Origin of the sequence: Methanoculleus thermophilus (assembly GCF_001571405.1) — an archaeon.
Classification (GTDB): Archaea; Halobacteriota; Methanomicrobia; order Methanomicrobiales; family Methanoculleaceae; genus Methanoculleus; species Methanoculleus thermophilus.
Window position 1 is genome coordinate 223,027 of sequence record NZ_BCNX01000006.1, and the last position, 55,969, is coordinate 278,995.

54 protein-coding genes and 2 tRNA genes (2 of these 56 running past the window's edge) are annotated in these 55,969 nt (G+C 62.0%); 26 read left to right on the plus strand and 30 right to left on the minus strand.

Going from position 1 to position 55,969, the window contains the following annotated elements:
* A protein-coding gene (locus MCUTH_RS04355; RefSeq protein WP_066956057.1) for a peptidase crosses the window boundary here: on the minus strand, positions 1–142 show its 5' portion. It extends 311 nt beyond the left edge of the window; only the first 142 of its 453 coding nucleotides appear in the window; the start codon lies at positions 140–142; its stop codon lies off the left edge, out of view.
* Between the two features lie 675 nt (positions 143–817).
* Here MCUTH_RS04355 and MCUTH_RS04365 point away from each other — a divergent pair.
* Positions 818–1,651 (plus strand): hypothetical protein, encoded by an 834-nt coding sequence (locus MCUTH_RS04365; RefSeq protein WP_066956061.1) that lies wholly within the window; start codon positions 818–820, stop codon positions 1,649–1,651.
* A 26-nt stretch (positions 1,652–1,677) separates the two neighbouring features.
* Here the strand turns inward: MCUTH_RS04365 and MCUTH_RS04370 are convergent, their stop codons facing one another.
* The 4 genes from MCUTH_RS04370 to MCUTH_RS04385 are packed head-to-tail and all read right to left on the minus strand — an operon-like array spanning position 1,678 to position 5,751.
* Positions 1,678–2,403: an MBL fold metallo-hydrolase gene (locus tag MCUTH_RS04370; protein WP_066956064.1), complete on the minus strand. Its 726-nt coding sequence runs from the start codon at positions 2,401–2,403 to the stop codon at positions 1,678–1,680.
* Positions 2,404–2,408: 5 nt separating this feature from the next.
* Positions 2,409–3,698 (minus strand): ATP-binding protein, encoded by a 1,290-nt coding sequence (locus tag MCUTH_RS04375; RefSeq protein ID WP_066956065.1) that lies wholly within the window; start codon positions 3,696–3,698, stop codon positions 2,409–2,411.
* Positions 3,699–3,742: 44 nt separating this feature from the next.
* The gene (gene map / locus MCUTH_RS04380) at positions 3,743–4,624 is read right to left on the minus strand and encodes a type II methionyl aminopeptidase (protein ID WP_083524758.1); all 882 of its coding nucleotides are present in this window, start codon (positions 4,622–4,624) and stop codon (positions 3,743–3,745) included.
* Entirely contained in the window at positions 4,621–5,751 is a 1,131-nt protein-coding gene (locus MCUTH_RS04385; protein ID WP_066956071.1) for a M24 family metallopeptidase, read from the minus strand. Before MCUTH_RS04385 ends, map begins: the two co-directional genes overlap by 4 nt.
* Before the next feature lie 59 nt (positions 5,752–5,810).
* Here MCUTH_RS04385 and MCUTH_RS04390 point away from each other — a divergent pair, with 59 nt between their 5' ends.
* From MCUTH_RS04390 to MCUTH_RS04400, 3 genes are all read left to right on the plus strand, one after another.
* Entirely contained in the window at positions 5,811–6,044 is a 234-nt protein-coding gene (locus MCUTH_RS04390) for a hypothetical protein (protein ID WP_066956072.1), read from the plus strand.
* 27 nt (positions 6,045–6,071) lie between these two features.
* On the plus strand, positions 6,072–6,371 hold the full coding sequence (locus MCUTH_RS04395; protein WP_066956933.1) for a hypothetical protein: 300 nt from the start codon (positions 6,072–6,074) through the stop codon (positions 6,369–6,371).
* Between the two features lie 39 nt (positions 6,372–6,410).
* Positions 6,411–6,483: transfer RNA gene (locus MCUTH_RS04400), tRNA-Asn, on the plus strand.
* Positions 6,484–6,680: 197 nt separating this feature from the next.
* On the opposite strand, the gene MCUTH_RS04405 is transcribed toward MCUTH_RS04400, so the two are convergent.
* The gene (locus MCUTH_RS04405) at positions 6,681–6,866 is read right to left on the minus strand and encodes a hypothetical protein (RefSeq protein WP_066956074.1); all 186 of its coding nucleotides are present in this window, start codon (positions 6,864–6,866) and stop codon (positions 6,681–6,683) included.
* 162 nt (positions 6,867–7,028) lie between these two features.
* Here MCUTH_RS04405 and MCUTH_RS04410 point away from each other — a divergent pair, with 162 nt between their 5' ends.
* The 7 genes from MCUTH_RS04410 (at position 7,029) to MCUTH_RS04435 (ending at position 12,619) form a co-directional block, all read left to right on the plus strand.
* On the plus strand, positions 7,029–8,207 hold the full coding sequence (locus MCUTH_RS04410; RefSeq protein ID WP_066956077.1) for an epoxide hydrolase family protein: 1,179 nt from the start codon (positions 7,029–7,031) through the stop codon (positions 8,205–8,207).
* Between the two features lie 40 nt (positions 8,208–8,247).
* Positions 8,248–8,394, plus strand: coding sequence for a hypothetical protein (locus MCUTH_RS11710; RefSeq protein ID WP_161937570.1), 147 nt, complete (start codon positions 8,248–8,250; stop codon positions 8,392–8,394).
* Between the two features lie 172 nt (positions 8,395–8,566).
* Positions 8,567–8,860, plus strand: coding sequence for a hypothetical protein (locus tag MCUTH_RS04415; protein ID WP_066956080.1), 294 nt, complete (start codon positions 8,567–8,569; stop codon positions 8,858–8,860).
* Positions 8,861–9,034: 174 nt separating this feature from the next.
* Positions 9,035–9,550: a hypothetical protein gene (locus MCUTH_RS04420; protein WP_066956083.1), complete on the plus strand. Its 516-nt coding sequence runs from the start codon at positions 9,035–9,037 to the stop codon at positions 9,548–9,550.
* Complete coding sequence (locus MCUTH_RS04425) at positions 9,547–10,767, plus strand: ABC transporter substrate-binding protein (RefSeq protein WP_224732715.1); 1,221 nt, start codon at positions 9,547–9,549, stop codon at positions 10,765–10,767. The genes MCUTH_RS04420 and MCUTH_RS04425 overlap by 4 nt, the downstream gene beginning before the upstream one ends.
* An 11-nt stretch (positions 10,768–10,778) precedes the next feature.
* Entirely contained in the window at positions 10,779–11,831 is a 1,053-nt protein-coding gene (locus MCUTH_RS04430) for a FecCD family ABC transporter permease (RefSeq protein WP_066956086.1), read from the plus strand.
* A complete protein-coding gene (locus tag MCUTH_RS04435; protein ID WP_066956089.1) occupies positions 11,831–12,619 on the plus strand; it encodes an ABC transporter ATP-binding protein in 789 nt (262 codons plus the stop codon). Before MCUTH_RS04430 ends, MCUTH_RS04435 begins: the two co-directional genes overlap by 1 nt.
* Before the next feature lie 82 nt (positions 12,620–12,701).
* Here MCUTH_RS04435 and MCUTH_RS04440 read toward each other — a convergent pair whose 3' ends face one another.
* Positions 12,702–13,187, minus strand: a complete 486-nt coding sequence (locus MCUTH_RS04440; RefSeq protein ID WP_236707433.1) for a PRC-barrel domain-containing protein — start codon at positions 13,185–13,187, stop codon at positions 12,702–12,704.
* A gap of 253 nt (positions 13,188–13,440) precedes the next feature.
* Here MCUTH_RS04440 and MCUTH_RS04445 point away from each other — a divergent pair, with 253 nt between their 5' ends.
* From MCUTH_RS04445 to MCUTH_RS04460, 4 genes are all read left to right on the plus strand, one after another.
* Positions 13,441–13,734 carry a hypothetical protein gene (locus tag MCUTH_RS04445; RefSeq protein WP_066956942.1) on the plus strand — a complete coding sequence of 98 codons (294 nt, stop codon included), beginning with the start codon at positions 13,441–13,443 and terminating at the stop codon, positions 13,732–13,734.
* A gap of 95 nt (positions 13,735–13,829) precedes the next feature.
* Complete coding sequence (locus MCUTH_RS04450; protein WP_066956092.1) at positions 13,830–14,324, plus strand: hypothetical protein; 495 nt, start codon at positions 13,830–13,832, stop codon at positions 14,322–14,324.
* A 400-nt stretch (positions 14,325–14,724) separates the two neighbouring features.
* Positions 14,725–16,323, plus strand: coding sequence for a sodium:solute symporter family transporter (locus tag MCUTH_RS04455; RefSeq protein WP_066956095.1), 1,599 nt, complete (start codon positions 14,725–14,727; stop codon positions 16,321–16,323).
* A 99-nt stretch (positions 16,324–16,422) separates the two neighbouring features.
* Positions 16,423–17,685: a G protein-coupled receptor family protein gene (locus MCUTH_RS04460; RefSeq protein ID WP_066956104.1), complete on the plus strand. Its 1,263-nt coding sequence runs from the start codon at positions 16,423–16,425 to the stop codon at positions 17,683–17,685.
* Between the two features lie 38 nt (positions 17,686–17,723).
* Here MCUTH_RS04460 and MCUTH_RS04465 read toward each other — a convergent pair whose 3' ends face one another.
* Both MCUTH_RS04465 and MCUTH_RS04470 read right to left on the minus strand, forming a co-directional pair.
* On the minus strand, positions 17,724–18,218 hold the full coding sequence (locus MCUTH_RS04465) for a GNAT family N-acetyltransferase (RefSeq protein WP_066956107.1): 495 nt from the start codon (positions 18,216–18,218) through the stop codon (positions 17,724–17,726).
* Positions 18,219–18,369: 151 nt separating this feature from the next.
* Complete coding sequence (locus tag MCUTH_RS04470; RefSeq protein ID WP_066956110.1) at positions 18,370–20,709, minus strand: sensor histidine kinase; 2,340 nt, start codon at positions 20,707–20,709, stop codon at positions 18,370–18,372.
* Between the two features lie 375 nt (positions 20,710–21,084).
* On the opposite strand from MCUTH_RS04470, the gene MCUTH_RS11805 reads away from it, so the two are divergent.
* On the plus strand, positions 21,085–21,234 hold the full coding sequence (locus tag MCUTH_RS11805; protein ID WP_169795894.1) for a hypothetical protein: 150 nt from the start codon (positions 21,085–21,087) through the stop codon (positions 21,232–21,234).
* A 358-nt stretch (positions 21,235–21,592) separates the two neighbouring features.
* Positions 21,593–22,147 carry a DUF2115 domain-containing protein gene (locus MCUTH_RS04475; protein WP_066956113.1) on the plus strand — a complete coding sequence of 185 codons (555 nt, stop codon included), beginning with the start codon at positions 21,593–21,595 and terminating at the stop codon, positions 22,145–22,147.
* 89 nt (positions 22,148–22,236) lie between these two features.
* Here the strand turns inward: MCUTH_RS04475 and MCUTH_RS04480 are convergent.
* The 7 genes from MCUTH_RS04480 to MCUTH_RS04510 form a co-directional block, all read right to left on the minus strand.
* Positions 22,237–22,319 (minus strand) — tRNA-Leu (locus tag MCUTH_RS04480).
* Between the two features lie 52 nt (positions 22,320–22,371).
* Complete coding sequence (locus MCUTH_RS04485) at positions 22,372–23,199, minus strand: alpha/beta hydrolase (RefSeq protein WP_066956116.1); 828 nt, start codon at positions 23,197–23,199, stop codon at positions 22,372–22,374.
* A gap of 6 nt (positions 23,200–23,205) precedes the next feature.
* A complete protein-coding gene (locus MCUTH_RS04490; RefSeq protein ID WP_066956119.1) occupies positions 23,206–27,069 on the minus strand; it encodes a DNA-directed DNA polymerase II large subunit in 3,864 nt (1,287 codons plus the stop codon).
* A gap of 95 nt (positions 27,070–27,164) precedes the next feature.
* Entirely contained in the window at positions 27,165–29,042 is a 1,878-nt protein-coding gene (locus MCUTH_RS04495; protein ID WP_066956128.1) for a sensor histidine kinase, read from the minus strand.
* A gap of 27 nt (positions 29,043–29,069) precedes the next feature.
* Positions 29,070–29,606: a HEAT repeat domain-containing protein gene (locus tag MCUTH_RS04500; RefSeq protein ID WP_066956129.1), complete on the minus strand. Its 537-nt coding sequence runs from the start codon at positions 29,604–29,606 to the stop codon at positions 29,070–29,072.
* Positions 29,607–29,632: 26 nt separating this feature from the next.
* Positions 29,633–30,832, minus strand: coding sequence for a HEAT repeat domain-containing protein (locus tag MCUTH_RS04505; protein ID WP_066956133.1), 1,200 nt, complete (start codon positions 30,830–30,832; stop codon positions 29,633–29,635).
* 90 nt (positions 30,833–30,922) lie between these two features.
* The gene (locus MCUTH_RS04510; protein WP_066956136.1) at positions 30,923–31,477 is read right to left on the minus strand and encodes a type 1 glutamine amidotransferase domain-containing protein; all 555 of its coding nucleotides are present in this window, start codon (positions 31,475–31,477) and stop codon (positions 30,923–30,925) included.
* Positions 31,478–31,658: 181 nt separating this feature from the next.
* Between MCUTH_RS04510 and MCUTH_RS04515 the strand changes: the two genes are divergently transcribed.
* Both MCUTH_RS04515 and MCUTH_RS04520 read left to right on the plus strand, forming a co-directional pair.
* A complete protein-coding gene (locus tag MCUTH_RS04515) occupies positions 31,659–34,394 on the plus strand; it encodes a cation-translocating P-type ATPase (protein WP_066956139.1) in 2,736 nt (911 codons plus the stop codon).
* Between the two features lie 217 nt (positions 34,395–34,611).
* On the plus strand, positions 34,612–35,895 hold the full coding sequence (locus MCUTH_RS04520) for an ArsB/NhaD family transporter (RefSeq protein ID WP_066956142.1): 1,284 nt from the start codon (positions 34,612–34,614) through the stop codon (positions 35,893–35,895).
* Positions 35,896–35,900: 5 nt separating this feature from the next.
* Here MCUTH_RS04520 and MCUTH_RS04525 read toward each other — a convergent pair whose 3' ends face one another.
* The 3 genes from MCUTH_RS04525 to glnA all read right to left on the minus strand — a co-directional run bounded on the left by MCUTH_RS04525 (position 35,901) and on the right by glnA (position 37,962).
* Positions 35,901–36,230 (minus strand): HEAT repeat domain-containing protein, encoded by a 330-nt coding sequence (locus MCUTH_RS04525; protein WP_224732737.1) that lies wholly within the window; start codon positions 36,228–36,230, stop codon positions 35,901–35,903.
* A 34-nt stretch (positions 36,231–36,264) separates the two neighbouring features.
* Positions 36,265–36,528 (minus strand): HEAT repeat domain-containing protein, encoded by a 264-nt coding sequence (locus MCUTH_RS04530; RefSeq protein ID WP_066956945.1) that lies wholly within the window; start codon positions 36,526–36,528, stop codon positions 36,265–36,267.
* Positions 36,529–36,633: 105 nt separating this feature from the next.
* Positions 36,634–37,962 (minus strand): type I glutamate--ammonia ligase, encoded by a 1,329-nt coding sequence (gene glnA, locus MCUTH_RS04535; RefSeq protein ID WP_066956149.1) that lies wholly within the window; start codon positions 37,960–37,962, stop codon positions 36,634–36,636.
* A gap of 123 nt (positions 37,963–38,085) precedes the next feature.
* Here glnA and MCUTH_RS04540 point away from each other — a divergent pair, with 123 nt between their 5' ends.
* Both MCUTH_RS04540 and MCUTH_RS04545 read left to right on the plus strand, forming a co-directional pair.
* Positions 38,086–39,141 (plus strand): class II glutamine amidotransferase, encoded by a 1,056-nt coding sequence (locus MCUTH_RS04540; RefSeq protein ID WP_066956948.1) that lies wholly within the window; start codon positions 38,086–38,088, stop codon positions 39,139–39,141.
* A complete protein-coding gene (locus tag MCUTH_RS04545) occupies positions 39,138–40,649 on the plus strand; it encodes a glutamate synthase-related protein (protein ID WP_066956152.1) in 1,512 nt (503 codons plus the stop codon). Before MCUTH_RS04540 ends, MCUTH_RS04545 begins: the two co-directional genes overlap by 4 nt.
* Positions 40,650–40,663: 14 nt before the next feature.
* Here the strand turns inward: MCUTH_RS04545 and MCUTH_RS04550 are convergent, their stop codons facing one another.
* From MCUTH_RS04550 to MCUTH_RS04565, 4 genes are read right to left on the minus strand one after another with little or no spacing between them, the layout of a single operon-like run.
* Positions 40,664–41,824: an aconitase X gene (locus tag MCUTH_RS04550; protein WP_066956155.1), complete on the minus strand. Its 1,161-nt coding sequence runs from the start codon at positions 41,822–41,824 to the stop codon at positions 40,664–40,666.
* On the minus strand, positions 41,824–43,065 hold the full coding sequence (locus tag MCUTH_RS04555) for a UbiD family decarboxylase (protein ID WP_066956158.1): 1,242 nt from the start codon (positions 43,063–43,065) through the stop codon (positions 41,824–41,826). The genes MCUTH_RS04550 and MCUTH_RS04555 overlap by 1 nt, the downstream gene beginning before the upstream one ends.
* On the minus strand, positions 43,058–43,612 hold the full coding sequence (locus MCUTH_RS04560) for a UbiX family flavin prenyltransferase (protein ID WP_066956160.1): 555 nt from the start codon (positions 43,610–43,612) through the stop codon (positions 43,058–43,060). Before MCUTH_RS04560 ends, MCUTH_RS04555 begins: the two co-directional genes overlap by 8 nt.
* Positions 43,613–43,627: 15 nt before the next feature.
* Entirely contained in the window at positions 43,628–44,836 is a 1,209-nt protein-coding gene (locus MCUTH_RS04565) for an HD domain-containing protein (protein WP_066956163.1), read from the minus strand.
* A gap of 35 nt (positions 44,837–44,871) precedes the next feature.
* Here MCUTH_RS04565 and MCUTH_RS04570 point away from each other — a divergent pair, with 35 nt between their 5' ends.
* Positions 44,872–45,792, plus strand: coding sequence for a 2-phospho-L-lactate transferase CofD family protein (locus MCUTH_RS04570; protein ID WP_224732717.1), 921 nt, complete (start codon positions 44,872–44,874; stop codon positions 45,790–45,792).
* A 72-nt stretch (positions 45,793–45,864) separates the two neighbouring features.
* Positions 45,865–46,767: a 2-phospho-L-lactate transferase gene (gene cofD / locus MCUTH_RS04575; protein WP_066956171.1), complete on the plus strand. Its 903-nt coding sequence runs from the start codon at positions 45,865–45,867 to the stop codon at positions 46,765–46,767.
* A gap of 5 nt (positions 46,768–46,772) precedes the next feature.
* Here cofD and nifU read toward each other — a convergent pair whose 3' ends face one another.
* The 4 genes from nifU to MCUTH_RS04595 form a co-directional block, all read right to left on the minus strand.
* On the minus strand, positions 46,773–47,162 hold the full coding sequence (nifU, locus tag MCUTH_RS04580) for a Fe-S cluster assembly scaffold protein NifU (RefSeq protein ID WP_150468676.1): 390 nt from the start codon (positions 47,160–47,162) through the stop codon (positions 46,773–46,775).
* A gap of 146 nt (positions 47,163–47,308) precedes the next feature.
* The gene (locus tag MCUTH_RS04585; RefSeq protein WP_066956173.1) at positions 47,309–47,668 is read right to left on the minus strand and encodes a DsrE family protein; all 360 of its coding nucleotides are present in this window, start codon (positions 47,666–47,668) and stop codon (positions 47,309–47,311) included.
* Between the two features lie 111 nt (positions 47,669–47,779).
* Complete coding sequence (locus MCUTH_RS04590) at positions 47,780–48,031, minus strand: sulfurtransferase TusA family protein (RefSeq protein ID WP_066956176.1); 252 nt, start codon at positions 48,029–48,031, stop codon at positions 47,780–47,782.
* Between the two features lie 9 nt (positions 48,032–48,040).
* The gene (locus MCUTH_RS04595; RefSeq protein WP_083524760.1) at positions 48,041–48,283 is read right to left on the minus strand and encodes a sulfurtransferase TusA family protein; all 243 of its coding nucleotides are present in this window, start codon (positions 48,281–48,283) and stop codon (positions 48,041–48,043) included.
* Positions 48,284–48,712: 429 nt separating this feature from the next.
* Between MCUTH_RS04595 and MCUTH_RS04600 the strand changes: the two genes are divergently transcribed.
* The 3 genes from MCUTH_RS04600 to MCUTH_RS04610 all read left to right on the plus strand — a co-directional run bounded on the left by MCUTH_RS04600 (position 48,713) and on the right by MCUTH_RS04610 (position 51,588).
* The gene (locus MCUTH_RS04600) at positions 48,713–49,255 is read left to right on the plus strand and encodes a pyruvoyl-dependent arginine decarboxylase (RefSeq protein WP_066956184.1); all 543 of its coding nucleotides are present in this window, start codon (positions 48,713–48,715) and stop codon (positions 49,253–49,255) included.
* Positions 49,256–49,399: 144 nt separating this feature from the next.
* The gene (aspS, locus tag MCUTH_RS04605) at positions 49,400–50,689 is read left to right on the plus strand and encodes an aspartate--tRNA(Asn) ligase (protein WP_066956187.1); all 1,290 of its coding nucleotides are present in this window, start codon (positions 49,400–49,402) and stop codon (positions 50,687–50,689) included.
* Positions 50,686–51,588 carry a methionine synthase gene (locus MCUTH_RS04610; RefSeq protein ID WP_066956190.1) on the plus strand — a complete coding sequence of 301 codons (903 nt, stop codon included), beginning with the start codon at positions 50,686–50,688 and terminating at the stop codon, positions 51,586–51,588. The genes aspS and MCUTH_RS04610 overlap by 4 nt, the downstream gene beginning before the upstream one ends.
* 48 nt (positions 51,589–51,636) lie before the next feature.
* Here MCUTH_RS04610 and MCUTH_RS04615 read toward each other — a convergent pair whose 3' ends face one another.
* The 3 genes from MCUTH_RS04615 to MCUTH_RS04625 form a co-directional block, all read right to left on the minus strand.
* Positions 51,637–52,221, minus strand: a complete 585-nt coding sequence (locus MCUTH_RS04615; RefSeq protein ID WP_066956193.1) for an RAD55 family ATPase — start codon at positions 52,219–52,221, stop codon at positions 51,637–51,639.
* A gap of 75 nt (positions 52,222–52,296) precedes the next feature.
* Complete coding sequence (locus tag MCUTH_RS04620) at positions 52,297–53,841, minus strand: class I adenylate-forming enzyme family protein (RefSeq protein ID WP_066956196.1); 1,545 nt, start codon at positions 53,839–53,841, stop codon at positions 52,297–52,299.
* 189 nt (positions 53,842–54,030) lie between these two features.
* On the minus strand, positions 54,031–55,969 hold the 3' portion of the coding sequence (locus tag MCUTH_RS04625; RefSeq protein ID WP_066956199.1) for a CDC48 family AAA ATPase. 482 nt of this gene lie beyond the right edge of the window; the window shows 1,939 of its 2,421 coding nt (coding positions 483–2,421); the start codon falls outside the window, past its right edge; it ends in the stop codon at positions 54,031–54,033.

The window sequence follows — 55,969 nt, forward strand, 5'->3', positions numbered from 1 at the left end:
CCAATATCGTCACCGGGTCATCTGACACCGAAGGGCGGACTGTGTATCCGACGCCTTCGTTCGCCGATACAGGAGGCACGGCAAGGAAGGCAACGGCGAGCAGCAGGGCAAAAGCCCCGTATTTTCTCTTTGCCGATGTCATAATGGATTGTTGTGACCTGTGTTTTATGAGTTTTATGGGACAAACACCGATTCTATTCTCGTCTCCGTCCGCTTCGAATCCCGGGAACGAACATGCTTGAGGACCGTCACGCCCGTACCGTGCCCGAAGTTATCATATCCAAAGAAATTGGTGCAGTACGGTCACACCGGGGCGGCCTGCGCGCAGTGAATGAAGAGAGGGGCCCTGCACCGGATCTGCTGGAACATCCCTGATCATACCGGCGATACTTTTGTCATTGGGAGGGAATTCCTTCGGGACGGGTCTGCCGCAGAGGAGACCATTCCGGTGATCATAGGGCGTTAGAACTGCTTTTTTTTTTAAAGAGACGGTTTCGAGTTGGTGTTTGTCCCATAAACAGTTTATCCCGAAACGACCCAGTGAACAATTGTGGGCGCCGCAGGCAGCGCCTGCACCGGTGCGGAGGTTCGCCCGGCCGGTTTGCCAAACGTCCGGGTAAACGTCTCGCATGCCCGGAGGCAATGGGAACGCACACGTTTTGCATACTAAAATGTGTGCCTCTCCTGTCTTCAAGGGGCGCTTGGAAGATAGTAACTGGAAACACGAAGATGCGGGCACCATGTTCATGGCAGTTATCCCGGTGAATGCGGGTGTCATCCCGGCGAGTTATATTCCAATCATGATTGAGGTGAAGAGATGAAAAATAAGCGGCTCACGGCGGCATTTGTTATATTCATGCTGACGCTATCGGTCTGCCCGGGGTTTGCTTCCGCAGTCCAGATTGTCGATGAGTGCGGCATAGATATCGAACACGGGGAACGAACGAACAGCGTTGAACTCCTGAAGGCCGGTTTGAACAAACGAGAGCCCGTCACCATCACACTCGGAGGGCTTCCTTTCTCAAAGGGTGGGCGGAACGCGTCGTATTCCGATTTGGAGAACTTCACCGCCGCCACGTGGGGCCTGATGCAGGAGCACTACCTATATCCCAACGGGCCCGTCATCGGTTTCGGCTACGACGTCGATGGGTATCTCCGAGTGAGTCTCTGGAACGGCCCGCCCCTCCCGGAAAACGCCTCTTCCGTGGGTTCACTGCACACGATGCTTGATGAACGGGCAAAGGGAATGGGAATTGAGAATATCCCTGTGAAGTTCACGGTATTCATCTCCCCTCCGGAGTTGGTCCTTGATGGCGACCGGATGAGCCCCTCGGACCGTACCGGCTCCTACGCACAGTCGCCGGAGAACTGCCCGGCGAAAGTCACCTCCCTCGATGCATTGACCGTGGCGCTTCGCGATCCGGAGGTCGTCGGGTTGCTGGAGAACAAGAGTATCGAGACGATCACGTTCTCAAAAGGCACCTATGCCGACAGAAATATGAATTACACCCAGATGGTCTTCCGCCCGGAGGACCCGGATCCCGGCGACTGCATGACCGCTCCGACGATCGTGGTTCAGGTTAACGAGTCGTGCGGGGTTTATGCCGCCTACGAGACCTACCCTTCGCATATTCCGGGCTGTAAGTTATGATCCTCAAAAGAGGAAGAGCCGAGTAATCACCAACAGAACGTCTCCATATCGTATCCTGCGTGCGGCATACCCGGCGGGACCAGGTGACTCATGTGGACGCACCGGTAATCCCTCGCCCCGACGTCGCGTGCGAACCGGACCGCCTCGGCGTAGTTCATGTGTTTGGTGATGGAGTAGCCTGCAGGAGCGATGGCGTCGAGAAAGAGGAGATCGATATCCGCCTCCTTGAGGAGGTCCCTGCTCTCGTCCGGGATATCCTCCCTTGTGTCGCTTGTGTAGGCGATCGTTACATCGTCGTGCTCGAGGAGGAGGCCGCAGGTGTAGACCGGCGGGTGGTTCACTTCAAAGAACGTGAAGGTGAGGCCGAAGAGGTCGAACGGCTCGTAGACGGGGTGCGGGTGCTTTTCAAAGGAGAGGAAGTGAAGGTAGCCGGAACAGTAGTCAATCACATTCGGCGCCGCATAGACCGGGGGGATCTTCTGCACCCGGTAAAACTCTCCAAACCCTATAAAGTGGTCGTAGTGACCGTGCGACCAGATGACCGCGTCGATCTGGGGCGAGCAGGCCCGGAGGAGTTGCTGCCTAAGATCCGGCGACGACTCAATAAGAATGTGCTTGCCCTCAGTCTCGACGAGGAGGGACGTCCGGAGCCTCGACCTCCCCGCTGCGATCATCGCCTGGCAGTTCTCGCAGTCGCACCCTACCTTCGGCGTCCCGATGGCGTCCCCGGTCCCAAGCAGCGTTATCTGCATATTCTCTAGTACCCGGTCCCACGGATGACGTTGCGCTCCTCGACCCTGAGGAGTCCCTGCTCGATATCCACCGGATCGACCCGGTGCCGGCCTTCCATCAGCGCCGACATCACCGCCTCTTTCATCATTATCCGGAGATCTGAGCCCGAGAACCCCTCCGTCCGGGCGGCGAGGTCAGCGAAGTTGCAGTCGCACTCAACGGTGGCTGCGATCTTTTTAAGGATGGCCTGGCGCATCGCCTGATCCGGGAGCGGGAACTCTACCACCTCGTCGAACCGGCGCCAGGCGGCCTCGTCGAGGATCCGGGGGTGGTTCGTTGCCCCGATGAGGAGGACACCGTTTTTGATGAAACTGATCTGGTCGATGTTCTTTAGGAGCATATTCACCGCACGCTTCATCGCGCCGTGGTCGTCGCTGACCCTGGTCTTTGCGACAAAGTCGAACTCATCGATGAAGAGGATGCAGGGAGCGAGTTTCTTCGCGAGGTCAAAGATCCGGTCGATGTTCTTCGAGGTCTCGCCCAGGTATTGGGAGGTGACCATCGCAAGGCGGACCTCGAGAATCGGCATATGGAGTTCCCGGGACATCGCAAGCGCAAGTGACGTCTTCCCGGTGCCGGGCGGGCCGACGAAGAGGAGCCGGCCGAACTCGTAGATGCCGCGCTCTTTTAAAAACTCCCTGTTCTCGAGGGCGACAGCGATCTTTCTGATGATCTCTTCCTGCCGCGGGGTGCAGACCAGTCGATCGAGCGAGAACTCGACCTCATCCGGCGCGCTGATGATGATCAGATCGCGGGCCTCCCGCATCTCCTCGCTCTCGCCGATGATCCGGGAGACCTTCCCCTCGATGTAGTCTTTTGTATCTTCAAACCGGGGGTTCTTTGCCAGAACGTCCCGGTATCGGACGTCGATGCCGTCTTTTCCTTCGTAGTAATACGCGAGGACGGGGTTCTCCCTGATCCTCTCTGCCCCGCCCTTCTTGAGGAACCATCCTGCCGCCGCGTCGAGCGAGGGCAGACTCAGACGCTGGCCGAACTCATCGTAGCCGACGAACGGGTTCTGGCGGACGGTCTGGCAGACAGTGTCCGGGCTGCCGAAGGCCCTCTTGATCGCACCCTCGCTCACGATCAGGGGTCGCTTCACCTCGGCGCTCCCGCTGCTCCCGGCGCCGAAGAACTCGCGGCAGCGTGGATTGAGATCGTTGATGCCGAGTTCCTCGTTTCGATTGAATATCTCCGCGGTGAGCAGGACCTCTATGATGGTGAGGACGTCACGCGTACCTGTCTCGTCGGTCATATCTGTAAACTATCATATTTGTGTGCGATATCAATAAGCGTAACTCACCGGGTTGTGACCTCGCACCCATCTTCCGTGACGATCACGGTGTGCTCCGCCTGCGAGACGAAGGAGCCCGGCTCGTCGTGCAGCACCGGGAAGGGGTGGAGGATTCCGTTCCGGACGAGCGTGGCCAGCCCAATCTCGACCTTGTCCCCCGGGATCCAGCGGCGGGAGAACGGGAGGCCCCGGCGCGGCCGGGCTACTTCGAGGACCCGCCTTGCCGAAGGCAGGCGGGCCGGGCGGGCGGCGATCTGTCGGTAGATCTCCACGCGCGGTGCCTCGCGGACCCGTCCCGATCCTGTGGTGGCGAACGGTTCAATTGCAAAGACCATTCCCTCCTCGAGGACGACACCTCCGGAGATCGCGACGTTCGGGATCATGGGACTTCCATGGAGGTTGTAGTGGTCGAGGCCGTGGCCCGTGAGGTTTGCAACCGACTGATAACCGCGCTCCTCGATCGCCGCCTGGATGGCGGCCCCGAGTTCGCCGGTTGCGACCCCCGGGCGGACGGCGGCGATCGCCGCTTCAAGGGCCGCCCGGGATGCCTCGACGAGCGCTCCGTGGTCGCCGAGGTCGACGGTCATGGCGGTGTCGGCGATGTATCCATCGATCGCTACACCAAGGTCGACCTTGACGAGGTCTCCCCGGGAAAATACCCTCTCGTCGCCGGGCATGGCGGTGTCGTGGGCTGCAGCCTCGTTGAAGGAGACATTTAAGGGGAAGGCGAGAATTGCTCCCTCCTCGACCACCATCGCTTCAACCGCTTCGACCATCTCAAGGAGGCTAGCCCCCTCCTTCACCATACTCGCGGCCCGGTTGAGTAACTTGTTTGCCAGCGCCCCCGCTTCATGGTAGGCGTCGTAGACTTCATCATCCATGCTCATAGCGTGAGCTCCTCTTCGTATTGGGTGAACCGGTCAAACCCGGTCTCCGTCACCGCGCCCATATCCTCCAGGCGGACGCCGCCGGTCCCGGGGTAGTAAAGCCCCGGCTCGATGGTGACGACGTTCCCGGCGACGAGAGCCTCTCCCTGCGGCCCGAGCGACGGGTCTTCGTGCACCTCTAGCCCTACACCGTGCCCCAGGCTGTGGATGAACCCCCGCGTATCGCTCTCGTAGCCGCGGTCGCGGAAGAACTCGACCGTCGCGCGGTAGAGGTCGGCGCCGACGGCTCCGGCCCGGATCATCGATGCACTGAGGGCTTTTGCATCCCGGACGGCCTCAAACATCTCCCGGATCTCCGGGGACGGCTCGCCTCTCACGACCGTCCGGGTCATGTCGGCGTGGTAGCCGCTCTGTTCGTTCTGGGGGAAGATGTCGATGACGATAGGCTCGTCTGCAAGGAGCGCCCCGAAGCCTTCGTTGTGCGGGAGGGCGGTATCCGGGCCGCAGGAGACGATGGTGTCGACCCCCCGGCATCCGTGGGCGAGGAGAACTGTGTGCATCTCCGTGCGGACGGCTTCCGAGGTGAGCGGCCGGCCGTCCCGGTGGAGGACGCCGTTCTTTTGGACAGCGGTCCGGATGAGCGCGATCCCCCGCTCCATCGCCGCTTCAGCGGCCCGCTGGACCGAGCGGATCTGTTCGATCTCCTCGGGAGTCTTGACCGCTCTCATCCTCTCGACGGCACCCTTCTCGTCGAGGATGACCGGGTGGAACGACTCGAGTTCCCGGGCGAGGGCAAGGGGGAAGTTTGCAGGGACGAGGATGGGGCCCGCGGCGAGATCTGCGATCATATGGGCCGTCGCCCGCCAGCGCGACTCTCCGGCCTTGATGTACTCGAGGTATCCTGCATCGGCGCGGGTGACGACCGCTGCAGGAGATTCCCTGACCGCCCGTTCGTGCTCCATCTGCGGGACGACGATCATCCCGCGCTCGTCCATCCTCTGAATATAGACCACGGGGTCGGTGGTGCGGAATCGGGTTAGATAGCGCACGTTGGCATCTGCAGATGAGCCATAGGCAGCGTATGCCGCTGCTCCGGCATCCCGGAGAGCCAGATCCAGTCCATTCATTCTACCATCTCTTCCGTTGAAACCACAAGTACTTTTACCCCCGCGTTCAAGTATGAATAATGGATGAGGCAACAAAGCAGGTCTTCAAAGCCAAGTTTATAGTACTGACGGTCATGCTGAACATCATCATCCTCTGCTTTGCCATGGCCGTCTTTATCCTCTTCCGGTTCGCGCCCGAAGGAACCCTCTGGCTTGTTGTCGGGCTCCTCCTCCTCGCTACCGGGGTGGCCGTGTCCATACCGTTCCGGAAGCGGTATCTCCAGACGAAGGCCTGGCTGCACGAGCAGCCGTAATGCATGTGAATCTGGAATATGACGGATATGCTGTCAAAACTCAAGTCCGAGATTGAACTTGTATCACGGCACCTCGAGGTGATCCGGGCGGTCGTGGAGCACCAGCCTATCGGGATCATGAAACTCTCCGAGATCCTTGGCCTCCCTTACCACCGGGTCCGTTATTCGCTACGGATCCTCGAGCAGGATGGATATATCCGTGCCTCATCGGCCGGCGCGGTGGCGACACCGCTTGCGGCCGACCTCCTTGCCTCCCTCGAGGGCGAGGTTGATGAACTGATCGCTCTCCTTGAGACCATCAAGCGGGAAAACTCCCGTAATATTTAATACAATTCAGGGAAGACATTATAGAGCACTTGTTACGGTGCCGCCATAACTCAGTTGGTAGAGTGGCTGGCTGTTAACCAGCATGTCACAGGTTCGAGTCCTGTTGGCGGCGTCCTCACTTTTACTCAAAAATTCTGTTATACCTACGGCTCTTGCGTCTCGCCTCATGATCTAAAAAGCAGTAATCGTTCTACGTCATCGGGGCGCATTCGCCGGGCATGGATCATGTGCTCCCCGCCAAAGTCTCCACTCTTCGACGGCGAAGATTATGCACAGACCCTCTGGCGAGGCCTGCTTTGTCCGGCCGGGTTACTTGCCCCAGGGTGATCGGCCTGCGATCAGGACTCTTTCCGGCTGGTCTCTTCGCTCGGCGGCATTCTGTTTCGCTGCCGCTTCCAGGCACTCCGGGCTGCAGTAGAGTGCGCTTGCGCTTGTGGCTTTCTCCCTCAGCAGGAACTCTCGACCGCAGTATGCGCAGTAGACAGATTCAGGCATCCGAACTCACCTTAGGTGGAGAGGAGCATATCAGGGGATAAGCCTTTCCTCCCATCAAGAAGATCGCCATCCCCCGGTTCTGCATCACCGAGGACTTCGGCGGTACAGGGCCGCGATCGGCATCGGGAAAGAGTTATCTCATCTCGCACCAGCAGTCGCTGCATGCCGAAGGACTCGTTTCGTATCGCTATCCCCCAGCCGATCCTGGACGACCTGCATGATCGGCTCTTCCGTACCCGCTTCCCCGACGAGGTCGAGGGTGCGGGCTGGGACTACGGGACGAACCTGGCGTATCTGCGGGAGCTGGTCGATTACTGGCTGCACACCTACGACTGGCGGGCCCGTGAGGCGGAGTTGAACCGGTTCCATCACTACATCGCCGATATCGACGGAAACGAGATCCGGTTCATCCACGAGCGCGCCAAAGGGCCGGATCCAATGCCGCTCATCCTCTTCCACGGCTGGCCTGACTCGATCTGCCGCTATCTCAAACTGATCCCGATGCTCACCGATCCGGCGGCGTACGGCGGCGATCCCGCCGACTCGTTCGACGTCGTCGTCCCCTCGCTGATCGGCGATCCGGGGATGTCGCGATCGGACAAAGAACAACCCCTTGCAAAGATGGCGGAGATATCCTATCGGCTGATGACCGAGGAACTCGGATATGAGCGGTTCGGCGCCGGCGGAGGGGACGGCGGCAGCCCGATATCGCAGATCATCGGCGTCCGCCACCCGGAAGCGATCGTTGGCCTCCACCTCACCGACATCGGTTTCCCCATTCTCACGGCAAACTTCCCGGATCTCTCGGATGCGGAGCGTGAGTATCTCGCGAGATCGCAGGCGTGGGGTCTTTCCGAGGGAGCGTACATGGTGCTCCAGGGGACGAAGCCGCAGACCCTTGCCTACGGGCTCGTCGACTCGCCCGCGGGCTACGCTGCATGGATCATCGAGAAGTTCCGCACCTGGAGCGACTGCGACGGCGACCTGGAGTCGGTCTACACGAAGGATGAACTGCTGACGAACGTCATGCTCTACTGGACGGCCGGGCCTTCGGTCAGGGCCGTCAGCTACCGCGAGGAGTGGGTATCGGGTTCGCTTGCGCCCGACCAGCGGGTCGACGTCCCGGTGGGGCTCGCACTCCCCCCGAAGGATATCGATCCGATCCCTCCGCGGGAGTTTGCGGAGCGCAACTTGAAGGATATCCGCCGGTGGACGGTGCTCGAGCGCGGCGGCCACTTTGCGGCGATGGAGGCCCCGGAGTTGATGGCCCGGGAGATCCGGGAATTTTTCAGGCCGTTGCGTGCGAGACAGAGAGGCAATCCTGAAGGGAAACGTTCGTAACCCCTGGCGTCGAGTTCCATGCATCGATGGGACGATCGAGATGCCGAGGCTGGTACTGATCGATACGGCGACGGGTACAAGGATCCGCCACCGTATCAGGAGCTTAAAGCAGGCCTTACAGCAGCAAGAATGGTACGAAGCAAGGCTCGGCCGGCGCGTGCGGATCGAGAAGGAGTTTGAGCGGTAGCGCTGCTCCGGCGCCGGGAAAGGCTGATGCTTCCGCCGGGCGAACCTGAGAATCATGCACGACGATGCAGTGGAACGGGTCTCTCTTGGGGAGGCTGTGACGGCGGCGGAGGTCTCCCGCCGGGAGGGGAGGAAGAACCCGGCGATTGCAGCAGGGCTCTCGCTCATCTTCAATGGTCTGTCTTGGTCAGGCATACAACGGGCAGTTCGCACGAGGCGTCCTGGTGCTGCTCGGGAGCCTCCTTGGCCTCTTTGTTCTGATCGTTCCGGGCGTGGCGATCTGGATCTGGGGCGTCTACGATGCCTACCGGACGGCGAAAGGGATGAACGAAGGGCTCATCCCCTACCGGGAGACGAGTCCCCTCATGATCGTGGCGTTCGTGGTCGTCTGGGCGGCGACGATCGTTCTGCTCTCGGCGGCTTCGGCGATGCTGCTCGCCGCGCTGGCGCTGCGGGGGATGCTGTAATGAGGCCCTTGCGTTCAATATCCTCAGCGATGGGACGAAAGGATAAGGAGATCTCGACCCTGCGTTGCATCACTCCGTCCAGGCTCTCGTCCCGATATACTCCCCACCCCTATTCTTCAGACTTGTTAGCACAATAAGAAACGTTCATATTACCAGATCGACAATAAAAGACCCATGATTGGTCTCCCGGCGAATCGCCTCTTCTGCATTGCTCTCCTGTTTCTTTTCATCCCGGCTGCGGTCTGCGGCGTCCCCGTCACGCGCACGCTCTCGACTGCGGAGCCCGGGGCTGGCGAGGTATTCACCGTCTCGCTCTCGATCGACGGCATCCCCCTCGGCGGGGTTGTCGAGACGCTGCCGCCTGGTTATGCCTTCGCAGGAACCGATCACCCGGAGGACCGGGTCATTCTCCGGGGGCAGCAGATAGGATTTGCCGTGATGAACGATACCCGCATAACCTACTCTGTTGCGGCCCCCGCCTCCGGGAGCGGGGATATCACCGGGACATGGGAGGACTTCCTTGGCGAATCGTACGGAGAGGTGGCCCCGTCGCACGTTGCAGTGGACGGCATCGAGACGGTGGCAATGAGCGCCGGGGAGAGACCTGCCTCGCAGGAGGCCGCCCCACCGTTTGCGGTTCTTGCAGCGATTGCCGCCCTCCTCATCGCCGGGTGGGGTGGTCGGCGGTGAAGCCCATTCCCATCCTTGCTCTTGCCCTCCTCCTGGTCCTCGCCGTCCCGGCGTCGGCCTCGACTGGTGGGGGCATCGTGGGGGACGCCGATGGCGACGGGGTTCTTACCAGCGCCGAGTACGCCTCGGCGACCCTCGCCTACCTCGACGCCGCCTATATGGGCGGCACCGGAGTTCTTGACCGGACCGATATCCAGGACGCCGCCTGGGTCTACACCTACTGGGATGGGAGACCCCTCACGATCACCGACTCGTCCGGGAAGACGATGACTCTCTATCGGCCCCTGCGCCGGGTCGTGACGTTCAGCGGCGAGTCTCTCGAGACCCTGCGGTCGCTCGGGTTCGATATGGAGAAGGTCGTCGCCGTCGACAAATACAGCCACGAGAAGAAGACCTTCTTCCCCGAGTGCCAGGGTAAAGCGAACGTCGGTTCGGTCTGGTCGCCCGACATGGAGAGGGTCCTCTCCGTCCGGCCGGATGCAGTCTTCCTCTACGCGACGATCAGCGTCTCCGCCTGCGACGATATCCAGAAGCGGCTCGAGGCGAGCAGCCCCAATATCCGAGTCTTCCGGTTCGACTGCTTCAAGCCTGCGACCTATGCAGGCGAGATCCGAACAATCGCATCGATGATCGGTCGCAAGGATCGAGGCGAGGAGTTCGCATCGTTTTACGAGTCGACGATGGACCGGATCCGGGACGGCACGGCGGGCGTCCCGGACGGCGAGAAGACCAGGGTCTACTTCGAGTACTGGTACGACTACACGACGGTCTCGGCCGGGTCGGGCTACAACGAGAAGATCGGACTTGCCGGAGGAGTAAACCCCTTCTCCGTCGGGACCACGGAGTACCCAACCGTCGACCCCGAGGCAATCCTCCTTGCGGACCCGGAGGTCGTCGTCAAACTGGCCGGGCAGGGTCTGGCCGTCGGCGGATACGCGGGGCACGATCCTGAGGCACTCGGTGCAATCCGGTCGACGCTCATCGAGCGGCCGGGGTGGTCGAGCATCTCCGCGGTGAAGGACGGCCGCGTTTACGTCATCCACTCCGACATCCTCGGCGGCGCCCAGCACTTCATCGGGACGGCCTACCTCGCGAAGTGGTTCTACCCCGACCGGTTCGCCGACCTCGACCCGCACGCCATTCACCAGCGCTACCTCACCGAGTTCCAGGGGATCGATTTCGACCTCGCATCCAAAGGGACATTCGTCTACCCGTGACCGGTGCAGCCATGGAGCAGAACGTCACCATTCAAGAAGGATATGCCCGGCTGAAGAAGACCCGGGCCCTCTTCATCGGCGGACTCCTCATCGCCCTCGTCATCCTCATCGGCGTCGCGGTCACGCTCGGATCGGCCGACTACACCATGGCCGAGTCGTACATTGCGATCCTTGCCGGGCTCTTCCCCGGGAGATTCACCGCCCCGGAGATGGCCGAGATCATCGTCTGGGACTACCGGCTCCACCGGGTGCTCTTTGCGGTCTGTGCCGGGTTCGGGCTTGCGGTGGCGGGCTCGATCATGCAGGGGATTCTTCGAAACCCGCTCGCGAGCCCCTTCACCCTCGGGATTGCTTCAGCAGCCACGACCGGCGCCTCGATCGCGATCGTCCTCGGCGCCGGGGTTGTCGGAGGGGAGTACCTCGTCATCGGCAACGCCTTCCTCTTTGCCCTGCTTGCCGCGCTTGCCATCTACGGGATGGCCCGTTACCGCGGGATAGGATCCGAGACGATGGTCCTTGCCGGTATCGCCATTATGTATCTCTTCTCGGCGGTGACGTCGCTCTTGCAGTACGTCGGCAGCGCTGAACAGCTCCGGGCGGTGGTCTTCTGGACCTTCGGTTCGGTCGACAAATCCACCTGGCCCAAACTTGCCATCGTCAGCCTCGTCCTCGCCTGCACCATACCCTACCTCCTCTACCGCGCCTGGGACCTCAACGCCCTCGCCGAGGGAGACGAGGTGGCGGCAAGTCTCGGGGTGCCCGTGGAGCGCTCGATGATCCTCTTCATGATGATCGCCTCCCTGATCACCGCGGTGATCATCTGCTTCACCGGGACGATCGGGTTTATCGGGCTTGTGGCTCCGCACATCACCCGGATGGTCATCGGCGGGGACTTCCGCACGCTCATCCCCGCCTCCGGTCTCGTGGGAGCTCTCCTCCTCCTCGGTGCCGACAGCATCGCGCGCAGCATCCTTGCGCCGCAGGTCCTCCCCGTCGGGATCGTGACGGCGTTTCTCGGGGTGCCGTTCTTCATCTACCTCTTCATGCACCGGAGGAATGCCTGATGGCCCGGCTCTCGGTCGAAGACCTCTCGTTTGCCTATCGTGACCGCCAGGTGCTCCGGGGGATCACCTTCTCGGTCGACGCGGGCGAGGTCCTTGGGCTCGTGGGGCCGAACGGGTGCGGGAAGACGACGCTCATCCGGTGCATCGACGGCATGCTCACCCCCCGGAGCGGCAGGGTGGTGCTCGACGGTCGGGAGACCCGCGGGATGCACCGGCGGGAGGTCGCGCAGGCGATGGCCTACGTGCCGCAGTCGGCCGGGAACCAGACCGCAGCGACGGTCTTTGAGACGGTCCTCATGGGGAGGCGGCCTTACCTGAACTGGACGGTGAGCAAGACCGACGAGGAGAAGGTGATTGCCGCGCTCGATGCTCTGGATCTCGGGGGGCTTGCGCTCCGCAGAGTCGGCGAACTCTCCGGCGGGGAACGCCAGCGGGTGATGATCGCCCGGGCCCTCGTGCAGGAGACGGGGGTGATCCTCCTTGACGAGCCGACGAGCAACCTGGATCTCTGCCACCAGATGGGGGTCATGGAGGTCCTCCGAGGCCTGGCTGAGAGGACGGGTCTTGCGGTCGTCATCGCAATCCATGACCTGAACCTTGCAGCCGCATACTGCCACCGTCTCATGGCGCTCAAGGCCGGCTCGGTCTACAGTTACGGGACGCCGGAAGAGGTGCTGACCGAGGAGATGCTCCGGTCCGTCTACGGCATCGAGGCGGTGGTGAAACGGGATCTTGCGGCGCCCTATGTGGTTCCTGTCCGGGGAGCGCGCCTGCAAAAAGAGGTGTAGGGTCGCCCCTCCCCGACAGAAAATCGATCCTTCCGTCTGCTTGCAAAAATAGAGTGGTTTTCCAGCCCGTCGGTATTCTGGTTTACCTCGGGGGTGTCCGCCGCTCGACCCGTTCTGTTGTGACGATCTCGGATGGTGGGGGCTCTTCCCTCCTCATGGCCTCCGCTTCCTCCCTGGTCGGGGGAGTCATCGTCCCGGCCGACTGGATCAGGCTGTAGTCCGCTTCCTCTGGCCAGTTGTCCTCCTCGAATCCTGGCTCATTGTCCAGCCGCTGTTTGTCGATGTTCACGACAAAGTTGTCCTCCCCCGGGCGGTAAACCACGGACTCGGGTGGGACCGCAAACCTCTTTGCCGCCATGCCGAGGATGCCGCCGTACCTGAGGACCAGGTACTGGACCCGGCCTTCGGGGAACCCGATCCGCATATCGGATATCTCTCCAAGGTCCTCGCCCAGCTGGTTGACCACGTTCTTTCCCAGGATGTCGTCAGCCGACATGAACCATCGCTCTCCGGCTGCCCGAGTCCTGCGCTCAAGAATAACTTCCGAACGTTCCTGCATCTTCCTCATCTCCACTGCCCCACTCTCGGTAAGGCTGATATGCCTCCAGATCTTGGGCGTGCACTGAGTGCCCGTCCCCCATAAAATGATTACGCTGTAAGTACGAGATCCGCCGGCAAGGGCTAATCCGGCGGTATGGGCAATGATGCGGGCTCTCATTCCAATCAGAGTTATCAGCCCTGTCAATTGCCAAAATAATGTTCAAATTGGCCCTGGAGTCAAATGGATGAAGTTATGTAGTGCTTACATCAATCCCCTCTCCATGGGACCAACCGTCAGATTGAATCTTACCAAGATTCTCGAGGCAACAGGTGAGTTGCAGAACTTTCTCGACCTTGGTAACGCCCGCCTGAAGGCGGAGGGAGCGTTATCGCAAGAAAGTTCTGAGGCTTTGATCTTTGGCATGGCTGACGAGCTTGAGGATCACCTTCGGGCGATGCGTGACAGACAGGGGTCTGCCAGCATCAAGGATCTCCGGATCTGGACCCGGGCCTGGATTGACGAGCGTCGGGAGATGCTCTCGAAGGGTTCTCCGCCGCAGGAGGACCGGGGATAGGCATCCTGGGTGATATCCGCCGGTGTTCAGGGGTTGGTTGACCCGGGCTAGGGATGACATTACCCTTTATTATTTCCCGGATCAATGCGGCCCCGATGCCTCACTTCGAACTCTTCTTCAAAACCGAGGAACTGCGGCGGAGGCTTGAGCCGCACTTGAAGATTATCCCGCCTTTCTTTCAATTCACGGTCCGGACCGGGACGCCGCAAGTCCGCTACTTCGATCAGAAGGATCCGATGTGGAAGGGCTTTCCCTTCCCGGTCCCTGATGGAACCGTCTATGTCTTTGACGATGACATCCCCGCAAGAGCCCTCGGGGGCGGGATGCAGAACCGGGCGAGCATCCGGGTCACTCCGGAGGATAAGGATGACGAGGCGATCGTCCTTCGCATCTGGCACGAGCTCCTGCACGCTATCGGGCAGCCTGCAGACGACATGGTCCGGCGGGCGGACGAATGGCAGAGCATCTCCGATCGACTGATCTGGGCGGCCTGGCAGTCGCTCTCGCGGCCGCTCGACGTGCCGTACTGGCATCGGAAATTTTACTCGTGGTTGACGGATCGGGCGGCCGCAGGTGCTGGGGGCAGGTAGAGCCGCGGGCACTGCCCCCCGTTACTCCTCCCTCAACTCGGAAGCGGCTCCCGCGGTGTGTGCCCTCTTGGGGTTCCGTTGGCCAGCCGGGAAGATGGGCGACGAGATCCCCGGTCGTTCATGACACCCTCTTCATCGCCCGGGTCTTTCCGCGTGGTTCGCATCGGACGGCAGCATCCTTCTCTCCATTGGAGTTCTCCGGGGAGATTGAACTGGATTCCCAACTCCCTGGCGATCATTTTCCCCCCGCCTCCGTTACAGTATCGGGTGTGATACCATAATTGCCTTCTAAAGTCCTATGCTGTCTCATCTAACCGAATTTCTGTATATTTCCCGCAATTTGTAGAAATGTATTCCGAAATCCTCAAAACTCCAGAGGAAAACCTATACTGGTTTCTGGATGACCATTGAACTTCTGATTATCCTGCTGTACCTCGCAGCGATGCTTGCCATCGGTTTCATCGTCCAGCGTCGTGGCGGCGTCGATACGTCGAGGGGTTACCTGGTTGCCAATAAAAGCGTCGGCCCCCTTCTCATCGGCGGGACGCTCTTTGCCACGTTCTGGGGCGGCGGCACCCTTCTCGGGGGCGCCGGAGCGGCCTACAGCGGCCATATGCTCGCCACCATCGCGGATCCGTGGGCCTCGGGCGTCACGCTTATCCTGATGGCGATCTTCTTCGTGACGATTCTCCGGAAGTTAAAGATCGCATCTCTCGGTGAGATGTATTTCCTGCGGTATGGGACGCGGGGCGCACACCTCGCCTCGCTCCTCTCCCTCCCCACGCTCATCTTCTGGACCTCGGTGCAGATCCTTGCCATTGGTAAGATCCTCAACGTCCTGGTTGGTCTACCCGGTGTCGAGAGCGCCATCCTCGCGGGGCTGATCGTGATCATCTACACCTACCTCGGCGGGATGCTCGCTGTCATCATCACCGACAATATCCAGATGGTTCTGATCCTCCTCGGCCTTGCGATCCTCATACCGACGGGTATCACATTCGTCGGCGGCATCGATGTCATCGCCGAGAACACCCCGACGGACTTCTGGTCGATCCTCCCTAGCGACGCTTCCCCGAGTGGTCTAGGGTGGACCTTCACCGGTATCATGGCCTGGTTTGCTGCATGGTGCGGCATGGGGCTTGGCAGCCTCGCATCGCTCGATATCTCCCAGCGGGTCTTCTGTGCACGCGACGACCAGGCCGCAAGGCAGGGTCTTGTCCTTGGCGCGGGGCTCTACTGGGTCGCCGGCCTCGGGCCCATATTCCTTGGCCTGCTCGGGATCGTGATGGTCAACACCGGCATGATCGACGGCGCCATCCTGGCCGAGGACCCCGAGCTGATCGTGCCCTTCCTGGCAAAGACCCTGCTCTCCCCCTGGATGATGGCCCTCTTTGTTGGCTCCCTGATGGCGGCGATCATGTCCACGGCGAGTTCCGCCATCTTCGCGTCGGCCGCCGTGATCTCGACCACCATCGTTCACGGGGCGGTCTCCGATCATGCCCGGGACGACAAGAAGGTTCTGAGGCTCACCCGTGCTCTCGTCGTCGTCATCGGGCTCTTCAGCATCGGGATCAGCTTCGTTGCGCCCGGCCTCTACGACCTGATGATCTTTGGGTTCACCCTGCTCTTTGCCTGCCTCTTCTGGACGCTCGTCTGCGGTCTCTTCTGGAAGCGGGCGAACGCACCCGGCGCCATAGCCTCGATGGCGGGCGGTTTCCTCACGACGGTGGCGGGCGTCGTCGTTCTCTCGGTGCAGCAGGGGACGCTTACCCTCGTTCCGCCGGATAACGAGTGGACGGTCTTCTTCACCTTCGTCCCGATGGTCGTTGGCGGGATCCTGATGTACACGGTCTCGATGCTGACGCAGAAGATTTATCCCCCCGTCCCGCTGAAGGATACGGATGGGGTCGTCCTCAAGTGGCCGGACCTCGAGGAGACGACGATCGTGACGGAGAAGGGGTATCCCGTCGCCCAGGTGGCGGCCGGCGATGAGGATTGAGGGTCTCCCCTCGCCTCATGACGGCGATCGGGGTGGTTCGGGCTCTCGGCCCCCGATTCACCTGCTTTTTTATAGATAATCCTGGAGAAATTATGATCGATGAGACTGCCGCGTGGGAGCCGGTCCGGGAAGGATAGCGAGGCGGGGGTGCCGGCGATCTCGCCGGACGAGTTCTCGCAAAGGCTTGCATCCACCCGGATCGAGGCGGAGAAGGTCATCGCCGCGGCAGAGAGCGACCTGGTCACCCTCAGTCGGGTGAAGTGGAGCCTTGAGTACACCTCGCCCATCCTCGGAGCGGCGCTCCTGATCAACCTGGGGCTTTTAGTCGCATACACCGGGGAGTATCTCTTCTACTGGATCATGGCGTCCTTTCTATTCCTGATGGTAAACCCCTTCCTCCTCCTGCTTCCGACCGATACGGAGGCTCTGAAGTCCTACATCAGGTATCTCATCGATCTTGGGAATCGAAAGAGAACGAGTCTTGAAGAGATCATCTCATGGGAGCGCCTCGGAAAGGGCGCCGCCATCCCTGCCGAGGCGATAGAGACGGCTCGGAGGCTCACGCAACAGAGGAATTCCCTCTACGAACTCGGCTGGAACCTCTTCTTCATCAACTGCCAGCCGCTCGCCCCTGGCTTTCTCGTGCTCTTTTCCCTCTCCTCGATCTTCTCACTTGCAGGCTGGCTTGTGAATGGAGAGTTTACGCCGCACTCCGCCGTGATCGTCACCGTCCAGTCCGCCGCAATCATCGTCTTCTATCTCGCTATCGTGTATGTGCAGCCGTACTCGCGGGGCTTTTTTGCCGGGATCCTCGGCATGCAGTCCCGCATCAAAGAGCGGTATAACGAGGCATGGACCAAGGGACTGAAATACGCGCTCACCGTCGCCGTCGTGACGACCGTTGCCGGCATCATCACCATTGCGGCGATCGTCCTCCCCGGGGTGACCTACGCGAGTTTCATCTCCGCCGAGGCCGATATCGAGTTAGGGGCCGGCATGTTCGCTCTTATCTTCCTTTCGCAGATGATCGTCGTGCGGCACCTGCAGGGAGGTTACAGCCGCACGCTCGTCGACTCCCTCCTCTCATCCAGGATCGAGACGATCCGCAAGGATGTGCTCCAGGCCGTCGAAAACCTCGCCCCAGCTGTGCGGGGCGGCACCGTGACAGTGCAGATGGTGCAGGACCTCGAGAGGATCACCCTTGACCTCGCCCGGTACCGGGCGCTCAAGATCGATTACGCGTCGCTCTTCGGTTACTTCCCCGTCTGTATGGTGACGCCGGACGTCGGTGCCATCATGCGTATCGCCTGGACGATGGACGTCGACCGCAATAGATCCCAGGTCGAGGTGGCGGCAGCGTAGGTTTCCGCGGCGACGGACCAGAATCACCGCCGGGTGGATTACCCTTGAGAACTGAGAGCCCGGCTCATTTGTCGACCTTCTGCAAACCTTCTCGCCTCATTGGGCGTGAACGCATACTCCGGTTCATGCGACCCCGCTCGTTGACGAAAGCGCATCCCGATCCGGCAAAAGAGGCGTTGCCCCTCGGCCGTTGGGAGTGCGACGACCCCCTGACCTTTATCGGCGGCGATCTTTGCCACTTCCCGCATGAGTCGTTGCCCGTACCCGCAGCGCTCCCGGATGACCCCTATGCGGGAGACATAGATGTTCTTCTCATCTCCGTAGCGCGTGCAGAACGATAATGCTCCAAGGAGTTTCCCATCCGGTGCCTCAAGTACTAACAGGTCTTCGTTAGCATCTGCGATGGCGTCCCACGCGTAACTTGCTCCGCTGCTCGAGTGAATTATCTCGGCCCACTCTCGGTTGGCTCTCTCTAAAATTGCCTCTCTCTCCTTACTATCGCCGCAAATGAATTTAATCGTCACATCGTCCATATTTACTGATAAAGAGTATTCTCTGCTTCTTCTTTTTAAAACAGGCCCCCGATGCCGTTGTGATACGAAATATTCTTGATTGCCGCTTTATTCTTGAATCCTTAACGCCGATCGGCCTTGATGCATTCTCGGCCGGGAATATCCCTCTCGCTCATTCATCGACCTTCTTGAGCGTAAAGCGAAACGCAGCTCCCTTTTCGGGGTGACCGGCCACCCGATCTTCGACCCAGACGCTGCCGCCGTAGCGCTCAACAAGGATCTGCACGAGGTAGAGCCCGAGCCCCTCGCCGACACCCCGCTTCTTCTTCTCGTAGCGGCGAAAGATCTCGCTCTTCTCAGCGTCCGGCACACCGGGGCCCGTATCCTCGACCGTTACCAGCACTTTGTCGTTCTGCTCCTCGGCCTTGACGGCGATCTCGACATCCGGCCCTCCGAACTTGACGGCATTGCCGATGAGGTTGTCAAAGATCACCGAGAGGAGGTCATCCGCCCAGACCTGGCAGCGAACTGCGTTATAGTGGATGGCACTGCCCGGGAAGTTCTCGATCACTCTGCTGACTGCCGCGTCGAGATCCAGTGGTTTGAGTTCGCGGGATGCCTGATGAATCCGGCGGATGGTGGAGACGGTGCCCAGGATCTCGATGCTTTTTTTGATGCTCCGCCGAAGGTTCTCTGCGTATCTGCCGGCCTCACCATCCAGAACATCGGCGAGCAACTCGGCGTAGAGGTTCGAGACGTTCTCCGTGTTCTTGATGTCGTGCGTGAGGATATCCAGATAGAGGTTTGCTTCTCGGTTCGCAACCACCAGGTCGTGATGGAGCCGGGCCCTCTCCTCCTCGATTCGCTTGCGCTCGGTGATGTCCTGCGCGAACTCAATGAGACCGATAAGTTCCCCCGCTTCATCGATGACGGGATACCCGCGGAGGAAGAAGACCCTCCCGTTGGGTGCGGTGATCTCGGCCTCTTGAGGCTGCCCGGTCTCCCGGGCAATGACAACCGGGCATATGTCGCAGACACTTGTACGGTTGTGCCATATCTCGTAGCATCGGTATCCGACCAGGTCCGCCGGTTCTCTGCCGATGAATGCGGCGGCGGCGCGGTTGACCCAGATTACATTGAGATCTCTGTCGTAGTAGGTGAACATCTCGACCGTCGAGTCGAGGACAAGGGCCTTTTCCCGTTCTGCCCGCCGCAGGGCATCTTCTGTCCGCTTCCGCTCCGTGATGTCCCATGCGTTTACGACAAAGCCCCTGATATGGGGGTCTCCCAGGAGGTTGGTCACGATCGCCTCGATCACGTGCGTGCCGCGCGGGCCCCTGAAGCGAACCTCGACCTGCATGCTTCCTCCCGGCCTCCCTGTCAGGGTCGATACCACCTCCTCCACCAGCGGGAGGTCCTCGGGCTGGATCATATCGAACGCATGCCGGCCAACCAGCGCCTCGGGCGGGAAACCGTCTATCTGCTCGATAGGCGGGCTTGCAAACCGGATCGTCAACTGCTCGTCGATGATGAGGATGAACTCTGAGCCCTTCTCGATGAGGGTCCGGAACGTCTTTTCGCTCGCACGCAGTTCGGCCTCCGCCCGGTGCCGCTGGAGGGCGATCGAAGCGAGGTTCCGGAGGACCTCGACGGCCCGGAGATTGATCTCTCCTTCCTCCAGCCGGGTGAGGATCACGGCGGTCCCAAAGATCTCGCCTTTCCAGGTAAACGGAATGCAGTAGATCGGCCCGAACCCGGCAATTGCCTCGAATTTCCGGCAGGCTTCCTGGAAGATCCGTTCGGGGATGATCTCCTGCAGGCCCCCCTTCACCTCCTCGATCTCGCCGCTGATCATGATCTCCCTGATGTACGGCGGGATCTCGACCGTGATCCCGGTGAGGTTCTCCCCGAAGACCTCGATGATCTCCGGCAGGAACGGCTCGATACCGAAGAACGCCCGCGGGCTCAGGGTCCCCGCCTGGATGTCGGCGGCGCTCACGACGACGATGGAACCGGGCGCGAGTTCATGGAGGTGGGCGCCGATTGCGGAGAAGACGTCGGCTTCGGGCGGCATCCCGGCAAGTTCGGTCGCCGCCCGGGAGAGGAGAGCCTGATCGGCCGATATCCGCCGCACCTCTTCTTCGGCGATCGTTTGACGGGTGACGTCGCGGAAGCGGATGATCCAGTCGCCGGTCTCCGGCACCTGCCGGGAGGAGACGGCGTACCATCGCTCCCCGGCCTGGACCGTGACTTCCCCGGACCCTGTGCGGGTGGAAAGTAGCGCGAGGACCGGCCCTCGCTGGCCGGTGTCCGGGAGGATTCGGTTGGCGACGATATGGGCCGCATCCGCACCACGGACGCCGTCGGCGGAGATCCCGGCGAGGCGCTCCATGGATGGGGTGATGGTCCGGATCTTCATCCGGGAATCGGCAAGGATGATGCCATCCTCAATGGCTTCCAGTATCTGCAGTACCTCGGGTCGCACCTCCATGTTCGGCTCAGTGGTCTGCATACGGCCCAGCCCCGTCCGGGCAGGAGCGCCATAGGGAGATCCTCGTTGCAGGGCTCTTCATGAGGAGAACGTCATGGATGATATATAATAGTCTGTCGGCTCGTCCGGGCTCCTTCCTCGTCCGTATTGCGCATCGCAATGGTCTTGCCGGGGCAGGAGGTTCGCTCCGCCGAAATTCCACTGTTGCCCGGCAGGTGATGGTTGGGCATTCATGACTGCACGGCTTTGCCCCTCGGATCTGTCCACCGGGATTTGCACTCCGTGGAACGCTTTGAAATGAGTCGATTTTTCACGTATTTGAGGCTATTTCGGCCGGTACGACGATAGAGGATATATAGAAAAACGGCAAATAGAATCAATCATAGTCACAGTGAGATGACTGACTGTATGGCAATGAGCAAGAAACAATTGGAGAAACATAACAGAGAGAAGAAGGCCAAAGCAGAAGAACTTGCAGCGCAGGCGGCCGCCGGCAACCAGGCCGCCAAGAAGAAACTCAAGAAGCTTGAGAAGAAGATCAAGTGAGTTGCCCTGGGCTTTCAGGTGTTTTCTTTTTTAGTTTAGGGTCGATAGAGCACGTAGTCATCCGTATCACCATCTACTGGCCCTCTAGATCACGTTTTCAATATCTATCAGAATGTAACAAACTGATAGATAGTGATAGGAAGTACCTGCCAAATCAGTATAGTAGTTGAGGGCTCGGGACCCTGGCCCCGCTCCCCGGAAGACCGCCCCTGATCTACCCGGATCACATCCTCTTGCTTGTGATGGACTGAACGCCGGTCTCTAACCCCCGCCAGATTAATGGAATATTATCAATAATTCATACTGGAGGGGGTTCGATCCGATCACGGCAGAGGGCGAAGCGGACGCAATCCATCAAATGGCCCGGCGGATGGCGGCCGCGGCGACAAAAGGCGATCTCGGGTTGATCCTCGGCGAAGAAGTCAGTCGTTACTCGCTTGCGGACCTCCAGATCATCGGAGGACGGCTGCACGCGGAGATGGTCCGGCTGCCTGAGCCCTACCGAAAACAGGTGCACCCCTACATCACCGAACAGCTGTTCGGCGCTCATCACCAGCTTCTTTCCATGTACCGGTCGGGCCGATTCCTCTCCATGACCGAACCGATCACCGATTGTGCAACGTTCGTTGAGTTCTGCAATATGATCCCCGACGGATGCCTCCGGTGGGATGAATCCACACAACGGCTCCCGTTTCGGTATACACCCCGACATCGGGCCTTTTATTACCTGATCTCGGCTTTTACGATCTTCGTGCTCGACCGCCCGGGCCACCCGGTGGGGACGCCGTTTCCGGGAGGGTTCCGGGTCGAGGAGCGCAACGGGTCCTACTATTGCATCATTCGCGACCGCGAAAAGGACGTCCCGTTCTCGATCTGCAACTTCTGCCCGGCTCTGCAGACCGAGGAGGGGTAGGTTCCGGGCGGTCTGAATGAGTGTGGTGGTGACGTCTGCGTAATGGATGGGCGCAGGGCAAAGCGGGGCAGATTTTTCGAAAACCAGAATGCGAGGGGAGGGATTCGAACCCGCGAACTCCTTCGAGAGTCGATCTTGAGTCGACCGCCGTTGACCGCTTGGCTACCCTCGCGCCTGTACTGATTGGACCTCCGGGGTAATGAGCTTGATGGCGGCCTGCCTCTTTATCCCTCATCCGGCACGTGCCGCCGGATGAACGCACCGACCCGCTCGACCGCCGCCGCGCCCTCGGGGAGGACCGCGGCGAAGACCTGCCAGCAGTGAAACATCCCCTCGACGCAGTCGAAGGCGACCGGCACCCCCTGGAGCCGGGCGGCGCTCACGAAGGCCTCTATCCCGTCGATCAACACCTCCCCGCCCCCCGCCTGGACCAGGAGGGGCGGCAGACCGGCGAGATCCGCATAGAGCGGCGAGGCCAGCGGGTCTGTCGGATCGCGGTCGGGGAGGTAGGCGTCCCGCATCGCCGCGAGGGTCTTTGGCTCAAGCCAGTCCGTCTCCTGATTGAATATGACCGAATCGCCGAGGAAGAGCATATCGACGGCCGGGGAGAGGCAGACCCCCGCCGCCGGCATCGGGAGCCCCGCATCGCGGGCGGCTAGAAGCATCGAGACAACAAGCGTCCCCCCGGCCGAGAGCCCGGCCGGCACCACACGCTCGGGAACGTAGCCGCTCGTGAGCAGGTGGCGGTAGGCGAAGAGAGCGTCCTCGACCGCCGCCGGGAAGGGGTGCGCCGGGGCGAGCCGGTACTCGACCGAGATGATCTCGGCCTCTGCAGCATCCGCGATCCGGGCGCAGAGGTCGAGGGAGTCGAATGTCGAGCCGCCGGTGGACCCCCCGCCGTGGAAGAAGAGGACCGTCCGGTCGGGCCGGGAGGCCGCCGTCGTCAGCCGGTATGCCGGGATCCCGGGCAGCGGCTCGACATCCGGCCGCCGGCAGTCTCCCGCAACGGGGCGGCCGGCCTTGATGGCCGAGAGGATCTCTCTGGCCTTCATCGCGCCTCACATAAAGTCCGCGAGCCCGAGCTGCCGCTCCGGGGGCTCGCCGAAGGTCGACTCGATCTGCATGAAGAGCACCTCAACCCGCTGCTTCGTATACTCCGATATCGCGTAGGTTGCGCAGATCTCGCGCGACATCTCCAGATACTTCTTCACCGACCCCTCGTGAACCGTCGGGATGATGTTCCCCCCGCAGCGGGTACACTTCCCGGCAAGCGGCATCCGCCGGTACTTCGCGTTGCACTTCATGCATCGCACTTTCTGCTTTGAGAATGCGTTGAGATTGCCCTGGAGATCGCGGATGAAATGGGTATTTAAGACCCGTTCGGCGACATCATCCTCGTCCACCGCCCGGATCCTCTTTGCGAGGTCGAGTTCCGCCTCGAGTTTCTCAAGCATCGACCCGAGTTTCGTGTACGTGGACTCAAGCGGCCCCGCCGAGATGTCCGATGTCTGGTGGGTGAAGAGGAAACCCTCGCACTGCGCCGGGGTTCCGAGCCGCCGCTCCACCCGGTCGACGTACTCGTCAAGGTCTTTTGGGTGGGTGTAGGCAAGGCAGCCGTTGTAGACCTCGAGGGGGTAGTGATCGCAGACATCGACGTTGAGGCACTCCTTATCGACCTCCGCCGGGTCGATCCGGGTCGTCAGGACGAGCGGCGCATCCATCGACCCGCCCCGGGTCTCGGGGAGATAGGAGCGGGAGAAGTTGATCAGCCCGTCCAGGAGAAGCATCACGCAGTCCTCATCACCGTCGCACTGCCCGCAGAAGATACCGTTTGCGATCAGAGTGTGGTTATCCGCGACCGTTAGACAGTAGACCCGGTCGTCGAGCGCCTGAACGATCTCGCGGGAGACGACCTCGTCCGCAATGACAAGCCCCCCTTCCTCCGCCGGAACCCGGTCGCCTATCCGAACCTCGAGCGCCCGGATCTTCCTGAGATAATCGGTGTCCCAGACGAGCATTGCGTGTTCAGGCGTCACCGTGAGGATCTTCCCCCGCCGCGTCACGAACCGGATCAGGTGCGCCGGAGCCCGGTGGACGGAGACGGACGTCACCTTCTTTAGGCTGACCTTCCCCTGGGTATCGATGCTCTGGACGTAGAACGGCTGCCGGGGGTCCGAATAGAATGTTCCCACGTGATCGATCCCGGGCTTCGATACATCGAAGTTCTCCACCACGAACTGCCGGATCGGGACCGTCATCCATCGCCGTCCGTCCGAGACGGTTATCTCCGTGTCGCCTGCAAAGCAGTTGCGCCGTTTCGCTGCGTGGAAGAACGGGTGGCCGTATCCGACCGGGGCCTTCGAGAATCCGATCAGCCGGGCGAGAACCCCGGCGCTTGTGTGGGGAGCAAGCCCTATCAGGAGCTGGCCGACGAGATCGAGCGGTCTCTCCGCACGGTAGAACGGCTCAAGTCCGTAGACCTTCACGAGGAGTTCGTCGACGAACTTCGCCACCCGGACCAGCCACTCGCCGCAGTCCTGAGAGACCAGGATATCCTGCGGACGGAGTTCCAGCACCTGGTCGGCGCTGACGAGCTCCCGGCCGTAGGTGTCGTGGGTGTAGCCGAGTTCCCGGAGCCGCTCGACCGGGACGCCGACCTCGTCCGGCCGGAAATGAGTCAGGGGAAGGTCAATCATATCGTAGCGGACTGTCCCGTCTTTGAAGACATAAAGGTTCTGCAACGCCCGGAGAATTCCCTTCTCGATCGGCTCCACCGGCCGCTCGCGTGAGATCAGCCCTTTGACCCCCTTGAGGAGCGGGACTGCCGTATCCCGGACACCAAGGTTCGCGAGCGCTGCCATATACTCGTCTTTTACGTTGATCTTGATCTTCTGGAGGCAGACCGTCGAGACACCGCACCGGGGGCAGAGGTCTTTCCCGATATCCTGCCCGCACTTCGGGCACCGGAGGATCGGGACCGTGTGCGTCCCGCACGTACAGAGGTTCTTATAGGTGTGTGCGCCGCAGGCGGGGCAGCGCCGCTCCCCGACCTCAACCTCAATCACTCCGCCGTCGGTGTTGGACCGTGGTTTTGAGGTGCAGGCGGCCTGGAACGATCGGCGTGCGCCACCATCGTCGCCGATCGGAAAGAGCGAGTGCGGCGGCGGTTTCATCTCCCGCGGCTTTGACTTCCCCGGCCGTCCCATCCGCCCGCCGACCCGGGTGCCCGCCCTCGATCGCAGGGTAAAGCCCGAGAGGTGCATCACGAGGTCCATGGAGTTCTCCATCGGGGCGTCCTGCCACGTCGGCCGCTTTTCAAGTTGGAGCGTGAGCCCCAGACACGCAAGGAGGACAAGGTACTCCTTGATTGCGATGCAGTCGCCAGAGAGGTGGTGGGGGACCAGGAGTTCCTCGAGGATCGCTTTGACCTCCACGCTGTTAGGGACCAGCAGCACCCCGTCCTCGATCCTCCCTTCGGCGCTGATCCGGTCGGCAAGGAGGGCGATATCGGCCGGGGCGATATCGTCCCACATGTAGGTATAGTCGGGGTGGAGCGGAATCCCGTCGAGCGCGAACTCTATCGCCTCGAGTTCGTTTTCGGGGTGGCGGGGGCCGCCTTCAAGCCGCCACCACTCCTCGCAGTAACTGGGAGGCATCAGCGGGTGGTTGTTCTCCATGAACTCCCCGAAACTGATCAGGATCTCGCCGACGTCCAGGATCTCCTCGACCTGATCAGCGATCCGCTTCGCCTCCTCCTCGTCGTCCACCCGGCGGACCTCACCGCTCCGGAGTTTGACCGTCGGACCCTGGATCGAGTCCACCGGTACGATCCCGGCAGCCTTTCCCGGGCGTTCGACCTTCATCTGGGTCCCGACCGCGAGGAAGTCCCCGAGGATGTGCATCGTCGCAGGGTTCAGGCCCGCGGCCGCAAACCCGGTGTTTCGCGCCCGGCCGAGGCGCAGCCGGAACCCGCCCTTGCGCATCGGATACGAAAAGACCGGGCGGCCGCCGATCAGGTCGCGGATGTACTTGTCTTTCGGCTTGATCGCGGCGCTCGCATCATCGTCCCCGCTCTTTGCCGATGCGCCGCCGCTGATCAGGTCCTCGAGCCAGTCCCAGCCCTGCATCTTCATCTTCCGGACGTTCTTTAAGATCTTCGGGGCCTTCAGGGCCAGCCCTTCCGCGACGACGAGCGCCATCCCGCCCCGGACGGTGTTCGTCTCCACCCGCTCCAGGTTCCGGTAGCCGCTCACCTCCTGCTGCTCGGTCGGTTCGCCGTCGATACAGACCGGGCAGTTCTCGATGATCATCCGGAGTTCCTTTTCGCTCGGGAGATACTGCAGGCTCATGATGCTGTTATACTGCCGGATCTCCTCGATGTAGCGCTCCACCTCCTCAGGGCGGGGGATGTAACGGTTGATCCCGAGGGCCTGGCGGACGTAGTCGCCCACCAGCACGGAGAGCGCCTGCGCCGTCCCTCCGGCGCTCCGGATAGGGCCTGCGTAGTAGATCTTCAGATACTCCGTCCCGTCGTCGTTCTTCCCGAGACCGACCTTCGCGATCCCCTCCGTCGGCGCGGCCACCACACCCTCGGTCAGGAGTGCCATCGCCGCCCGGATAGCGTGATCGAGGATCTCCTCAGGCGTCGTCTCGCCGAACTTCCGTGCCACAAAATCGTCGCCGATGCGGAGCGCCACCTCTTCCCGGGACATCTCCTGCTCGAGTTCCCGTATCCTCGCTGCAATTCCTTTGTAGCCGAGGAGCGCCTCCACGCGGTCGGCGAGGTCGCTTGCTATCGGGATCTCGATCTCCGTTCTCGGGTCGAGTCCGCGAGCCCGCGCGGCAGCGGCGATCTGCATCGCAGACTCAAGCCCCGCCTCGAGGTTGGCGAGGTATTGAGCGATAGCAGGTGAGACCTCCATACATCACTGTATGGGCCCTTCATGCATTTAGAAGGCTCGGGGTCGAGTGAGATGGTCGGTCAGAATGTAACTTTTGCCGGATCATCGATCCCCTCTTATACATCCTCCGCCGCTTCCAGGGCGAAGAGGATGGCTGATCCCGATCCGTCTCCCGCATTCCAGGCCCAGACCTGCCCTCCATGCCGCTCGACGATCCGTCTGCAGATGGCGAGGTCAAGACCGGGGGTCTCGAGGTCGCGGTGGGAGGAATCGGCAGTGAAAACCTCATCAAAGACGCGTTCGAACTGATCCCGGGTCAATCCGGCTCCGGTGTTGCTTACCGCGACGATCACGACCCCGCGGTCGCGGGCGGCGGTAATGCTGATGGTCCCTGTCCCGTTCGGCATACCCCTGACGGCGTTGGCGATCAGGTTGTCGAAGACCTCGGTAAGGAGGACCCGGTCGGCCCTGACGGTGATCTCCGCCGGGATGCTGGTGTCGACCGTTATGGCCTTCGCCCCGAAGGGGACGGTGTAGTTTCGGAGAATCGTGTTCAGTTCGGTGCGCAGGTTCAGCGCCTCAAGTTCGAGCTCGATATTCGAGGTGTTCATGCGGGCCAGTTTCAGTGTCTTCTCGACCAGGTCTTTCATGTAGTTGACGTTGCCGCCGATGATCCCGAGGAGGCGCCGGAGAGCCGGGTCCTGCTCAAGCTGGAGGATCCGGGGCATGAGCGCGACCAGGGAGACCAGCGGAGCCTTGAGGTCGTGGCCGAGTTGCGATATGAACTCGTTCTTCTGGTCAAGAAGCCTCTCCACATCGGCAGTCCGTTCTCTTACCGCGGCGTCGAGGTCCCGGTTGATGGTGGAGAGCTCGTCCCGCAACATCTCCAGTTCCTGGTTCTTCGCCTGGAGGTTCTTTGCAAACTCTTCAAGCGCTTTCTCCGTCTGCACGCGCCCGGTGATCTCGACACCGAGCTGCAGCATCAGGTTCGACCCGTCCGTATCGGTGAACGGGTAGGCGTGAACCTCGTAGACCCTCCCGTCCGAATGCCTCCACGTCCACTGTTGTGGAATCTTACGGGAAAAGACCAGCGAACCACGGCAGGGATCGCATGGCACAAGAGAGGCTTGCTGCACCATGTAGCAGGGCCGCCCCTCCGGCTCGCCGAACGTCTCTCGAAACGCCCGGTTGACGAACTGGAACATGTGGTCCTCTCCCTGCAATGTGACATAGGCGGGAAGGGTGTCCAGGACCGAGAAGAGGCGGGAGCGTTCAGCGTTCAGGATCGCTTCCATCTCTTTGTATCGGGTGATCTCTGAGATCCGGCAGGCGACTGTGGCGCGATCGAGGCAGAGTCCCGATATGGCGAACCAGCGGGAGACGCCGTTCCGGTCAAGAAACTGCGTCTCGATGACCGCGACCTGCTCGCCAGGTTCCGCCATGGCAATGAACCGCTTGCGGTCTTCGGTGCAGGGCCAGATCCGCGATATCGGCATGTTCTTGAGTTCGTCGTGCGTATAGCCCAGTGCCTCTGCGAACTCACGGTTCGCGTCTGCAATTGCACCGTCTTTACGCCTGAGAAGGAACGCTCCTCCGGGCCCCCTCACCATGCCTTCCCGCCGCCGGGCCCGTTCGCGGGTCGAGTACCCGAGGGTTGAAGCGATCGAGGCGAGAGCAATCATGCCGACGAAGGGGAGGAGCGCCGCGAAGATAGGTGCAGCCGTCTCGGGGTATGCACGGAGCGACCCGACACCGAGCGAGGCGAGCCCGAGCAGGGTGGCTGCGATGATTCCCTTCTCATGGTAGTGGTAACCGGCAAGTATGGCGGAGATGAAGAGGAGGGGCCAGAGGATGAGGCTTGTTGCGGGGGACTCCACGAGGGCGGCGGTAATGACCGAAGTAACCGAGATCCCTACAATCAATACCGCCCGGGGGTTCCCGGAAAGCCCCTCCCACAGGACCCGGATGGGCTGTTCAACCGCATGAGGTGCCATCAGACTCAGTGTCTGAGGGCTTTTGGATCATTTATGCTTCGCGGATCGCCCCGTACCTCTGCTCTTCTCCAGAGCTTCGGTGAGGGGCCCGGCGCCGGGCTCTCCCATCTTCCAGAGAAGAAGGGCTGCTCGCTCCTGCGTCTCCGGGTCAGGGCTCTTCATCAACTGGAGGAGCGGCTCAACTGCCGGCTCACCAATCCGGCAGAGGGCAACTGCGGCGAACGGCTGGAGATCCGGATCGGCGTTCCTGACGATATCGATGAGGGGATCTACCGCGGCCTCCCCGATCGTCACCAGAGCTGCTGTGGCGTAGCGCAGGAAGTCCCGGTCTTTCTCAGCGCGCAGGGCTGCGAAAATGGGGCCGATTGCAGGTTTGCCGATCTGTGAGAGCGCGCGAGCGGCGTACCACCGGAGATCATTGTCCCCCTCCTTCATTGCGGCGATGAGCGGCTCGACCGCCGCTTCTCCCATCATCCCAAGCTCGGCGGTCGCCGCCCGGCGTCTTTCGAGAGGGCCCCGCCGGAGGTCGGCGATCAGTTCATCAATCCGGGTATCAGCAGTCATAGCGTTCATGTGTTCCTTCGCGGGTGTTAACTCTTCCTGATGCTGCCAAGCGCCTCCCGGGCCGCCTCGCGCACTTCCGTTCGCTCATCCTGCAGTGCCATGATCAGGCCATCAACAGATCTGGCGTCACCTATCTCCCCGAGGGCCGTTGCTGCTCCCGCACGGATGCGCCAGTCATCATCCCGGAGCGCCGCAATAAGCGGGGCCGTGGTCCCCTCCCCAATCCGGCCGAGCGCGGCGATCCCCCCCTTGCGGAGCAACTCGTCGTCCGTCCGGAGCGCGGCAAGAAGCGCGGGGACGGCGGTCTCCCCGATATCCCCAAGTGCACTCGCGGCCCGCTCCCGAACCCCCTCATCGGGGTCAAGAAGCGACCCGATGAGGACGGCAACGGCCTCTTCACCCCCGATCTTTCCAAGCGCCAACGCCGCCCCCTGCCGGACGCGCCCGTTTTTGGAGCGAAGAGCCGTGATAAGCAGATCCCGTGCAGGCTCGCCGATCGCAGAGAGCGCGAGGGCCGCGCGGCTCCGGACATAGGAGTCCTCGTCGTCGAGCGCCTCCATCAGCGCCGGGACCGCCGCAGGATCACCGATATCCCCGAGAGCGACTGCAGCCATCCACCGAACATCGACGCTCTCGCTTTTCAGGCTCTCCGTGAGCGGCCCAACGGCGGGAGGACCCAGTTTTCCGAGCGCCTCTGCCGCCTTCCAGCGGACGCCGCTCTCGGGATCCGTGAGGAGGGCGGCAAGCGGTCCGACCGCTGCCGGATCTCCGGCATCGCCGAGGCATCCGGCAGCCTGATAGCGAGTATCCGGGTCTCTGCTTCTGAGTCGGGCGATTTGTCGTTGTATGTTGCGGTTGCACGCGGGTGTGCCCGGCTCGCCGATGCGGAAGTGCAGGCCGTCGGCACGCCGTTGCGCGGCGAGATCGAAGAGGTAGCCAAGGACGTACGAGACGACGACGAGGAGCCCCGCACGCACGAGAGTACTTGCCCCTGCGTCCCCGATGATGTAATCGAGGGCGATATGGAGGGATGCAATCAGGATCCCCAGGTATACTGCTTGCCTCCGATACCAGAACGCGGCAGGGATGAGCACGAGGTAGAAGAGATCGGCGTACTCAAGACCGTTCCCGGAGAGCAGGTGTGTCGCTGTCTCAAGGATGACGATGATCCCGGTGGCAAGGACAATGATCGCAAGTCTGCCCCATGCCGTTTCTGTGAGCCTCATCCCTCATGAAAAGAGGTGCCGGCCGCCCTGATAAAATCATGTGATGGGCGGTTATGGGCGGCCGGGAGGCTGCATCCCGCCCGGTTAGCCTTACCGCTGCTCTGCCGCCGCAGTTTTCGCTTTCCCGCCGCCGACCTCTTCGAGTTTGGCTAGCGAGGCCTCAATGAACGCGGGAATATCGTCCGGCTTACGGCTCGAGACCAGGTTCCTATCCACCACGACGTCCCGGTCGATATACTCCGCACCGGCGTTCTTGATATCCTGGATGATGGACTTCCAGCCGGTGATCTTTCGGCCCCTGATCACCTGTGCGGTGATCAGGAGCTGCGGCGCGTGGCATATGGCAAAGACTGGTTTGTCGCTCTCGACGAACCGCCGCACGAACTCGACGGGCGCATCGTGGGCCCGGAGTTTGTCGGGCGAGTATCCGCCGGGTATGAAGAGCGCATCAAACTCGTCCGGCGATACATCCGAGGCGGCCCGGTCGATCGTGACCGGTGTCTGCTCCTTCTTCCCGTGCACGGTCTCGCCCTGGGTGAGGCCCACATGGACAAGGTTATGTCCGGCCTTCCGAAACGCCTCCGCCGGCTGCGTATACTCGACGTCCTCAAACATATCCGTGATCAGGACCGCTATCCTGCTCATCACCTTTCCTCCTTGGGCCGGGCAGATGCCCGGCACCGGATCAACTCGGCCGTGAGATAATAAGTTTGCCGGGCTGGATGCCGATCCTGGAGTTCCCCGTCATAGCCGTCGTTGCGGTCTTCTTGGTGATACCGAAACGATCTCTATACTTTTTTATAGACCGGCACAAAATCGGGAATATATGGGCGTGTTGGACCGGGAGGCGGGAGAGGCTTCGATCGCCGAAGAAGGGCCTCTGCCCGACTGGCACACTCTCATGAGAGAGGAGATCGAGCAGCGACTCGGCACCGGTCCATCCGGCTTGAGCACCGAGGAAGTGGAGGCGCGACTGGAGCGCTACGGCCCAAACGTCCTCCAGAGAGAAGCCCGTGAGACTCGTCTTACGGTCTTTCTGCGGCAGTTCAAGAGCGTCTTGATCATCATCCTGATCATCGCCGCAGCGGTCTCGTTCCTCGTCGGCGAGGCAATCGATGCATTTGCTATTCTCATTATCGTTGCATTGAATGCCGTACTCGGTTTTTCCCAGGAGTGGCAGGCAGGAGAGGCGATCGAGGCGCTCAAAAAGCTGCTTGTCCAGCATGCCGTGGTCGTTCGCGGTGGAGAGCGGCGGGAGATCGATGCCTCCGGGATCGTTCCGGGAGACATCGTCGTCGTTGAGATGGGGGAACGGGTGCCTGCCGACCTCTTCATCATCGAGGCGACGTCGCTCCAGGTGGACGAGGCGCCATTGACGGGCGAGTCATCCCCGGTCAACAAAGCGCCGGGGTCGCTTCCTCCCGAGACTCCGCTTGCCGAGCGGAGCAACATGGCTTTTGCGGGCACGACGGTGGTCAACGGCCGTGGATACGGGATCGCGGTCGCCACGGGGATGAAGACCGAATTCGGGAAGATCGCCGGCCTCTCCCAGCAGGTTGCGGATGTGACGACGCCGCTTGCACGGCAGATGGACCGGCTCGGCCGCGACCTCGGGCTGATTGCCATCGGTATAGCGGTTCTCGTCGTCATCGTCGGTCTCCTGCAGCAGCGTGGGTTCCTGGAGATGTTTTTGATCGGCGTCTCGCTCGCGGTGGCGGTGATCCCCGAGGGTCTCCCGGCGGTCGTGACGCTGACGCTCGCTCTCGGCATCAAGAGTATGATGCGGAGAAACTGCCTGATCCGCCACCTCCCCGCGTCGGAGACGCTCGGTGCGGTCTCGGTGATCTGCACGGACAAGACGGGAACCCTCACCCGGAACGAGATGACGGTCGTCCGGGTGAGGACGCCGGGGGAGGAGGTCACGGTGACCGGGGCCGGATATGCCCCGGAAGGCGAGTTCCTCGTCGGGGAGAGAACCATCGACCCTCTTGCGGATCCGGGGCTCCGGCAGTATCTCCGCACCGTCCTCCTCTGCAACCACGCGACCCTCGCTCTCGAGGAAGGCGGGTGGCGGATCTTTGGCACCCCGACCGAAGGGGCGCTCGTCGTCGCGGCGGCAAAGGCCGGCCTCTCCCGGGATGACGCCCCGGAGACGGTAAAGGAGTTCTCGTTCAACTCCACCCGGAAGCGTATGACGATCATCTACCGTGAGGACGAGGGTGACGTTGCCTATGTGAAAGGAGCGCCGGAAGTGCTCCTCTCCCTCTCGTCCCGGGCTCTCCTGGCCGGTTCGGTCGTGCCGCTCACAGAGGATCTTCGCGCCAAACTTCTTGCCGAGATCGAGGAATACGCATCGCAGGGGCTCCGATTGCTCGGAGCGGCATACCGCCCGCTCCCCGCGGGCCTTGAGTGGACCGAGGATTCGGTTGAGCAGGACCTGATCTTTCTTGGGTTTGCCGGGATCGTCGATCCACCGCGCCCGGAGGCGGCGGAGGCGATCCGGCTCTGCAAGAGCGCCGGGATAGACGTGATCATGATCACGGGCGACAACCCGCTGACCGCGTATACCATCGCCAAGAACCTCGGCCTCTCGAGCGAAGGAGCGCTGACCGGGGCCGATCTCGAGTCTATGAGCGATGAGGACCTTGAGCGGCGTCTCCGGACGACGAAGGTCCTCTCCCGGGTCACGGCGGAGCATAAACTCCGGGTGATCGATGTTCTCTCCAAAGACCAGGCGGTCATCGCCATGACCGGCGACGGCGTCAACGATGCACCAGCACTAAAGAAAGCAAGCATCGGGATAGCCATGGGGATCAAGGGAACGGACGTGGCGAAGGAGTCAAGCGACATGGTGCTCGTGGACGACAACTTCGCAAGCATCGTCGCCGGCGTCGAGGAGGGACGGCGGGAGTACGACAACATCTCCCGGTTCACCCGCTATCTCCTCTCCTCGAACGTCGGGGAACTCGTCGCGATCGTCGGGGGGATCCTCCTCGGCCTGCCCCTCATCCTCATCCCCGTCCAGATTCTCTGGATAAACCTCGTCACCGACGGCCTTACAGCCCTTGCTCTCGGCCTTGAGCCTGCCGAGCGGGACGTCATGCAGAGAAAGCCGCGCGATCCGGGAGAGGCCATCCTCACACGGAGCGCATATCTTGTCATCTCCATCCTCGGGATATGGCTCGGTCTTCTGACCATCTATGTATTCTCCGGCCTCTATGAGATCGACCTCGACCGTGCACGGACGATGGCGTTCACCGGGCTTATCATATTCGAACTCTACAACGTGCTGAACTTCCGGTCGTTTCGGTTCCCGCTCCACCAGATCGGGTTCTTCTCAAACCCCACCCTGCTCCTTGCGATCCTCGGGGGTCTCGCTCTCCAGGCAGTGGTCGTCTACGTCCCTATCTTCAACACCTTCCTCGGGACCGCGCCGCTCACCCTGGCCGACTGGGGTCTGCTTGCACTCCTCGGCCTGCCGGTCCTGATCGCGGGAGAGGCCTACAAGGTCATCCGGCTGCGGGCCGGAAAGGGGGCCGAAGCCCCTCCCGTTCCGGCCTGAGCCTATTTACTTAAAAATCCTGCCGAACCCGGGTTTTGCTCTTCCGGAATGGCGGGTTTGCCTTTACGAGGGCAGAGCAGACCGGCATGATTATAGGAAGACCGTGCCTACTTGAATTTTACAGTCTGACCTTCTTGGGGAGTTCTATGTTTGTCCTTCAGTCTCTCTCAACGTGTCATGCCAAACTGGGTTCCTACCGTTGCCGGGGTGGCGGATCATGATCGTCGGCCCGGAATTGATCGCCATCGCGGTCTTCCTCTTCACTTACGCGCTCATCATCGACGAGCGGATCCACCGTGCGGTGGTCGCGATGCTCGGCGCCTCGATCGTCGTCCTCCTCCACATCGTCCCCTGGGAGATGATTCCGGAGTACATCGATCTCGGAACCATCTTCCTCCTGATTGGAATGATGATCATCGTCAATACCGCCCGTGGAAGCGGTCTTTTTGAGTATATCGCCATCAAGACCGCAAAACTTGCAAAAGGGAGCCCGATGCGGGTGCTGATCCTCTTCTCGATCGTAACCGGCCTTACGAGCGCGTTCCTCGACAACGTCACGACGGTCCTCCTCATCACTCCGATGCTCCTCTACGTCGCAAGCGTCATGAAGACCAGCCCCATGCCCTTCCTGATCGCCGAGATCTTTGCTTCCAACATCGGCGGCGCGGCGACCCTCATCGGTGATCCCCCGAACATCATGATCGGTTCGGCCGCCGGTCTGACGTTCAACGAGTTCATCATCAACATGGCGCCGATGATGGCCGTCAACCTACTTGTCGTCCTTGGGCTCCTCGCCCTGATCTATCGAAAAGATCTCCACGTCTCTCCCGATGAACGGGAGAGTATCGAGAGGACGTTTGCGGAGTTGAAAGATCGGGAGGCCATCCGCGACTGGTCGCTCTTTAAAAAGTCGGTCATCGTCATCGCGCTCGTCATCGGGATGTTCTTCATCCATGACCAGCTTGGTCTTGAGCCCGCTCTCGTCGCCTTGATCGGTGCATCGATCCTCCTCTTCTGGAGCAGGCAGTCGCCGGAGGAGATCTTTGAGAAGATCGAGTGGCCTGCCCTCTTCTTCTTCGGCGGGCTCTTCGTCGTCGTCGGGGCCCTCGTCGAGACCGGGGTCATCGCGAGTGTCGCCCAGTTCGTTGTCGAGAACGTCCACTCGGAGGGCGAGGCCATCCTGATCATCGCTTGGTTCTCGGCGATCGCTTCAGCAATCGTCGACAACATCCCGCTCACCGCCACCCTGATCCCCCTGATCCAGGATATGAGCGTGGCGATGGATATCTATCCGCTCTGGTGGGCGCTTTCGCTCGGCGCCTGCCTGGGCGGGAACGGCACGGTCATAGGGGCGTCGGCAAACGTCGTCGTCCTCGGGATTGCCGCACGGAATGGTTACTCCATCTCGTTTATGGAATTCTTGAAGATCGGAATGCTCGTGCTCTTCATCACGGTTGCCATCGGGACGGCATTCCTCTGGTTCAACTACGTCGTCCTCTGATCCGATCAGGTCCTCGGGGGCCTGGACTCCAGGCTCCCCCGGGCGGCCTCAACCTCCTGGATCCGGCCGACGACCCACTTATACGCGGTCGAGGCCGCCTCCCGGGCTGAGGCGCTCGGGTCCTCTTCTCTCATCTTCGCGAGCGGCTCTCTTGCCTTGGGGTCTGCAATCGTCCCGAGGGAGAGGGCCGCCTGCGCCCGAACGAACTCGTCCGGGTCCTGGAGTGCACGGATCAGCCCGTCGACGTCCCGGGCATCCCGCATGGTGTCGATATCATCGATGGTCGCCATGAGAACCTCCTGGTCGTTTCGTCTAGGCGTCCCGGCGGTATATATGCCTTACCGGGTGGAGCGCAGGTTGCCCGACCGCTTACTTCAGGCCCCCCACTGCCCTCTGGCCGGCAAGCCTCGCCGCCACCTGGGTGTGCGCGAGAGACGCCGCCCGCCGGACACCCGCGTCCGGATCCAAGAACTTCAGCCTCGCCAGCGGTTCGATCGCCCGTTCGTCTCCGACGAGTCCGAGGGCTTCGGCGGCTGTCTGCCGCACGATCTCTTCGGGGTCCGAGAGGGCGAGAATGAGTCCATCGACATCCCGGCTCCTCCTCATTGCATCGATATCTTTCCTCTGCGCCATGATCATCACCAGCTCTCTGATACGGCGCACTTTGGGCACTTCGTGTTATGAACGTTGCGAAAGAACCGCTTTCAGGGCAATCCTGAACAGCCGGCCAAAAAGGGGTTAGTATGTTGCGAGGTAGCGGTCGATCTCCCAGGGGTGGACCGCCGTCCGGTAGGCATCCCACTCAGCGTTTGCGACGTTCGTGAGGGCCTCGACGACGTGGGACCCGAGCGCCTTGCAGATGAGTTCGTCGGCGAGCAGGGCCCGGTGCGCCTCGGCGAGATCGCCGGGCAGAGTCTCAATCCCGTTGCTGCCCCGCTCGGTGGTCGTCATGTGGAAGATGTTCTTGTGAACCTCGGCCGGGGGCTCGATCTTACGGCGGACTCCATCCATCCCGGCGGCGAGCATCGCGGCAAACGTGAGGTAGGGGTTGCAGGTGGGATCGGGGCTTCGGAACTCGACCCGGGTGCTGTTGCCGCGCGGCGCCGGAATCCGGATCAGGGCCGACCGGTTGCTCGTGCTCCAGCTGATGTAGCAGGGGGCCTCATATCCGGGGACGAGCCGCTTGTAGGAGTTGATCGTCGGGTTCGCGACCCGGGTGATCGCCGGCGCGTGTTCGAGCAGCCCGGCGATGAAGTGCATGCAGGTCTCTGAGAGCTGGAGGGGCGCGTCCGGATCGTAGAACGCGTTCTTCCCGTCTTTTGCGAGCGAACAGTTGGTGTGCATCCCGCTTCCGTTGATGCCGTAGATCGGCTTTGCCATGAAGGAGGCATGCAGGCCGCGCATCAGCGCCATCGTCTTGACCGCGAACTTGAACGTGATGACGTTGTCGGCGGTATGGAGAGCGTCGCTGTACTTGAAGTCGATCTCGTGCTGGCTCTCGGCGACCTCGTGGTGGGAGGCCTCGATCTCGAACCCCATATCGGTGAGCGCGAGGATGATCTCACGCCGGAGGTCCTCGGCAAGGTCGGTTGGGGCCAGGTCGAAGTAACCGCCGGCATCCTGGAACTGTGTCGTCGGCCGCCCATCGAGCATCTTGAAGAGGAAGAACTCGAGCTCCGGCCCGGTATTGAAGACGTAGCCATCTTTCGCCGCATCCTCCATCGCCCGCCGGAGGACGTAGCGTGGGTCGCCCTCGAACGGTCTGCCGTCCGGTTTGCAGACGTCGCAGATGAACCGGGCGACACTCTTCTCCCGGGGCCGCCAGGGCAGGAGCGTGTAAGTCGAGAGGTCGGGTTTGAGCACCATGTCTGACTCCTCGATCCGGACGAACCCCTCGATTGACGACCCGTCAAATCCAATGCCGTCGGTGAGAGCTTTCCCGACCTGTTTGGCCGGGATGGCGACGTTTTTGGGCATGCCAAGGAGGTCGGTGAACTGCAGTCGGAGGAATCGGACGTTGTCTCGTTCGATTCTCTCGAGCATCGCCGAGATGTTGTCTGGTGTCATGTAGAAGGAAACTTCCTTCCAATAGTATTTATACTTGTCTGATCTATACTGATCAGAGCGTTCCCTCACCCCTCCGGACCACGAGGGTATCGGATGGGGGGGAGCGGGTCGACCGTGATGGTTATGTGCGGTATAATTGGCGTAATGGATAGATCTCGCCGGACGATGGACGGTTCCGGCATCCGAGAAGCCCTCTCCATAATGAACGAGCGCGGCAGCGGCGAGGGGGCGGGCTACGCAGCCTACGGCATCTACCCCGATTACCGGGACTGCTACGCCCTCCATGTCTTCTTCGACAACCCTCGTGAGAACAAGCCCTTCCTTGACGCGGCGCTCGCGCAGTGGGGGACGATCGAGCACGATGAGCCGATCCCGACCTACGACCGGCCAAATCTCCGGGCGGTTCACACCCCCTGGCGCTATTTCTTCCGACCCGATCCCTCCCTCGCGGTGCCGGGGAGCACGATGCCGGAGGATGATATCGTCAGCGCCCTGGTGATGCAGGTCAATGCCGCCCGCCGCGGCGCGCTCATCATCTCCTCCGGCAAAGACCTCGGGGTCTTCAAGGCCGGCGGGTTGCCTGAGGACGTCGCGGACTTTTACCGGATCGAGGACTACGAGGGCTACATATGGCTAGCGCACAACCGTTACCCGACCAACACCCCCGGATGGTGGGGCGGGGCGCACCCGTTCAACCTCCTCGACTGGAGCGTCGTCCACAACGGTGAGATCACCTCCTACGGGACCAACCGGCGCTACATCGAGAGTTTCGGCTACAAATGCACGATGCTGACGGACACCGAGGTCGTCGCCTACTTGATCGACCTTCTGGTGCGGCGGCACGGGCTCGACGTCGACCTCGCTGTTCGGGCGCTTGCTCCCCCGTTCTGGGAGGAGATCGACCGGATGCCCGGGGCGGAACGGGAGTGGAACTCCGCCCTTCGGCTTACGTACGCATCGGCGATGATGAACGGACCGTTCGCCATCGTGGCTGCAAACCGCGAGATGATGGTCGGATTCACCGACCGGACCAAACTCCGGCCGATGGTCGTCGGCGAATGCGGCGACCGGCTCTTCATCTCAAGCGAGGAGGCGGCTATCCGAGCGATGGAGCCCGACGTCGAGTCGATCCGGATGCCGGCCGCGGGAGAGCCGGTGATCGGGAGGGTTGTCGGATGATGATCGGGAGCCTACCCCCACGCTACCGGGTCACGATCGACCCCGTCCGATGCATGGAGTGCGGGCGGTGCATCGAGAACTGCTCCTACGGTGTCTTTTCACGAGACGGAGACCGGATCTTTGTCAACCCCCGAAACTGCACCGCCTGCCACCGATGCATCGCCTGCTGCCCGAGGGATGCCATCCTCCTTGAGGAGCAGCCCTGCGACTACCGGAGCCATCCCCTCTGGACCCGCGAGGCGCGGGAGGCGATCTACAACCAGGCCCGGACAGGAAAGATCATCCTCGCCGGGATGGGCAACGCCCTCGACTACCCGGTCATCTTCGACCGCCTGGTCCTGGATGCCTGCCAGGTCACGAACCCGAGCCTCGATCCCCTGCGCGAGCCGATCGAACTGGTGACCCACCTCGGGAAGAGGCCGGTAAGGCTCGATCTCCGCCGTAAAGATAGCGGCGACGTCGAACTTCGGACCCGGCTCACCCCGAACCTCCGCCTTGAGACCCCGGTGATGATCGGGCACATGAGCTACGGAGCGATCAGCCTCAACGCCCAGATGGCCCTGGCCCGGGCGGCAAAAGAGGCCGGGACCTATATGGGCACCGGAGAAGGGGGCCTGCACTCGGCGCTCCACCCCTATCAGGACCGGATGATCGTCCAGGTCGCCTCGGGGCGGTTTGGCGTGGAGATCGACTACCTGGAGCGCGGCGCTGCGATCGAGATCAAGATCGGCCAGGGCGCAAAGCCCGGCATCGGCGGGCACCTCCCCGGCGAGAAGGTCTGCGATGGGATCTCCCGGACCAGGATGATCCCCGAGGGGTGCGACGCTATCAGCCCCGCGCCGCACCACGACATCTACAGTATCGAAGACCTCGCGCAGCTCGTCCGGGGGCTCAAGGAGGCGACGGAGTGGAAGAAGCCGGTCTTCGTCAAGATCGCCGCCGTCCACAACGCGGCCGCCATCGCCGCCGGGATCGCCCGCTCGCCGGCCGACGCCGTCGTCATCGACGGGTTCCGGGGCGGCACCGGCGCAGCCCCGAAGGTCTTCCGCGACCACGTCGGCATCCCGATCGAGGCGGCGGTCGCAAGCGTCGATGCGAAACTCCGTAGTCTTGGGATCAGGAACGAGATCTCGATCATCGCGAGCGGCGGCATCCGGGGAAGCGCCGACGTTGCAAAAGCGATCGCCCTCGGCGCGGATGCGGTCTACATCGGCACCGCGGCGCTTGTGGCGATGGGCTGCCGGGTCTGCGGGAACTGCTACCGCGGCCTCTGCCCCTGGGGGATCGCCACCCAGCGCCAGGATCTCGTGGACCGCTTGGACCCCGACGAGGCCGCACGGCATGTCGCGAACCTCATCCACGCCTGGACGCTCGAGCTCTCCGAACTCCTGGGTGCGGCCGGGATCAACAGCATCGAGAGCCTGCGGGGCAACCGCGACCGGCTCCGGGGCTACATGCTCGACGAGGGCCTGATGGAGGTCCTCGACGTGAAATCGGTGGGGGCGTAACGCCGCCCCCTCTCTTACGACGTCGCGACCTCGACGCACTCTTTCCTTGTCCCGATCCGGGCGAGCGCGCCGCACATCCCGGGGACATAGGCAAGGGCCTTGCCCGAGTCGACCATGATCGAGGCGAACTCATCCATCCGTGGCGAGACGACCATGCAGGTATCCGTGATCACCCGGGCGCCGCTCCGCTCGATGGCGTCCACGAGGTCGGGATTTGCCGCCGCGACCCCGCGGGCCGCGAAGATGTAGAAGGGTTTTGTCGTCGTCTTGCCTCTGAGAAGTTCGGCGAGGTCGCGGAGTTCGTCCACCGAGCAGTGGGGGCACCCGACCGCGACCGCCTCGACCTCGGTCTCTGCAAAGAGAGCCTCGACCTCGTCCCGGGATACCGTCACCCGGTCGAGGTCGTCGGTCGGGAAGTTGAAGACCCGGGTCTCGGGGGTGATCTTATCGACGTGGAAGAGCGCAACCGCCCCTGTCGCGGCCATCGCGGCCCCGAGCGCCTTGAGCTGGTCGCGGTTCGGCCGGATATCCGTAAAGATCGGGATTCGGTTCCCAACCTTCTTTCCGGCGATATGCCCGATCGCGCCCCAGTGGTCGGACCGCGGGCTCGTGCCGCCCTCGACCTCGACGACGACCTGCGGTCGCCGGTTCTCGACGATGTGAAGACCGTAATAGGGGGTTTTTCCGATAATCGCCGCTGCAAGGGCGCTCGGCCCGCCTTCCCGGTTCGTCCGGGCGCCGAGGACAGAGTTCGCGTAAGCGACCGCCGAGGACTCCGCCCATGCCAGGTGCTCGCCGTACTCCGTGATCCGGAGGTAGTAGGGGGTGCAGGTGCACTCGATCTTGATCCCGAGCCTCCGGCAGGCCTGGACGACCTCCATCTGGTGGCGGGCGAACTCTTCGTCGATCCCGAACTCCTGCCACCCCTCCTGCGGCATTCCGATGGGGTTTAAGACCGTCGGGACCGCCACCCGGGCGTCGAGGCTCTGCAGCCAGGCAAGCCCCCATCTCCCGATGGTCTTGTAGGACGCACCGCTCACCTGGGCGCTCGTGATCGGGATGAGTCTCTCGGCCCCGTAGACCCTGCCGAGCGCAACCAGGATCTCCATCATCTTCTGGCGTGTCTCGCCGAACTCGCCGGCGAGCACCCTCTCGTCATCCTTCTCGAGATACATTACGGCCACTCCGCTCTCTTGAATTCGTCCTCTCGCCCCATAACCATCGTGGCATCGACTCCGACCTTCACGTTCGTCCCGTCTGCAAGGCGGGTCGGGTCGAGCGACGAGCCCCGCACCCCGGTGACGATCATGATGTCGGTATCGCCCCTAACCCGGGTCGCGATCGCGTACTCGACGTCGTGGGGGTCGTGAATGTCGATGTCCTCGTCGACCACGACGACGTGTTTGAGGGAGGTATGGGCCGCGAACGCCGCCATGATGGCGTTTTTGGCATCGCCTTGCGTGTTCTTGCGGATCTGGATCACCGCGTGGAGGTAGCCCGCGCCGCCTTTTGTGAGGAGGACGTCGCGCACCGTCGTCACCTCGGCCACGGCGCGGTAGATCTTCGGTTCGTACGGCGCTCCCATCAGGAGCTTGTGCTCGTCGCCGGCGGGAAGGATGCCGTGATAGATCGGGTCCTCCTTGCAGTACATCTTCTCAAACTCAATGATGTGCTGCTGGCGCACGGGGTCGTAGGTCCCGGTGATATCGACAAAGGGGCCTTCCGGCGCCATTTCGGCGGTGATGTAGCCTTCGAGCACGATCTCGGCATCGGGGACCCTAACACCGTTCTCGCACTCCCGGAGTGCTAGTTCCCCGCCCATCAGTTCCGCGGCGTAGGCGAACTCCTTGCCTTCCGGAACACGGGTGCAGGCGGCGAACGTCACGAGGGGATGGGTCCCGATGGTGACCGCGACCGGGAGTTTCTCTCCCCGGGCGAGGGCTGCTTTGAGGAGCGTATGGGTATGCCGCCCCTCCACCAGGCGGGCGACGACCCTGTGATCGTCGAGGACCATCATCCGGTGGATGGAGGCGTTCTCGACGCCATTGTAGCGCGAAAAGACGATCCCGGAGGTGATGTAGCGCCCTGCATCCCCCGGGAAGTGCTTCATGATCGGGAGGCGCGAAAGATCGGCGGGGACGCCGCCCTCGAGCCGCCCGTCATCCACGACGCGGCCGCTGTAGGTCATGGCCGCGAGGTGCCGGACGAGGTCCTTCTCCTCCACGCCGAGCGCCGCTGCAAGCGCCCCGCGGCTTGAGAGGAGGTTCATCACCGCCCTGTGCCCGTCGAGGTCGTGGAAGAAGAGGATCTTATCGGTCCGGCTTGCCATACGGGGAGCCTCGTAGACGGTCGAGCAGGGCCGCTCGATCTCCTCGACCCTGCCGAGCTCCCTCATCCGTTCAATGAAGTTACGCATCGTATCCGCTCCATCGAGTGCCGAGATTATGTTTGACCCCCAGATGATCGAGCACCCGGGCCACCACCATATCGACGAGGTCGTCGATCGTCTCCGGGCGCTGGTAGAAGGGGGGGCTTGCGACCATCACGGTCGCGCCCGCCTCGTCTGCGGCGAGCATGTTCTTTAGATGAATCCGGGAGAGCGGCATCTCTCGCAGGAGGAGGAGAAGGGGCCGCCTCTCCTTGAGGCAGACGTCCGCCGCCCGGCCGATCAGGTTCTCGGCGAGGCCGTTGCTGACCGCTGCAAGCGTCTTCATGCTGCAGGGGACGATCGCCATCCCGTCGTAGCGAAACGAGCCGCTCGCGATATCGGCTGCGAGGTTGCTGTTCTCGGCGTATATGGCGTTGAATCCGTCCAGATCCACGCCCTCGAGCTCGGCTATCTGCCGGGCGGTATCGGAGATGACGATATGCACCGTTGCCTGATCGCAGAGCACCTCGAGCAGGCGGCGGGCGTAGATGACCCCGCTTGCCCCGGTGATCCCGACGACGAACTCTTTTGTCATGGGCTCCTCATGAGTTTATGTCACTGCAAGTTTATCCTGTTTTGTCGCCCGCTTCACCCTGAGCACCTCCATCGCCGCCTGCTCCACGGCCTCGCGGTTTCTCTTCGTTGTGTAGACCCCGAGCCGCCACTGCTGCCGCCGGGTGTCGTTTAGGGTGTTGATGAGCGGGGAGACCTCCTCGATATCGACCATCGCATGGCTGTTCCTGACCCGGACCTCCATCGAGAGGGCTCGCGGAAGCCGGGGGATATCCACAAGGACCTCGTCCTCGGGGACACCGGCGGTCTCGGCGATGGCGGCGGCGATCTCCCGCTCCCGGGCGGGCCCGAGGTCCTGCTGGAGGGCTGCGACGTTCACCCGGTCTTCGCCGACATAGAGCGCCCGTTTGTAGAGGTCCCGGACGTAGACCCGGCGGGCAAGATCGCGGGTGATCGGATTGGTCGAGTGCTTCAGCCGCTCCATGCAGGCCGCGTCGTCCATCCGGGCGAACGCCTCCGGATCGGCGTCGGGGGCGTTTAAGATCTCTTTTCGGAGGGCGTGGACGAACATGCTCGTCGCGATCCGGCTCACGTGGTGGAAGTAGACCGCCGGGCGCATCAGGGTCCGGGCGATGAGGAGCGACTCGGCGGCGTTGATCCCGCCTTCGTGGAGCGCGACGCCGGAGTCGGTCAGGATCGTCGACCGGATCAGCCGGTGGGCGTCGACCGTTCCGTAGGGCACGCCGGTGTAGTGGGCGTCCCGCATCAGGTAGTCCATCCGGTCGACGTCCAGGCTCCCGTGGATGATACTTGCGAGGCGGTGCTCGCCCGAGACGACGGCGCAGACCTCGGCGGGATCGATCCCCTCCGCTTCGAGGATCCCGGCGATCGTCCCCTCCCGGACGAGGTGTTCGATCTCGTGGTGGCTCCGCCCGGTGAACTCCTCCATCACCGGCTCGGTGACGTGGGAGAAGGGGCCGTGGCCGACATCATGGAGGAGGGCGGCCGTGGTGACGAGTTTCGTCTCCTCGTCGTCGAGCCCAAGCTGCTGCGACATGAGCCGTGCAAGGTGCATCGTCCCGAGCGAGTGCTCGAAGCGGGTATGGTTCGCCCCGGGGTAGACGAGGTTTGCAAAGCCGAGCTGGGAGATGTGGCGGAGCCGCTGGACGACCTCCGAGTCGAGCAGCCGGAGCGCGAGCGCGTCCGCCTCGACGTAGCCGTGGACCGGATCTTTGATGATCTTCATCCGTTCTGTTAAGATTCTTGGGAGAGGGGTGATAAATGTATGGAGGAATGATCACCTTCCTTTCCGCCACCCCGGGCTCCCTCCCGTTCATCCAGGGCGTCCGGCAGATCCTCTACGACACCGAGATTGCCGTCGTCGCGTCCACCGCCGGGGACTGCCGGATCTCGGGGGGCCACGTGGCCCCCGAGGTCGATGCAGCCCTCTTCCTCTTTGCCGGCATCCTCGATACCAACCGGTGGTGGGGGATCAAGGGTGACACCTACGCCACCCATAACTACCTCCTGAAGGTGGCGGGGGGCGAGCCCTTCCCGATCGGCGACCGCGCCCGGGCCGTCCAGATCGCCCGGGCGGCGCTCCTCGATGCCGGCCTGACCCTGACGGAGGCGGTTCGGGCGCAGTCCTCCTCGCTCAAGATCGGGGCGACCGTCCTCCCGGTGACCGACGAAGAGTGCGGCCTCCTCATCGACACCGGGACCGAACGCCTCCCGCTCCTCACCTACCTGATGACCGCTCCGTCCGATACCGAGGTGCGGGAGATCGTCTCTGCCGCACCCGCCCCTCCGGCGGTCACGGACGAGGTGCGGGCGGTGATCGAGGGAAGCGACGCCGTCGTGATCGGACCCTCAAGCCCGGCCGCAAGCGTCCTTCCAATCCTCGAGTGCGCCGGGATGCGGGACCTCCTCCGCGACCGGTTCGTCGTCGCAGTCTCGCCGTTCCGCGGGGGCGTCGCGCCGGACCCGAAGGACGCCGCGCTCATGTATGCCGCCGGAGAGAAACCGACCTCCCCGGGGGTCTCCCGGCTCTACGGGGATATCGTCGACGTCTTTGTCCAGGACCGCCACGACCCCGACGAGGTCCCCGGCTCGCTCCGGCTGGAGACCAGCCTCCTGCACCGCCGGCAGGCCGAGTCACTCGCCTGGGACGTCATGGCGGTCATACGGCACGCGGTTTCATGAACCGGCGGGTCTATAGCGCACACGCGATTGGAAACAATCATATAAGGATGGACCTGATACGCTAATTATCCAATGATTACCTTCCTCTCAGGCGGGACCGGGACCCCAAAGCTCCTCCGCGGAATGCGCGAGCTGCTGGAGGAGCGGGAGATCGCGGTCGTCGTCAACACGGCCGAGGATATGTGGCTCTCGGGCAACCACCTCTCTCCCGACGTCGATACGGTCATGTACCTCTTTGCGGGCATCCTCGACACCAGCAAGTGGTGGGGAATCCACGGCGACACCTTCATCACTCACGACCTTCTCAAAAGACTCGGCATCAACGAGTTCATCGCCGTCGGTGACCAGGACCGGGCGATCCACGTCGCACGGGGTGAGATGCTCCGGAACGGAATAAGCCTCACCGAGGCGACGAAGGCCCTCTGCAAGACCCTGACCGTCCAGGCAACGGTTCTTCCCATGACCGACTCCCCCGTGACGACCTACGTCCGCACGAAGATGGGCGAGATGCACTTCCAGGAGTACTGGGTGAAGCACCGGGGGGATGTGGCGATCGACGGCGTCGTCCGCAGGTTCAGCGAGCCCCCGGTCGCGACAGAAGAGGTTATCGAGGCGATTGAGAGAAGCGATGCCGTGGTGGTCGGGCCGAGCAACCCGGTCACGAGCATCTCCCCAATCCTCGAGTGCGCCGGTGTGAGGGAGGCGCTCCGCCGGCAGCGTGTCATCGCGGTAAGCCCCTTCATCGGCGATGCGCCGGTCAGCGGCCCGGCGGCGGCTCTGATGCGTGCGTTTGGAAAGGAGGCCTCCTCCGCCGGGACCTGCAGTCTCTATGAGGACTTCGTGGATGTCTTCATCCAGGATATCCGGGATCCGGTCGCGATCGAGGGGGCTCTGCGCCTCGATACCCTCATGGTCAACCGGGGCAAGAGCCTCGATCTCGCTAAAAATATCCTCTCTTTGATTTACGGGTGCTAGATCCTTCACCCACTCTTCTGCTTTTTGCGGTAGTCTTCTATCGCGGCGTGGAGCGCCTCTGCCGCGAGGTTCGAGCAGTGCATCTTCCGGGGCGGCAGCCCATCGAGTTCGCTCGCCACGTCGTCGCGGGTGATCTTCATCGCTTCGTCGAGCGTCTTCCCTTTGGCCATGTCGGTCACCATGCTGCTCGTGGCGATTGCCGATCCACACCCGAACGTCCGGAACTTGATATCCTCGATGACGTCGTCCTTGACCTTGATGAAGATCTCCATGATGTCCCCGCAGACCGGGTTGCCGACCTTGCCGTAGCCGTCCGGGTTCTCAATCACCCCGACGTTGTGCGGATTCATGAAGTGCTCCATCACCTTCTGGCTGTATCCGATCTGTTCTGCCATAGTGTTACCGTCCTATAGCGGTGTAACAACCTGTAGGAGTTTAACTGTTTCTCTGGCGGCCTCGGCGATCCGGGGCACCTCGTCCGACCCATTGCCGCGCCCGGGTGTTGGGTCGTGATAGTGCCCCGGATCCTCTGGAATCCTCCCTAAAACGTAATGACTGCATCGGCATCGATGGCGAGGTCGTTTAGGGTAAGGGAACCGACGACCCGCCCCTCCTCGATGAAGTCCCCTCGCTCGAGGCCGAGAGTCTCGGTGCTCTGCTCGCAGATGTAGATCTTTGCTCCCGCGGCGATCGCCTGGTCCCTCATCTCAGAGAGTTTCGGGAAGTTGCCGGCCTGGATCTCCTCCGCCGCCCCTCTCTTGACGACCGTCACCCCTTTGATCATGAAGAAGATGTCCACGTCCACGCCCATTGCTCGCGCCGCGGTAGCGAGAACGAACGGCGCATACAGCCTCTCGGGAGTGTCGATACCGCTGGTCTGGATATAGAGTATCCGTGCCATACATCAAACTCCTGCCCGGATGGAACGGAGGTCCCCTCCCCGGCCGCTCTCTCACGGCTCATCTGCTCGGCCGGCGCCTGTCAGCCACGCAAGCCTCCAGTCTCCATCCGATCACTTCGCTTCTACAGGCGCCACCCTCCCCTTGCGCAGGATGATGGTCGTAACACCCGAGGTGACATGCTCCTCCTCGATCGTATGTCCGCTCTCACCGGCCCAGTTCCGAACCATCTCGACAAGATCGGGTTTATCGGTCGTTACCTGCAGGATCTGCCCCTCGTTGAGCGCCTTCATCTCCGTCTCGATCGAGAGCATGGGCGACTGGCAGATGCCAACGCAGCTGACTGTCTTATCCGCATACATCATCCCTATCACCTACTTCATCTTCCGGATGCAGAACCTCATGACTCCGTCAACCTTTTCGAACTTCACGATCTCGTGACCCATCCGGTCTGCCCAGCGCCGGATGTCCTCCTCTGCGGCAGGGTCGTCCGCCTTGACCATGAGCACCTCTCCGACGTCGAGTTTCTCGATGGCCTCTTTTGTCATCGTGACCGGCATGGGACAGTAGAGCCCGATACAGTCCACGACCGCCATGGGTTTATTCTCCAATTCCATCTCTGTACCTTCCTTTGGGGTGCGCGTGTGGGAATCCGAGCATCGTAGCGCGTCATGGGCAGACTCCCGGCCGCACCGGATCATGTACCGATGGCATATATGCGTTTCTCTGACAAACGTCCGGTACGAAAAACCGCATAGATCGGCCATGATTGCCGGGGATTTGGAGAATCCCCCGCTGTCTCGCCTCGATTAGGGGATCCGTTTACAGGGTGACGACGGGTACCTGGAAACCCTGTTCTTTTGGTCTATCGGTAGTCCCCTCCCCCTCAGTTGAGCATGACTAAATACCATTTTTAACGCGCTTTTTTCTAATTTGGTGGTATATTCGGGGGCTATTCCTAAAAATAGGAAAAATTTTGCCCCATTATTAAATTTATGGCTGTTATAACCGAAAACATTAAAAAATCAAGTGATAGATGATCTCTAATGTTTGTTCCGACCAAGTGTTTCTTTACAAAAGGTGTGGGGATCCACAAAGACAAACTGGCATCGTTTGAACTGGCCCTCAGGCAGGCAGGCATCGAGAAATACAATCTTGTTTACGTCTCGAGTATCTTTCCCCCGAACTGTCAGCTGATATCGAAGGAGGAAGGCTTAAAGGAACTCTCTCCGGGCAGCATCGTCTACGTCGTCATGGCCCGGAATGAGACCAATGAACCGAGCCGGCTTGTCTCTGCCGCCATCGGACATGCAATGCCCAAGGAGAGCGACGCCTACGGCTACCTTTCCGAGCACCATGCCTTCGGAGAGACCGCGGAAGTGTCGGGCGAGTACGCCGAGGACCTTGCGGCGACAATGCTCGCGACAACGCTCGGCATCGAGTTCGATCCCGACCAGGCATGGCAGGAACGCGAGCAGATCTACAAGGCGAGCGGACGGATTATAAGCACGACGCATACCTGTCAGGCGGCGGAAGGGGATATGAGCGGCCGCTGGACCACGGTCATTGCTGCGGCGGTCTTCCTGTAAGTCCACACCACCCCGGGCGGCCGCCCTCTTTTCCCGCGGCCGTCCGGGTCCAACCATATCAACCCCTCTTGGCGGAGCGTTCCTCCGGGCTGGAGCGCAAGACAAAATACCTCCCGGGGCCCACACTGTATCCAGGTTTTTCACATGCGTCAACCAATACAGGCCGTAACCCCCAAGACCGAATATGCTGAGGTCATTGGATGGGTGCACGAGGTCCGCGACCTCGGTGGACTTGCGTTCTTTGTTATTCGTGATAGATCCGGCATCATCCAGGTGACTATCCCGAAGAAGAAGGTCACGGCTGAGGTTCTTGAGACTGTCCGGAACATCTCAAGAGAATCCGTGGTCCGGGTCCGTGGCCAGGTAAAGGCGATCGAGAAAGCACCCGGCGGACGCGAGATCGTCCCCGAAGAACTTGAGATCATCAGCCTTGCGGAGAGCCCGCTCCCGCTCGACGTCGCCGAGAAGGTCCCGGCCGAGCTCGATACTAGGCTTGACTCCCGGTTCCTGGACGCGAGAAAACCGCGTGTCCGCGCCATCTTCTTCATCCGCTCTGCGGTGACCTGCGCCGCGACCGCGTTCCTTGCCTCACGGGGCTGCATCAATATCACCACCCCGAAGATCGTCGCCGCCGCGACCGAGGGCGGTACCGAGCTCTTCCCGATCGCCTACTTCGAGAAAGAGGCCTTCATGAACCAGAGCCCGCAGCTCTATAAGCAGATGATGATGGCTGCCGGGTTTGAGAGCGTCTTTGAGATCGGTCCCATCTTCCGGGCCGAGGAGCACAATACCGTCCGCCACCTCAATGAGGCGACGAGCCTCGATGTCGAGGTCTCGTTTGCGGACCACAACGACGTCATGGAACTCCTGGAAGACCTGATCATCCACGTCTACGAGACGGTCGCAAAGACCTGCAGCAACGAACTCGCGGAGCTCGGGATCGAACTTGCGGTTCCGAAGAAGCCGTTCCCCCGGATCCCGTATATCGAGGCGATCGAGATCGCAAACCGCACCATCGAGGAGAAGATTGCCTTCGGCGGTGACCTCTCCCCGGCGGCCGAGCGGGCGGTCGGCGATGCGGTCGGGACGCACTACTTCATCGTCGATTGGCCGACCGATACCAGGCCCTACTATGCGATGCCCTACCCGGACAGGCCTGAGTTCTGCAAGGCCTTCGACCTGATGCACCCCAGGATGGAACTTGCCTCCGGTGCCCAGCGTATCCACGACTATAACCTCCTGGTGGAGCGGATCCGCGCAAAGGGCCTCTCCCCCGAGAGTTTCGAGTTCTACCTAAAGACGTTCCGCTACGGGATGCCTCCGCACGCCGGATGGGGCCTCGGCATCGAGCGTCTCGTGATGACGATGCTCGATCTCGGAAACATCCGCGAGGCGGTGCTCTTCCCGCGCGACCGACACAGACTGACCCCATGACCCTGACGAGCGTGCGTCTCCCGACCACCGTGGTCGGGAGCTACCCGGTGGTGAAAGGCTCGGGGCTTTTTGCCCGCATGAACCCGCTCAAGCATGCGGTGGAGGTAGCGGTCGCCGACCAGATCAGTGCCGGGATCGATATCATCTCCGACGGCCAGGTCCGGGGCGACATGATCCGGGCCTTCACCTCCCACCTCCCCGGTATCCGGGGGTCTTCGGTCGTCGGAAAGGTCCAGCCGGCACAGCGTCCCATAACGCTCGCGGACACAAAGTACGCCCTCTCCCGGCACCCGAAGGTGAAGGGGATCCTCACCGGTCCGAGCACGCTTGCACACGGTCTTGCCATCGAGACGTCGTTCTACCGGAACAAGGAAGAACTGGTCCTCGATCTTGCTCAGGCGCTCGCAGTCGAGGCGAGACACCTCCAGGACGCCGGGGTTGCCCTCATCCAGGTCGATGAGCCCATCTTCTCGACGGGGGCGGCAAACATCGCCGTCGGCCGGGAGGCGGTGAACGCGATCGCCGGGGTGCTGCGCACTCCCGTCTGTCTCCACGTCTGCGGGAACCTCGAGACTGTCATCGATGATATTCTCAGAACAAACGTCGCCATATTCGATTTTGAGTTCGCAAACAACCCCGGAAATCTCGAGGTGCTCTCGGAGAAGGATCTCCGGGGCCGGATGGTCGGCTATGGGTGCGTCGACTCGGCAGATCCGGGGATCGAGAGTATTGAAGCGATCAAAAAGAGGATCGAGGCCGGGGTCGATATCTTCTCGCCGGAGGCGATGCTCCTTGATCCTGACTGCGGTATGCGGATGCGGACGCGGGATGAGGCGTTCGGCAAACTGAAGAATATGGTCGCTGCGGCGAAACTTGTCCGGGCCGAGTATACGGACTAGGCCGCCGGCGTCCCTCTCCCGGATGTCGCGCCAAAAAGAGTATTCTCCTTAAACCACCCTGCTCGTCGTCGAGAGTTCAAGCCCCTTTGCTATGATATGGTAGGGGATCACCCGCTGCGGCACCTCCCCGCCTTTGAGTTTCTCGACGGCGAGCGTCCGCTCGACCTCGTTGCCGTGGATCTCGTGTCTGAGAACGATGAAGACGTCGGCGGCGCGCATCATTCGCGCCTCCTCGAGGGGCGTGTGGTGGTTGGTGTAGAGGAGGTAGACGATGTTTGCCCCTCTATCGATGATCCCGCGAGTATCCTCGAGGACGAACCTCGTGGCCGCATCAATCCCCCAGGCGGTGATCAGTGTGGAGAGAGAGTCCACGACAATCCTCTCCCCCTGCATGGCTCCGGCGAGCGCCGCGGCATCCATCCCCCGTGCGTCGGTCATGCCCTCCTCGGGCACGGCATCGAGCATCAGGTAGGTGCCTCCCTCCTCTCCCGCCTGCCAGAACTGTTGCGCCAGGAGTTCGAGACCGCTTAGTGGGGATCCGGAGATGATGATGCGGGTGCCTGGCGGGACCCCCCCGTTGAGCACAAGATCCAGGCCTGCGATTCCTGTAGAGCGCCTTATGATTTCTGCCAAATCGTTACCCCGGAGAACTCCTCCAGCGTATCTATACGCCGCCTTCTCCTTAAAATACTACCCCCGGGACGTGATTCAGCACGCGCCGCCGGTGTTGCAGTATTCCTCCCGGAGACGCTTTCGGAGGAGTTTCCACCCGTTCACCCGGGGGATCTCGTCGACAAGGATGACCCGGCGGGGGACCTTGTAGCCTGCAAGGCGTTCGCGGGCGAAGGCTATGATCTCTTCGGGTGAGATGCCATTTCCGGCAGGGACCACCACCGCCACCGGCACCTCTCCCCGATGCTCGTCGCTGCACCCGAATACCGCCACGTCGCGGATGCCCGGGTGCTGGACCAGGACGTCTTCCACCTCGGTCGGGTAGACCTTCCAGCCCGACATGACGATCATGTCCTTCTTGCGGTCGGTGATATACAGCATGCCCGCTTCGTCCAGGTGGCCGATATCGCCGGTCAGGAACCAGCCGTCGGGGAGGAAGGCCGCGGCGGTCTCTTCCGGCATCTGCCAGTAGCCGAGCGCCACCCCCGGCCCCCGGAGCGCGATCTCGCCGTCAACGCCTACGCCCAGTTCCCGGCTTGGATCGTTTACATCGACGATCTTCACCTCCGAGAACCCGACCGGGGTGCCGACACTCTTATACTCGTCCGCAGTCGCGTAGTGTTCGGGACGGATGGCGGTCCCGGTTCCGACGACGACCGTCTCCGAGAGGCCGTAGGCGTTGACGATGGGTATGCCGAACCGCTTGTGGAACGGTTTCCAGACCCCGGGGGTCAGGGGGCCGCCGCCGCTGATCATCACCCGGGCGGTGGCGAGGGCCGCCTCGGTCCCCGGCGGGGTCTGGATGAGGGAGTGGATCACCGGCGGCATTCCGGCGACGACTGTGGCCCGGTATTCCCTTGCGAGTTCGAGGTAGCGGTCGAGGTCGAACCGCTCCATAATGACGTACGTCCCGCCGGCCCGGAGGGTGGCGATCCCCCAGCTGATGCCGACGTGGCCCATGGGGTAGATCCCGAGGTAGATGTCGTCCTCGGTGAGCCGCAGGACATCCCGCTCGGCATCCATCGCCGCGATCCAGTTCCCGTGGGTGAGCATCGCGCCCTTCGGTTTGCCGGTGGTGCCGCTCGTGTACTGGATCTGGCAGAGGTCGTCGAACCGGCAGTGGGCGGCCCGGAGGCACGGTTCAGCACCAAGGAGGTCGGTCCATGGGACAGCGCCCGCAGCCTCTCCGCCGACGGAGATGACGTTTCGGAGCATCGGTGCCTGATCCCGGATCCGCTCGACGAGGGCCGCACCCTCCACGTCGGTGATGACGGCGGCGGCCCCCGCGTTATGGATGGCATAGAGGACCTCGCCCTCGCGGTAGACCCGGTTCGTCGGGACCGCGACGGCCCCGATCCGCCAGAGGGCAAGGTAGGCGATGAGGTATTCCGGCGAACTGTCCAGATAGATGCAGACCCGCTCCCCGTGTTCGATGCCGAGCGCGAGGAGCCCGCCGGCAACCCGGGCGACCCGGTCCCGGAGGTCGGATCGGGTATAAGACTCCTTCCGGGAGGGGACGATGAGAGCGATTTTATCGGGGTTACAGGCGTTGGCATCGAGGAATGTGGTACAGTTCGGCATGTGGATACTCCGTGTTGCAGGGTTGAACTTCGGTGTATATACTTGTCCATAACGGTGTAAATAGGTTGCCCAAGGGGAGGTTTGCGATCATGGGTCGCCACCGGAATAAGGGTGAGGAGGCCCCTCTGCCCGCAATTATCCCAATATCAAGGACGGATCGCCGCAAAAAAAAGAGTTTTGATCTTTCGGTTACTGGTATTCCAGCGGCTGCGTCTCTTTCGGCAGCCCGCCCTTGAAATGCTGCTGGATCTTCTGGTAATACTGCCGGAGCCGATCGTTCATCGTCGCGTGCACCCTCTCCCGTGCCCGCTCGAAGTGCGCCTGGTTCACGAGGGGGGCCCCTTCCCGCATGGCAAGCATGGCCGCCTCTCTGCCGAGCGCCTCGAGGTCCGAGCCGACGAACCCCTCGGCATCGGCCGCGACCTTTCGCAGGAGCTGGGTCCGGGCGGGGTCGTCGATGGTAATCTTCTGCTCGGCGAGGAGGTCGACGATCTTCTTCCTCCTTACGTGGCGGGAGAGCCCTTCTTCTCCCTCGCTTGCCGCAATCGCGGCACGCTGGGTCCTGAAGTCCTCAAGGCTCGCCTGGCGGTTGGTCCCGACGGCCAGGATCAGATCCTCGATCTCGTTCTCCGAGAGCCCCTCCGTCATGGCCACGAGGTCCTCGATCACGGAGCCCTCGATCGGCATGTAGCGGGTGTGAATCCCGAGGATCTTCTCCCGATCATCCCGGCTGGGCTCGCCGATATAGACGAGCCGGTCGAACCTCCCCGGCCGCAGAAGCGCCGGGTCGACCATATCCGGCCGGTTCGTTGCGCCCATCACCACCACGCCGCGGAGTTCCTCAAGACCGTCGATCTCGGTCAGGATCTGGTTTAAGACGCTCTCGATCACGTGCGACTCGGTGCCGGCGCCGCGGGCGGTGGCAAGAGCGTCCAGTTCATCGAAGAAGATGATCGACGGGGCCACCTGTCGGGCCTTCTTGAAGACCTCGCGGACGGCACGCTCGCTCTCGCCGACCCACTTCGAGAGGAGTTCGGGTCCTTTGACCGGCACGAAGTTCGCCCCGCTCTCGCTTGCGACTGCCTTTGCAATGAGGGTCTTTCCTGTTCCCGGCGGCCCGTAGAGGAGGACACCCTTCGGCGGCTCGATGCCGAGTTCCTCGAACCGCTCGCGGCGGGTGAGCGGATACTCGACCGCTTCGCGGATATCCTGCTTTGCCTCTTCAAGTCCGCCCACATCTTCCCACGATATGTGCGGGACCTCAAGGAGGATCTCACGCATGGCGCTCGGGCCTACGTCACGGAGGGCGTCGCGGAAGTCTTTCCCCTGCACCTCCATCTTCTCGAGGATCTCCGGCGGGATCTCCTCGGCCTCCATATCGATCTCGGGGAGGTAACGCCGCAACGCCTTGATCGCTACCTCACGGGCGAGGGCGGCAAGGTCCGCACCGACGAACCCGTGGGTCTGCTGGGCGATTGAAGAGATCACCACGTCGTCCGCAAGCGGCATACCGCGAGTGTGGATCTGGAGCACCTGAACCCGGTCGTCCTCCGAGGGGACCCCGATCTCGATCTCGCGGTCGAACCGTCCGGGACGCCGGAGGGCCGGGTCGATGGCGTCAAGCCGGTTGGTGGCGCCGATCACCACGACCTGTCCCCGTTCCTCAAGCCCGTCCATCATCGTCAGGAGCTGGGCCACGACACGCCGTTCGACCTCTCCGGTCACCTCTTCACGTCGGGGTGCGATCGAGTCGAGCTCGTCGATGAAGATGATGGCAGGAGCATGCTGCCGGGCGTCCTCAAAGACCTCGCGGAGCCGCTGCTCGCTCTCGCCGTAGTACTTCGAGATGACCTCGGGCCCCGCAATCGAGATGAAGTGGGCACCGCTCTCGCTTGCGACCGCTTTTGCGATGAGGGTCTTTCCCGTTCCGGGCGGTCCGTAGAGGAGAACACCCTTCGGGGGCTCGATGCCGAGCTTACGGAAGATCTCGGGATGCCGCATGGGCAGTTCGATCGTCTCACGGACGCGCTGCAACTCGTCCTTTAAGCCGCCGATATCCTCGTAGCTGATCCGTTTCACGCCCTCAAACCCGGCAGCAGGTTTGTCGGAGAACTCGATCTTCGTGTTC

Bases quoted from the DNA above. Each gene is read 5' to 3' on its own strand.
- MCUTH_RS04365 (WP_066956061.1), top strand. From the start codon at position 818: ATGAAAAATAAGCGGCTCACGGCGGCATTTGTTATATTCATGCTGACG.
- MCUTH_RS04370 (WP_066956064.1), bottom strand. From the start codon at position 2,403: ATGCAGATAACGCTGCTTGGGACCGGGGACGCCATCGGGACGCCGAAG.
- MCUTH_RS04375 (WP_066956065.1), bottom strand. From the start codon at position 3,698: ATGACCGACGAGACAGGTACGCGTGACGTCCTCACCATCATAGAGGTC.
- map (WP_083524758.1), bottom strand. From the start codon at position 4,624: ATGAGCATGGATGATGAAGTCTACGACGCCTACCATGAAGCGGGGGCG.
- MCUTH_RS04385 (WP_066956071.1), bottom strand. From the start codon at position 5,751: ATGAATGGACTGGATCTGGCTCTCCGGGATGCCGGAGCAGCGGCATAC.
- MCUTH_RS04390 (WP_066956072.1), top strand. From the start codon at position 5,811: ATGGATGAGGCAACAAAGCAGGTCTTCAAAGCCAAGTTTATAGTACTG.
- MCUTH_RS04395 (WP_066956933.1), top strand. From the start codon at position 6,072: ATGCTGTCAAAACTCAAGTCCGAGATTGAACTTGTATCACGGCACCTC.
- MCUTH_RS04405 (WP_066956074.1), bottom strand. From the start codon at position 6,866: ATGCCTGAATCTGTCTACTGCGCATACTGCGGTCGAGAGTTCCTGCTG.
- MCUTH_RS04410 (WP_066956077.1), top strand. From the start codon at position 7,029: ATGCCGAAGGACTCGTTTCGTATCGCTATCCCCCAGCCGATCCTGGAC.
- MCUTH_RS11710 (WP_161937570.1), top strand. From the start codon at position 8,248: ATGCCGAGGCTGGTACTGATCGATACGGCGACGGGTACAAGGATCCGC.
- MCUTH_RS04415 (WP_066956080.1), top strand. From the start codon at position 8,567: ATGGTCTGTCTTGGTCAGGCATACAACGGGCAGTTCGCACGAGGCGTC.
- MCUTH_RS04420 (WP_066956083.1), top strand. From the start codon at position 9,035: ATGATTGGTCTCCCGGCGAATCGCCTCTTCTGCATTGCTCTCCTGTTT.
- MCUTH_RS04430 (WP_066956086.1), top strand. From the start codon at position 10,779: ATGGAGCAGAACGTCACCATTCAAGAAGGATATGCCCGGCTGAAGAAG.
- MCUTH_RS04435 (WP_066956089.1), top strand. From the start codon at position 11,831: ATGGCCCGGCTCTCGGTCGAAGACCTCTCGTTTGCCTATCGTGACCGC.
- MCUTH_RS04440 (WP_236707433.1), bottom strand. From the start codon at position 13,187: ATGAGGAAGATGCAGGAACGTTCGGAAGTTATTCTTGAGCGCAGGACT.
- MCUTH_RS04445 (WP_066956942.1), top strand. From the start codon at position 13,441: ATGGGACCAACCGTCAGATTGAATCTTACCAAGATTCTCGAGGCAACA.
- MCUTH_RS04450 (WP_066956092.1), top strand. From the start codon at position 13,830: ATGCCTCACTTCGAACTCTTCTTCAAAACCGAGGAACTGCGGCGGAGG.
- MCUTH_RS04455 (WP_066956095.1), top strand. From the start codon at position 14,725: ATGACCATTGAACTTCTGATTATCCTGCTGTACCTCGCAGCGATGCTT.
- MCUTH_RS04460 (WP_066956104.1), top strand. From the start codon at position 16,423: ATGAGACTGCCGCGTGGGAGCCGGTCCGGGAAGGATAGCGAGGCGGGG.
- MCUTH_RS04465 (WP_066956107.1), bottom strand. From the start codon at position 18,218: ATGGACGATGTGACGATTAAATTCATTTGCGGCGATAGTAAGGAGAGA.
- MCUTH_RS04470 (WP_066956110.1), bottom strand. From the start codon at position 20,709: ATGCAGACCACTGAGCCGAACATGGAGGTGCGACCCGAGGTACTGCAG.
- MCUTH_RS11805 (WP_169795894.1), top strand. From the start codon at position 21,085: ATGACTGACTGTATGGCAATGAGCAAGAAACAATTGGAGAAACATAAC.
- MCUTH_RS04475 (WP_066956113.1), top strand. From the start codon at position 21,593: ATGGCCCGGCGGATGGCGGCCGCGGCGACAAAAGGCGATCTCGGGTTG.
- MCUTH_RS04485 (WP_066956116.1), bottom strand. From the start codon at position 23,199: ATGAAGGCCAGAGAGATCCTCTCGGCCATCAAGGCCGGCCGCCCCGTT.
- MCUTH_RS04490 (WP_066956119.1), bottom strand. From the start codon at position 27,069: ATGGAGGTCTCACCTGCTATCGCTCAATACCTCGCCAACCTCGAGGCG.
- MCUTH_RS04495 (WP_066956128.1), bottom strand. From the start codon at position 29,042: ATGGCACCTCATGCGGTTGAACAGCCCATCCGGGTCCTGTGGGAGGGG.
- MCUTH_RS04500 (WP_066956129.1), bottom strand. From the start codon at position 29,606: ATGACTGCTGATACCCGGATTGATGAACTGATCGCCGACCTCCGGCGG.
- MCUTH_RS04505 (WP_066956133.1), bottom strand. From the start codon at position 30,832: ATGAGGCTCACAGAAACGGCATGGGGCAGACTTGCGATCATTGTCCTT.
- MCUTH_RS04510 (WP_066956136.1), bottom strand. From the start codon at position 31,477: ATGAGCAGGATAGCGGTCCTGATCACGGATATGTTTGAGGACGTCGAG.
- MCUTH_RS04515 (WP_066956139.1), top strand. From the start codon at position 31,659: ATGGGCGTGTTGGACCGGGAGGCGGGAGAGGCTTCGATCGCCGAAGAA.
- MCUTH_RS04520 (WP_066956142.1), top strand. From the start codon at position 34,612: ATGATCGTCGGCCCGGAATTGATCGCCATCGCGGTCTTCCTCTTCACT.
- MCUTH_RS04530 (WP_066956945.1), bottom strand. From the start codon at position 36,528: ATGGCGCAGAGGAAAGATATCGATGCAATGAGGAGGAGCCGGGATGTC.
- glnA (WP_066956149.1), bottom strand. From the start codon at position 37,962: ATGACACCAGACAACATCTCGGCGATGCTCGAGAGAATCGAACGAGAC.
- MCUTH_RS04540 (WP_066956948.1), top strand. From the start codon at position 38,086: ATGTGCGGTATAATTGGCGTAATGGATAGATCTCGCCGGACGATGGAC.
- MCUTH_RS04545 (WP_066956152.1), top strand. From the start codon at position 39,138: ATGATGATCGGGAGCCTACCCCCACGCTACCGGGTCACGATCGACCCC.
- MCUTH_RS04550 (WP_066956155.1), bottom strand. From the start codon at position 41,824: ATGTATCTCGAGAAGGATGACGAGAGGGTGCTCGCCGGCGAGTTCGGC.
- MCUTH_RS04555 (WP_066956158.1), bottom strand. From the start codon at position 43,065: ATGCGTAACTTCATTGAACGGATGAGGGAGCTCGGCAGGGTCGAGGAG.
- MCUTH_RS04560 (WP_066956160.1), bottom strand. From the start codon at position 43,612: ATGACAAAAGAGTTCGTCGTCGGGATCACCGGGGCAAGCGGGGTCATC.
- MCUTH_RS04565 (WP_066956163.1), bottom strand. From the start codon at position 44,836: ATGAAGATCATCAAAGATCCGGTCCACGGCTACGTCGAGGCGGACGCG.
- MCUTH_RS04570 (WP_224732717.1), top strand. From the start codon at position 44,872: ATGTATGGAGGAATGATCACCTTCCTTTCCGCCACCCCGGGCTCCCTC.
- cofD (WP_066956171.1), top strand. From the start codon at position 45,865: ATGATTACCTTCCTCTCAGGCGGGACCGGGACCCCAAAGCTCCTCCGC.
- nifU (WP_150468676.1), bottom strand. From the start codon at position 47,162: ATGGCAGAACAGATCGGATACAGCCAGAAGGTGATGGAGCACTTCATG.
- MCUTH_RS04585 (WP_066956173.1), bottom strand. From the start codon at position 47,668: ATGGCACGGATACTCTATATCCAGACCAGCGGTATCGACACTCCCGAG.
- MCUTH_RS04590 (WP_066956176.1), bottom strand. From the start codon at position 48,031: ATGATGTATGCGGATAAGACAGTCAGCTGCGTTGGCATCTGCCAGTCG.
- MCUTH_RS04595 (WP_083524760.1), bottom strand. From the start codon at position 48,283: ATGGAATTGGAGAATAAACCCATGGCGGTCGTGGACTGTATCGGGCTC.
- MCUTH_RS04600 (WP_066956184.1), top strand. From the start codon at position 48,713: ATGTTTGTTCCGACCAAGTGTTTCTTTACAAAAGGTGTGGGGATCCAC.
- aspS (WP_066956187.1), top strand. From the start codon at position 49,400: ATGCGTCAACCAATACAGGCCGTAACCCCCAAGACCGAATATGCTGAG.
- MCUTH_RS04610 (WP_066956190.1), top strand. From the start codon at position 50,686: ATGACCCTGACGAGCGTGCGTCTCCCGACCACCGTGGTCGGGAGCTAC.
- MCUTH_RS04620 (WP_066956196.1), bottom strand. From the start codon at position 53,841: ATGCCGAACTGTACCACATTCCTCGATGCCAACGCCTGTAACCCCGAT.